This window comes from Lachnospira rogosae (ex Hitch et al. 2025) (assembly GCF_040096455.1).
GTDB classification, from domain to species: Bacteria; Bacillota; Clostridia; order Lachnospirales; family Lachnospiraceae; genus Lachnospira; species Lachnospira rogosae.
On record NZ_JBBMER010000010.1, the window covers coordinates 1 to 57671 of the forward strand.

The 57671-nt window shown below is 36.8% G+C and carries 47 protein-coding genes and 5 tRNA genes; 42 read left to right on the forward strand and 10 right to left on the reverse strand.

Annotated elements, in window-relative coordinates; genetic code table 11:
• Nucleotides 1–3 precede the first annotated feature (3 nt).
• The 12 genes from WMO14_RS11695 to rsmI all read left to right on the forward strand — a co-directional run bounded on the left by WMO14_RS11695 (nt 4) and on the right by rsmI (nt 6983).
• Nucleotides 4–76: transfer RNA gene (locus tag WMO14_RS11695), tRNA-Val, on the forward strand.
• Nucleotides 77–83: 7 nt separating this feature from the next.
• Nucleotides 84–155: transfer RNA gene (locus WMO14_RS11700), tRNA-Thr, on the forward strand.
• A gap of 60 nt (nt 156–215) precedes the next feature.
• Nucleotides 216–297, forward strand: a tRNA-Tyr gene (locus WMO14_RS11705).
• 47 nt (nt 298–344) lie between these two features.
• Nucleotides 345–418 (forward strand) — tRNA-Met (locus WMO14_RS11710).
• 4 nt (nt 419–422) lie between these two features.
• Nucleotides 423–495: transfer RNA gene (locus WMO14_RS11715), tRNA-Phe, on the forward strand.
• A 94-nt stretch (nt 496–589) separates the two neighbouring features.
• Complete coding sequence (locus WMO14_RS11720) at nt 590–2194, forward strand: aminotransferase class I/II-fold pyridoxal phosphate-dependent enzyme (protein WP_349153877.1); 1605 nt, start codon at nt 590–592, stop codon at nt 2192–2194.
• Entirely contained in the window at nt 2182–2778 is a 597-nt protein-coding gene (locus WMO14_RS11725) for a nucleoside/nucleotide kinase family protein (protein WP_055176729.1), read from the forward strand. The genes WMO14_RS11720 and WMO14_RS11725 overlap by 13 nt, the downstream gene beginning before the upstream one ends.
• Before the next feature lie 88 nt (nt 2779–2866).
• A complete protein-coding gene (locus WMO14_RS11730) occupies nt 2867–3307 on the forward strand; it encodes a YaaR family protein (RefSeq protein ID WP_022501530.1) in 441 nt (146 codons plus the stop codon).
• Nucleotides 3308–3321: 14 nt separating this feature from the next.
• The gene (locus WMO14_RS11735; protein WP_055176733.1) at nt 3322–4317 is read left to right on the forward strand and encodes a DNA polymerase III subunit; all 996 of its coding nucleotides are present in this window, start codon (nt 3322–3324) and stop codon (nt 4315–4317) included.
• A 65-nt stretch (nt 4318–4382) separates the two neighbouring features.
• On the forward strand, nt 4383–5294 hold the full coding sequence (locus tag WMO14_RS11740) for a PSP1 domain-containing protein (protein WP_055176736.1): 912 nt from the start codon (nt 4383–4385) through the stop codon (nt 5292–5294).
• Nucleotides 5284–6036 carry a tRNA1(Val) (adenine(37)-N6)-methyltransferase gene (locus tag WMO14_RS11745; RefSeq protein WP_242854161.1) on the forward strand — a complete coding sequence of 251 codons (753 nt, stop codon included), beginning with the start codon at nt 5284–5286 and terminating at the stop codon, nt 6034–6036. Before WMO14_RS11740 ends, WMO14_RS11745 begins: the two co-directional genes overlap by 11 nt.
• A gap of 23 nt (nt 6037–6059) precedes the next feature.
• A complete protein-coding gene (gene rsmI, locus WMO14_RS11750; protein ID WP_022501526.1) occupies nt 6060–6983 on the forward strand; it encodes a 16S rRNA (cytidine(1402)-2'-O)-methyltransferase in 924 nt (307 codons plus the stop codon).
• Between the two features lie 173 nt (nt 6984–7156).
• Here rsmI and WMO14_RS11755 read toward each other — a convergent pair whose 3' ends face one another.
• Nucleotides 7157–7792 (reverse strand): TetR/AcrR family transcriptional regulator, encoded by a 636-nt coding sequence (locus WMO14_RS11755; RefSeq protein WP_349153878.1) that lies wholly within the window; start codon nt 7790–7792, stop codon nt 7157–7159.
• A gap of 299 nt (nt 7793–8091) precedes the next feature.
• Between WMO14_RS11755 and WMO14_RS11760 the strand changes: the two genes are divergently transcribed.
• Both WMO14_RS11760 and WMO14_RS11765 read left to right on the forward strand, forming a co-directional pair.
• A complete protein-coding gene (locus tag WMO14_RS11760) occupies nt 8092–10179 on the forward strand; it encodes an efflux RND transporter permease subunit (RefSeq protein ID WP_055176741.1) in 2088 nt (695 codons plus the stop codon).
• Nucleotides 10180–10266: 87 nt separating this feature from the next.
• Nucleotides 10267–12633 carry a hypothetical protein gene (locus tag WMO14_RS11765; RefSeq protein WP_349153879.1) on the forward strand — a complete coding sequence of 789 codons (2367 nt, stop codon included), beginning with the start codon at nt 10267–10269 and terminating at the stop codon, nt 12631–12633.
• Between the two features lie 188 nt (nt 12634–12821).
• Here WMO14_RS11765 and WMO14_RS11770 read toward each other — a convergent pair whose 3' ends face one another.
• A complete protein-coding gene (locus WMO14_RS11770) occupies nt 12822–13259 on the reverse strand; it encodes a MarR family winged helix-turn-helix transcriptional regulator (RefSeq protein ID WP_349153880.1) in 438 nt (145 codons plus the stop codon).
• 240 nt (nt 13260–13499) lie between these two features.
• On the opposite strand from WMO14_RS11770, the gene WMO14_RS11775 reads away from it, so the two are divergent.
• On the forward strand, nt 13500–14516 hold the full coding sequence (locus WMO14_RS11775) for a sugar kinase (protein ID WP_242854162.1): 1017 nt from the start codon (nt 13500–13502) through the stop codon (nt 14514–14516).
• A 122-nt stretch (nt 14517–14638) separates the two neighbouring features.
• Entirely contained in the window at nt 14639–16102 is a 1464-nt protein-coding gene (locus WMO14_RS11780; protein ID WP_082421648.1) for a uracil-xanthine permease family protein, read from the forward strand.
• 10 nt (nt 16103–16112) lie between these two features.
• On the opposite strand, the gene WMO14_RS11785 is transcribed toward WMO14_RS11780, so the two are convergent.
• The 4 genes from WMO14_RS11785 to WMO14_RS11800 form a co-directional block, all read right to left on the reverse strand.
• Nucleotides 16113–17342: an NTP transferase domain-containing protein gene (locus WMO14_RS11785; RefSeq protein WP_349153881.1), complete on the reverse strand. Its 1230-nt coding sequence runs from the start codon at nt 17340–17342 to the stop codon at nt 16113–16115.
• Between the two features lie 92 nt (nt 17343–17434).
• A complete protein-coding gene (locus WMO14_RS11790; RefSeq protein WP_082421649.1) occupies nt 17435–18235 on the reverse strand; it encodes an ATP-binding cassette domain-containing protein in 801 nt (266 codons plus the stop codon).
• Nucleotides 18232–19233, reverse strand: coding sequence for a FecCD family ABC transporter permease (locus tag WMO14_RS11795; protein ID WP_090140934.1), 1002 nt, complete (start codon nt 19231–19233; stop codon nt 18232–18234). Before WMO14_RS11795 ends, WMO14_RS11790 begins: the two co-directional genes overlap by 4 nt.
• 9 nt (nt 19234–19242) lie before the next feature.
• Entirely contained in the window at nt 19243–20310 is a 1068-nt protein-coding gene (locus tag WMO14_RS11800; RefSeq protein WP_090140936.1) for an ABC transporter substrate-binding protein, read from the reverse strand.
• Between the two features lie 441 nt (nt 20311–20751).
• Here WMO14_RS11800 and WMO14_RS11805 point away from each other — a divergent pair, with 441 nt between their 5' ends.
• The 24 genes from WMO14_RS11805 to WMO14_RS11920 all read left to right on the forward strand — a co-directional run bounded on the left by WMO14_RS11805 (nt 20752) and on the right by WMO14_RS11920 (nt 51321).
• Nucleotides 20752–21543, forward strand: a complete 792-nt coding sequence (locus WMO14_RS11805) for an FAD binding domain-containing protein (protein ID WP_349153882.1) — start codon at nt 20752–20754, stop codon at nt 21541–21543.
• A gap of 104 nt (nt 21544–21647) precedes the next feature.
• Nucleotides 21648–22151, forward strand: coding sequence for a (2Fe-2S)-binding protein (locus WMO14_RS11810; RefSeq protein ID WP_055306929.1), 504 nt, complete (start codon nt 21648–21650; stop codon nt 22149–22151).
• Nucleotides 22151–24445 (forward strand): xanthine dehydrogenase family protein molybdopterin-binding subunit, encoded by a 2295-nt coding sequence (locus tag WMO14_RS11815; protein WP_349153883.1) that lies wholly within the window; start codon nt 22151–22153, stop codon nt 24443–24445. The genes WMO14_RS11810 and WMO14_RS11815 overlap by 1 nt, the downstream gene beginning before the upstream one ends.
• A 117-nt stretch (nt 24446–24562) precedes the next feature.
• Complete coding sequence (locus WMO14_RS11820) at nt 24563–24745, forward strand: hypothetical protein (protein ID WP_349153884.1); 183 nt, start codon at nt 24563–24565, stop codon at nt 24743–24745.
• Nucleotides 24746–24818: 73 nt separating this feature from the next.
• Nucleotides 24819–26150: an ATP-binding protein gene (locus WMO14_RS11825; protein WP_055306926.1), complete on the forward strand. Its 1332-nt coding sequence runs from the start codon at nt 24819–24821 to the stop codon at nt 26148–26150.
• Between the two features lie 38 nt (nt 26151–26188).
• Nucleotides 26189–26953 (forward strand): response regulator transcription factor, encoded by a 765-nt coding sequence (locus WMO14_RS11830; protein WP_349153885.1) that lies wholly within the window; start codon nt 26189–26191, stop codon nt 26951–26953.
• Between the two features lie 84 nt (nt 26954–27037).
• On the forward strand, nt 27038–27955 hold the full coding sequence (locus tag WMO14_RS11835) for an ABC transporter ATP-binding protein (protein ID WP_349153886.1): 918 nt from the start codon (nt 27038–27040) through the stop codon (nt 27953–27955).
• Nucleotide 27956: 1 nt separating this feature from the next.
• Nucleotides 27957–28886, forward strand: a complete 930-nt coding sequence (locus WMO14_RS11840; RefSeq protein WP_349153906.1) for a DUF2705 family protein — start codon at nt 27957–27959, stop codon at nt 28884–28886.
• A 3-nt stretch (nt 28887–28889) separates the two neighbouring features.
• The gene (locus WMO14_RS11845; protein WP_090140940.1) at nt 28890–29789 is read left to right on the forward strand and encodes a sensor histidine kinase; all 900 of its coding nucleotides are present in this window, start codon (nt 28890–28892) and stop codon (nt 29787–29789) included.
• A gap of 253 nt (nt 29790–30042) precedes the next feature.
• Complete coding sequence (locus tag WMO14_RS11850) at nt 30043–31398, forward strand: sensor domain-containing diguanylate cyclase (protein WP_349153887.1); 1356 nt, start codon at nt 30043–30045, stop codon at nt 31396–31398.
• Nucleotides 31399–31871: 473 nt separating this feature from the next.
• Nucleotides 31872–35090: an isoleucine--tRNA ligase gene (ileS, locus tag WMO14_RS11855; protein WP_349153888.1), complete on the forward strand. Its 3219-nt coding sequence runs from the start codon at nt 31872–31874 to the stop codon at nt 35088–35090.
• 176 nt (nt 35091–35266) lie between these two features.
• Nucleotides 35267–35620: a BlaI/MecI/CopY family transcriptional regulator gene (locus tag WMO14_RS11860; RefSeq protein ID WP_022501265.1), complete on the forward strand. Its 354-nt coding sequence runs from the start codon at nt 35267–35269 to the stop codon at nt 35618–35620.
• A 72-nt stretch (nt 35621–35692) separates the two neighbouring features.
• Nucleotides 35693–36844: a M56 family metallopeptidase gene (locus WMO14_RS11865; RefSeq protein ID WP_349153889.1), complete on the forward strand. Its 1152-nt coding sequence runs from the start codon at nt 35693–35695 to the stop codon at nt 36842–36844.
• Nucleotides 36845–36872: 28 nt separating this feature from the next.
• Complete coding sequence (locus WMO14_RS11870) at nt 36873–37337, forward strand: hypothetical protein (RefSeq protein WP_055176797.1); 465 nt, start codon at nt 36873–36875, stop codon at nt 37335–37337.
• Between the two features lie 256 nt (nt 37338–37593).
• The gene (locus WMO14_RS11875) at nt 37594–38037 is read left to right on the forward strand and encodes a hypothetical protein (protein WP_055176799.1); all 444 of its coding nucleotides are present in this window, start codon (nt 37594–37596) and stop codon (nt 38035–38037) included.
• 42 nt (nt 38038–38079) lie between these two features.
• The gene (locus WMO14_RS11880) at nt 38080–39456 is read left to right on the forward strand and encodes a hypothetical protein (RefSeq protein ID WP_349153890.1); all 1377 of its coding nucleotides are present in this window, start codon (nt 38080–38082) and stop codon (nt 39454–39456) included.
• Nucleotides 39457–39478: 22 nt separating this feature from the next.
• Nucleotides 39479–41662 carry a hypothetical protein gene (locus tag WMO14_RS11885; protein WP_055176805.1) on the forward strand — a complete coding sequence of 728 codons (2184 nt, stop codon included), beginning with the start codon at nt 39479–39481 and terminating at the stop codon, nt 41660–41662.
• A gap of 74 nt (nt 41663–41736) precedes the next feature.
• Entirely contained in the window at nt 41737–42669 is a 933-nt protein-coding gene (locus WMO14_RS11890; RefSeq protein ID WP_090140954.1) for an ATP-binding cassette domain-containing protein, read from the forward strand.
• Between the two features lie 240 nt (nt 42670–42909).
• The gene (locus WMO14_RS11895) at nt 42910–44283 is read left to right on the forward strand and encodes a hypothetical protein (protein WP_349153891.1); all 1374 of its coding nucleotides are present in this window, start codon (nt 42910–42912) and stop codon (nt 44281–44283) included.
• Between the two features lie 273 nt (nt 44284–44556).
• On the forward strand, nt 44557–45273 hold the full coding sequence (locus WMO14_RS11900; RefSeq protein WP_349153892.1) for a LytR/AlgR family response regulator transcription factor: 717 nt from the start codon (nt 44557–44559) through the stop codon (nt 45271–45273).
• Between the two features lie 58 nt (nt 45274–45331).
• On the forward strand, nt 45332–46636 hold the full coding sequence (locus WMO14_RS11905) for a sensor histidine kinase (RefSeq protein WP_116444237.1): 1305 nt from the start codon (nt 45332–45334) through the stop codon (nt 46634–46636).
• A gap of 233 nt (nt 46637–46869) precedes the next feature.
• On the forward strand, nt 46870–49344 hold the full coding sequence (locus tag WMO14_RS11910) for a glycogen/starch/alpha-glucan phosphorylase (RefSeq protein ID WP_022501257.1): 2475 nt from the start codon (nt 46870–46872) through the stop codon (nt 49342–49344).
• 76 nt (nt 49345–49420) lie between these two features.
• On the forward strand, nt 49421–50395 hold the full coding sequence (locus WMO14_RS11915) for a SpoIID/LytB domain-containing protein (protein WP_022501256.1): 975 nt from the start codon (nt 49421–49423) through the stop codon (nt 50393–50395).
• A 107-nt stretch (nt 50396–50502) separates the two neighbouring features.
• Nucleotides 50503–51321 (forward strand): M23 family metallopeptidase, encoded by an 819-nt coding sequence (locus tag WMO14_RS11920; protein ID WP_055306918.1) that lies wholly within the window; start codon nt 50503–50505, stop codon nt 51319–51321.
• A 223-nt stretch (nt 51322–51544) separates the two neighbouring features.
• Here WMO14_RS11920 and murG read toward each other — a convergent pair whose 3' ends face one another.
• From murG to WMO14_RS11935, 3 genes are all read right to left on the reverse strand, one after another.
• Nucleotides 51545–52609 (reverse strand): undecaprenyldiphospho-muramoylpentapeptide beta-N-acetylglucosaminyltransferase, encoded by a 1065-nt coding sequence (gene murG, locus WMO14_RS11925; RefSeq protein WP_022501254.1) that lies wholly within the window; start codon nt 52607–52609, stop codon nt 51545–51547.
• A 108-nt stretch (nt 52610–52717) separates the two neighbouring features.
• Complete coding sequence (locus tag WMO14_RS11930) at nt 52718–53521, reverse strand: radical SAM protein (RefSeq protein WP_318255912.1); 804 nt, start codon at nt 53519–53521, stop codon at nt 52718–52720.
• Between the two features lie 3 nt (nt 53522–53524).
• Nucleotides 53525–53770: a TIGR03905 family TSCPD domain-containing protein gene (locus WMO14_RS11935; protein WP_349153893.1), complete on the reverse strand. Its 246-nt coding sequence runs from the start codon at nt 53768–53770 to the stop codon at nt 53525–53527.
• Nucleotides 53771–54450: 680 nt separating this feature from the next.
• Between WMO14_RS11935 and WMO14_RS11940 the strand changes: the two genes are divergently transcribed.
• Together WMO14_RS11940 and WMO14_RS11945 are read left to right on the forward strand one after the other, a co-directional pair.
• A complete protein-coding gene (locus tag WMO14_RS11940; protein ID WP_055176817.1) occupies nt 54451–55143 on the forward strand; it encodes a 5'-methylthioadenosine/adenosylhomocysteine nucleosidase in 693 nt (230 codons plus the stop codon).
• A gap of 470 nt (nt 55144–55613) precedes the next feature.
• Nucleotides 55614–55739: a hypothetical protein gene (locus WMO14_RS11945; protein WP_278320150.1), complete on the forward strand. Its 126-nt coding sequence runs from the start codon at nt 55614–55616 to the stop codon at nt 55737–55739.
• 307 nt (nt 55740–56046) lie between these two features.
• Here the strand turns inward: WMO14_RS11945 and WMO14_RS11950 are convergent, their stop codons facing one another.
• Entirely contained in the window at nt 56047–57627 is a 1581-nt protein-coding gene (locus tag WMO14_RS11950) for a glucose-6-phosphate isomerase (RefSeq protein WP_349153894.1), read from the reverse strand.
• Between the last annotated feature and the right edge of the window lie 44 nt (nt 57628–57671).

A 57671-nucleotide genomic window follows, 5' to 3' on the forward strand; every position in this document is an offset into this window, starting at 1 on the left:
TATGGGATCTTAGCTCAGCTGGGAGAGCATCTGCCTTACAAGCAGAGGGTCACAGGTTCGAGCCCTGTAGGTCCCATTTATATGCCGACATGGCTCAATGGCAGAGCAGCTGATTTGTAATCAGCAGGTTGTTGGTTCGACTCCGACTGTCGGCTTTTTATTAACAATAATATCTTGGTTGGAAGGCTAGGGTTATTGTTAATTTAATTTTATATGGGTGGATTCCCGAGTGGCCAAAGGGGACAGACTGTAAATCTGCTGGCACTGCCTTCGAAGGTTCGAATCCTTCTCCGCCCATTTGATGAATAATCTTCATCATATATGAATACAATAGTTATAGATGACGCGGGGTAGAGCAGCTCGGAAGCTCGTCGGGCTCATAACCCGAAGGTCACAGGTTCAAATCCTGTCCCCGCTACTTTGCCTAGATAGCTCAGTCGGTAGAGCAGAGGACTGAAAATCCTCGTGTCACTGGTTCGATTCCGGTTCTAGGCACTTATTTATACCATAGGTATTACGTTATGTAGTATCTATGGTTTTTTTGTATCCCAATAATAAATAACAGTAAATAAAAGATGAGAGTGTAACAATGAATTGGAATGGAGATAAGAGTATAAAGATGAATTTAGATAAAACGGGAAAATCGGATAAAACAGGAACTACAAATAAGGATATTAAATATGATGATATATTGTCTAAGTTAGATAAATATAAAGATGAAAATATAGTACCTATGCATATGCCGGGGGCTAAGAGAAATAAAGAATTAATTGAGTTATATATGGGTGATATGGGAAATCCATATGAGAAAGATATAACGGAGATTAATGGTTTTGATAATATGCACAATGCCGAAACTATTATTAAAGATGCGTTTGATGAGGCGGCGGAGCTTTATGGAGCTGATGAGAGCTGGTATCTGGTAAATGGAAGCACTGCAGGTAATATGTCGGCAATATGCGGAGTTACCCATAAAAATGATGTTGTTATAATGGCAAGAAACTGTCATATATCAGTTTATAATGCAGTTATCCTCAATGAACTGAATCCTGTGTATATTTATCCAGAATATGATGAGGAATATGGGTATTATAAGGGGATAACATTAAAAGAAATTAAGGACATTGTGGATAAATACAGCTCAGACCATGACAGAAATGATATTAAAGCCGTGATACTTACATCACCAACTTATGAGGGAAATGTATCTGATATTAAATCAATAGCAGAGTATCTTCATCAATATAATATTCCATTGATTGTTGATGAGGCTCATGGTGCACATTTTAATTTCTCGGAAAGCTTTCCACAGTCAGCAGTTAAGTGTGGAGCTGATATAGTAATTAACAGTGTGCATAAGACACTTCCATCGCTTACACAGACTGCACTTATTCATATTAATTATGGAATAGTTGATGTAGAACGTATAAGAAGGTATTGGAACATATACCAGTCGACAAGTCCATCGTATATATTAATGTCTTCCATAGCAAGAAGCTTAAGCATTGTTAAGAATGACGGTGATAAATTATTTGCTGAATATGTTGATAAGCTCACTATTTTAAGAAATGGATTGTCAGAATTAAAGCATATCAGGTTAATAAAGACGGATGACATATCAAAGCTTGTATTAGGATATAAAGATGCAAAATGGTTATATGACACTCTATTTTATAAATATAAAATCCAGCTTGAAATGTCATCTATAAAATATGTAATAGCGATGACATCAATATTTGACTCGCAGGAGTATTATGATAGATTTCTTGCGGCATTAAAAGAGATAGACGAAGAATTAGATAATAGAGTTCTTGCGGCATTAAAAGAGATAGACGAAGAAATAGATGAGAGTAGGAGTAAATATAATAATAGAAGTAAAGATGAGATTTTAATTAATGATGAGGATAATAGTAATAAGATAAATGTTGCTGATTTCAGGGATGAGCAGGCTTTGACAATTGCACAAGCATTTAACAGGCGTGATTTATCAGGTTGTGATGAAATTCAGATGAATAATGAGAAGATATATGGTAAGATAAGTGGAGAGTCAGTGTATGTATATCCACCGGGAATACCGATATTATGTCCGGGAGAGGTTATTACACGAAAGATTATTGCAATACTTCAGGCGGCTGGTGAGGCAGGTCTGGAGGTTGTAGGTGTAAAAGAAGGAGCTTTGTTATGCCTGAGATAGCATTTTTAATGGGAAAAAGTTCAAGTGGTAAAGATAATATATTTAAGGCTTTAGTTGGTGATAAGGAGCTAAATCTTAAGACTGTTATTATGTATACAACAAGACCTATGAGAGCTGGAGAAAAAGAAGGTGTAGAGTATTATTATGTAGATAATGAGAAGGCATTGGAGCTTGAAGCGGCGGATAAAGTAATAGAGATGCGGATATATAACACAGTGTATGGAGAGTGGAAGTATTTTACAGTTGATGATGGGCAGATCAGGCTTGGAAGCGGTGACAAGTACATTGTTATAGGTACTATTGAGGCTTACAATAAATTTTGTGCATACTTTGGAAAAGATGCAATATTACCGATATATATAGAAGTCGATGATGGAATAAGGCTTATGAGAGCTATCAACAGGGAACAGAAGCAGGAAGTACCACAGTATGAGGAAATGTGCAGGCGTTTTCTTGCAGACAGTAAAGATTTCTCGGAGGAAAAGATTAAGGAAGCCGGAATTAATCAGAGATTTAGCAACGATGGAACAATAGAGGATTGTATAAGGGACATCAAAGAGGCAATTAAACAGCAGCTTTTATAAATGCAGTAAGAGTGAGTTGGCTTGAATTGTATTAATGATATTTATATGATACAATTACATGATGGTGGACACGAAAGAGAGTAAAGTTATGGATATAAAGATTAATGATATACAGACATCATCTTCAGTTCAGCAGGTGAAGAATACAGAGAGTACGGACAGTAGTTTTAAGTTTACTCTTATTAGTAATATAGAAGAAAAGGATCTTCAGGAAAAGCTTGGCAGTATGATGGAACAGATTACTGAGCAGGGTGAGAAGATTGCAAAGCATATGGATATTAAGGATATGCGAAAGTACAGGGAGCTTGTTAAGGGGTTTCTTAATGAGGTTGTTAACCGTTCCCATAAGTTCTCAAGAGAGAACTTTCTTGATAGACGAGGCAGACACAGAGTATATGGTATTGTTAAACTTGTGGATAAGAATCTTGATGAGCTGGCAGGAGAACTTGTTAAAGAAGAGAAAAATCATCTTGAGATTGTAGGAAGAATTGATGATATCAGGGGTTTATTGCTTGATATATCAGCATAAGATTGGAGTATATAATGAGCACATTTTCAGATATTTATGGATACGATACAATTAAAGAGCATTTACAGAACGCAATTAAATTAGATAAGGTATCACACGCTTACATTATCAATGGAGGGCTTGGTGCTGGAAAGAAGATGATTGCCAAGATATTTGCAAAAGCATTACAGTGTGAGGCAGAAGGCGATAATAAGCCTTGTAATAAATGTCATTCCTGTATACAGACAGAGTCAGGCAATCAGCCTGATATAATATGGGTACGACACGAGAAGCCTGCAAGTATAGGTGTAGATGATGTAAGAGATCAGATAATATCAGATATGCTTATTAAACCATACTCAAGCCGTTATAAGATATACATTATAGATGAGGCTGAGAAGCTTACAGTGCAGGCACAGAATGCACTTCTTAAGACTATAGAAGAGCCACCAGCGTATGGTATTGTTATATTTCTTACGACTAACGCAGACATTTTCTTACAGACTATTATATCAAGATGTGTGCTTCTTGATTTAAAGCCATTAAAGGAAAGCGTAGTTATGGATTATCTTAAGGATAACTATGACGTGTCAGAATATGAACGTAAGTTTGCGGCTGATTTTGCACAGGGTAAGATTGGACGTGCTAAGACTATTATAGAAAGTACGGAATTCGCACATTTAAAGAATGATGTTATGCACGTTATCAAGAATGTGAAGGATATGACGGCGGCAGACATAATGGCAGTTGTTAAAGATGTGACTAATTACAAGCTTACAATAGACGATTATCTTGATCTTATGGCTATGTGGTTCAGGGACGTGCTTATGTTTAAGAGTACTAATGATACGAATTATCTAATATTTAGTGATGAGATTTCGCTTATCAAATCGCAGGCTGAGGTTATGTCATACGAAGGAATTCAGGATATACTTAATTCTATAGATAAAGTAAAGGTAAGACTTAAGGCCAATGTTAATTTTGACTTATGCATAGAACTTCTTATTATGGCTATGAAAGAGGATATGTAGGCAGTTAGTGAATAATTGGCTGATGTTAGGAATTAATATTTGGCAGGATTGGAGATTAAAAATAGATGACTAAAGTTGTTGGTGTTAGATTCAGGCAGGTGGGCAAAATATATTTCTTTGCACCGGGACAGTATAATGTTGAGGTTGGTCAGCACGTTATTGTTGAAACAGCAAGAGGAATTGAGTATGGCCACGTTGTTCTTGGTGAAAGAGAGGTTGAGGATTCAGCAGTTGTACAGCCGCTTAAGGCTATTATCAGAATATCGACACCTGATGATGATGAAAGGGAAGCTAAGAACAGGGAAAAGGAAAAAGAAGCGTATAAGATATGTCTTGAGAAGATTAAGAAGCATAATCTTGAAATGAAGCTTATAAAGGTTGAGTATACATTTGACAATAATAAAGTATTGTTCTACTTTACAGCGGATGGAAGAATTGATTTCAGAGAGCTTGTAAAGGATCTGGCAGCAGTATTTAAGACAAGAATTGAACTTCGTCAGATTGGTGTAAGAGATGAAACTAAGATATTAGGCGGAATTGGTTCTTGTGGAAGACCATTGTGCTGTGCAACATATATGCCAGAGTTCATACCAGTGTCAATTAAGATGGCAAAGGAACAGAATTTATCGCTTAATCCATCAAAGATATCGGGTGTGTGTGGAAGACTTATGTGCTGTCTTAAGAATGAGCAGGAAACTTACGAGGAGCTTAACAGCAACCTTCCTAATGTGGGAGATTATGTTACTACACCTGAGAAGTTAAAGGGTGAGGTATCAAGCGTTAATGTGTTAAGACAGCTTGTTAAGGTAATTGTCACACTTGATGGAGATGAGAAAGAGATAAGAGAGTATCCTGTTGCTGAGCTTAGATTTAAGCCTAAGAGAAGAAACGACAGAATGAATATAGATGATAAAGAGTTAAAAGAACTCGAAGAGCTTGAGAAAAAGGAAGGAAAAGCCCATATTAATGATGACTGATGCTAAGATTAATGCAGGTATTAATGCCAATGAGAGAATTGATGACTTATGCAGGGATAATCTCAGACTAATCCAGAATACAGATGTGTTCTGTTTTGGAATGGATGCTGTGTTGTTGTCTACATTTGCGAAGGCCGGAAAGAACCAGAAGGTGCTTGATATGGGTACTGGAAATGGTGTAATACCAATTCTTATGCAGGCGAAAAATCCAGGCAGTATGTATACAGGCTTGGAAATTCAGGATATCAGTTATGACCTTGCTGTCAGAAATGTTGAACTTAATAGTCTGTCAGACAAGGTTAATATTGTAAAAGGTGATATTAAAGAAGCTTCACATATTTTAGGTGGGGCTTCTTTTAATGTGGTTACAAGCAATCCACCATATATGAATGAAAATCACGGAATTGTTAATCCTGAGAGTGCCAAGGCAATCGCAAGACACGAGCTTCTATGCAGTCTTGAGGACGTTGTAAGGGAAGCTTCAAAGTGCCTTAAGGTTAAGGGACATATGTATATGGTTCACAGACCATCAAGACTTGTAGATATATTTACTTCTATGAAGAATAACCACCTTGAGCCAAAGCGTATAAGGCTTGTGTATCCGCATATAGATAAGCCAGCTAATATGGTACTTATAGAGGCGGTAAAGGGCGGACGTTCACAGCTTATAGTGGAAGAACCACTTATTGTATACAATAGCGATGGAAGTTACACGGAAGAACTTTTAAAAATGTACAATTAGTATGAATTTAAGAGAGGAGCAGTATGGAAGATAATATTACAGATATTGATTATGATAGTGTGCAGGCACTTGAAGAATTTAATGGCTCTCATAATAATAGCGGAGTTGGGCAGTTATATTTGTGTGCAACTCCGATTGGTAATCTTGAGGATATTACGTTCAGGGTGTTAAGGATATTAAAGGAAGTTGATATTATTGCGGCGGAGGATACGAGAAACAGCATAAAGCTGCTTAATCATTTTGAGATTAATACGCCGATGACAAGCTATCATGAATATAACAAGTATGATAAGGCAAAGGTGCTTGTTGAGAAGATGCTTAAAGGAATGTCAGTCGCTGTAATAACTGATGCTGGAACACCTGGAATATCTGACCCGGGAGAGGAGCTTGTAAGGCAGGCACTTGCATCAGGAATTAAGGTATCATCAGTTCCTGGTGCGGCAGCGTGTATAACGGCACTTACAATGTCGGGACAGGCAACAAGACGTTTTGCATTTGAAGCATTTCTTCCGGCGGACAAGAATGAGCGTAAAGACATATTAAAAGAGCTTGAAGATGAAACAAGAACAATGATTATATACGAAGCTCCACACAGGCTTTTAAAGACACTTAAAGAGCTTTCTGAGGTGTTAGGAGGAAGCAGGGCAGTTACTATATGCAAGGAACTTACCAAACGCTATGAGAATAGTATGGTTACAACGCTTGCAGAGGCGTGCAGTTATTATGAGAATAACCAGCCAAGGGGCGAGTATGTTCTTGTAATTGCTGGAAAAGACAGAAATGAGCTTAAAGAGGAAGCACAGGCACAGTGGCTTACTATGTCTGAGCAGGAACACGTTGATATGTATATAGCACAGGGACTTGATAAAAAAGAGGCTATGAAGGCAGCAGCCAGGGACAGGGGCGTATCTAAGAGGGATATATATAATAAGCTTCTGGGAAATTAGTTCTTAAAAGAAAAAATGTTACACAAATGTTAAAAACTTATATAAAAGAGTGATTAAAAGAGAGTCTTAGCTAAAATAAATTTAAGAGTAAATTTTAAAATTATAGGTGGAGTGGTACAAATCCCCTTCTTTGTCAGATAATATTTCTGGTAAGGAAGGGGATTTCTTATCTTCTAATCTTCTATTGTATGTTCATTGATAATTGCCTTAATGGCCTTATAAAGGTAAGGCTTGAGCCTGTCAATATCAGCTGGTTCTTTGTAAAGGATTGAGCTGTAGCATGTTGAGCTTATAAGCTCGACAATCATAAACAGCATAATCTCGGGCTCGTTGAGGTTAAGACCAGAGTCTTCAAGCATTTCATAGTAGATATCTTTAAAATTAATGTCGTCATCAGCGACATTGGTTGTAAGAGCCTCTTTAAATATTCCCCATGACAGGTTCTTTGATATAAATGTAAGAAGTGTCTGGTTGGTGTTAAGCACATTAATTATGTGGTCAGCAATAAATATAATCTCCTCGGTAAATGTAATTGTAAACGAATGGTCATTAATCTGCTGTTCTTTTATATGAAGTTCTAATGCATTCACTGCATTTTTAAAGAGCTTGCTTGCCTCGTGAGAAACGAGCTTATTTCTTATATCATATTTATCTTTGAAATACAGATAAAAAGTGCCCTTGGCAATTCCAGCTTTCTGTGAAATCTCGGCAATTGATGTCTTGGAAACACCCTGCGTTGTAAAGAGCTTAAAAGCTGTATCTAAGAGGGAAGTCCTTTTCTGTTGTTTGTTGTTCTCAAGTTTTCCCATAAAATCTCCAATCTAATGCAGGCATAATATTAGTTGTTCTGTCAATTAATATTCTACCATGTTGAAAATAAAAAATCTATAAAAAAATGACTTTTAGTCATTTTGAGTATTGACTATCGGTCATTTTGTGCTAGAATAACACTTGCAAAGAAAATGACCAAAAGTCATATTTGAGAGATCACGGTCATATGTATTGAATTGATAATAAATGTAATTAATTAAGAGAGTTATTAATTATTGAGAGGTTATCAGTCCAATCAAAGTAAAATTACGTCGCAGACGTAGAAATGAGGCGAGTTATGGAAAAGTTTGGAAAAGTAATTGTTAAACTCAGAATTCCAATTCTTATTCTGAGTTTCCTGCTTCTTATTCCATCTGCAATCGGATACTTTAATACAAGAGTTAATTACGATATTCTGTATTATCTTCCGAATGAGATAGAGACTATGCAGGGTCAGGACATTCTTATGGATGACTTCAATAAGGGTGCATACGCGATGGTCGTTGTCCAGAATATGGATACGAAGTCTACTGACAGACTTATTAAGAAGGTAGAGAATGTAGACCACGTTGCACAGGTTATTTCTTACACAGGAATAGTTGGTGAAGATGTTCCATCTGAGATTGTTCCATCAAAATTCAGAAAGTATTTCGAGAATGACAGCACAGATACAACTTTATTTGCAATATTCTTCGATAATACAACTTCAAGTGATGATACTATGAATGCTATCATACAGATAAGAGAGCAGACAGAGGGTCAGGCCTTTATAAGTGGTATGTCAGCAGTAGTTACGGATACTAAGAATCTTTCGGAGAAAGAGACACCACTTTATGTACTTATAGCAGTAGTTCTTGTATGTATCGTGCTTGCTATATTTATGGATTCATTTCTTGTACCAGTATTCTTTATGATAAGTATAGGAATGGCAATTGTATACAACCTGGGTTCTAACATTTTATTAGGTGAGGTTTCATATATAACTAAAGCTCTTGCGGCTGTACTTCAGTTAGGTGTTACACTGGATTATTCAATCTTCTTATGGCACAGCTACAAGGAAATGAAGGAAATATATCCGGATGACCACAAGGAAGCGATGGCAGTTGCCATTAGTAATACACTTACATCCGTAGTTGGTTCTTCTATAACAACAGTTGCAGGTTTCATTGCACTTTGCTTTATGAGCTTCACACTTGGTCTTGACCTTGGTATCGTTATGGCAAAGGGTGTTGTATTCGGTGTTATCGGTTGTGTAACAATCCTTCCATCATTGATACTTACATTTGACAGGGCATTAGAGAAGACAATGCATCGTGAGATTATGCCAAACTTCGATAAGCTTGCTACATTTATAGTAAACCACTCATGGATATTTGTAATTGTCTTTGTTGTATTATTAGGACCTGCTATATATGGACAGAATCATACATCAGTATATTATGATTTGTCTGATACACTTCCAGATGACCTTGCCTGCTCACAGGCTAATAAGAAGCTGGAAGAAAACTTTGATATGAATTCAATCTATATGATACTTGCTGACTCTAGTATGTCTACAGATACAGCTAACGAAATGCTTGATAAGTTAGGTGATGTAGACGGTGTACAGTTCGCACTCGGACTTGACACAGCACTTAAGTCTGGTATTCCACAGGAATTCTTACCGGCTAAGACAGTATCAGAGCTTAAGGGTGAAGATTATCAGATAATGATGATTGCTACAGATTACAAAATAGCATCAGATGAAATTAACAATCAGATTAGTAAGGTGAATGATATTGTAAAGTCTTACGATTCTAAGGCAATGGTAGTTGGTGAAGCTCCTTGTACCAAGGATCTTATCACTATAACAGATAAGGACTTTAAGACAGTCAGTGCGGTATCGATAGTAGCTATATTTGTTATTATCCTGTTCGTACTTAAATCAATATCGCTTCCAATTATACTTGTTTCAGCAATCGAATTTGCTATATTTGTTAATATGGGTATTCCATATTTTACGCATACACAGATACCATTTATTGCATCAGTAGTTATCGGTACTATCCAGCTTGGTGCAACAGTCGATTATGCTATTCTTATGACAACAAGATATAAGAAGGAAAGAAGCCAGGGATACGCTAAGAAGGAAGCAATTCAGATAGCTCTTTCAACATCAATACCATCAATTATTGTTAGTGCACTTGGTTTCTTTGCCGCAACATTTGGTGTTGGATGTATAGCTTCAGTTGATATGATTGGTTCGCTTTGTACACTTATGGCACGTGGTGCAATTATAAGTATGTTCGTAGTTATCTTCATACTTCCATCATTGTTTGTATTATGTGATAAGCTCATTATCAATACAAGTATAGGATTTAAGCCTAAGAAGAATCAGGATATGTAATCAGAAAGATGTATGAACGGGTCAAAGGTGTATATGCCGTAACAGATATAAGAATATATCAGGAAGTAAGAAAATGGAGGAATAGTTATGGTTAAGAAGACTTTATTTAAATATAGTTCAGTATTATTAAGTGTTGTTCTTATTGCTTCAACACTTACAGGCTGTGGCACTAGCACAGCATATAATCAGACAGGCAGTGAGGTTGCAATAAGCAGTGAGGCTGCTTCTAATACAGAGAATATTATAACAAATGCTATTAAGAACGAGCTTTCAATATCAAATACAAGTACATTAAAGACAAATACAAGAGACGAGATGGTATATGTATTTGATAAGGCAGACGGAACTCAGGATCACGTTCTTGTAACAGAAAAGGTTACTGATTCTAAGGGCGAAACAACAACTAACCAGAGCACATCTGATAAGACTGCTCCTGTTTCAATAAAGGTTACTTACAAGTTAAATGGTGTTGAAACTAAGCCAGAAGATATGATTGGCAAGAGTGGTAAGGTTACTATCAGATATGACTATACTAACAATGAGAAGAAGAATATAACAGTTAATGGAAAGTCACAGACAGCTTATGTTCCATTTACTATGATTACAGGAACACTTCTTCCAACAGATAAGTTCAGTAATGTAGAAGTTACTAACGGCAAGGTAAGCAAGGTTGGCGATAATATCATTGCACTTGGTATGGCTATGCCAGGCTTAAAGGATACTTTAAACCTTAAGTTTGATGGTGAAAGCCTTGATATGGATATTCCAGAATACTTTGAAATATCAGCAGATGTAGAGGATTTCGAGCTTGATATGTCTATGTCAGTTGCTACAACAAGCACACTTAATGATATAGATACAGATGATTTCTCACTTGCTAAGCTTGAAGATAAGATGAATGAGCTTCAGTCAGCAGCTGACCAGCTTACAGATGGAACAGTTACTCTCCAGAATGGTACACAGACACTTTCTGACAGTATTCCAGCACTTACAGATGGCGTGAACCAGTTAAATGATGGTGCAAGCCAGCTTAAAGATGGTATCTATGCTTATACAGATGGTGCTACAGCTCTGGCAGCAGGTGCAGGACAGCTTAAGGATGGTATCAGTGCATACACAGCAGGAGCTAACCAGCTTGGTGCAGGTGCAGGACAGTTACAGTCAGGTTTAAAGACTTATACTGATGGTGTAGGAGCACTTAATGCAGGTTCAGGCACATTACAGAGTGGTCTTTCAACATATACAGGCGGTGTTGCCAGTGCGGCAGCAGGTGCAGTTTCATTACAGACAGGTTTAAAGGCTTATACAGATGGTGTTGCTAGTGCAGAGGCAGGAGCTTCACAATTAAATGAAGGAATAAAGAGCATTAAGACAGCACTTATTGGAAATGTTGTTAAGGAACTTGCAGCTAATTCAACAGCTTATAAGATGAATTCTGTAGCAGACTCAACAGGAAAGACTGTTATGGAGCAGGCAGCTGATTTACAGAAATTAGGAACAGCATTAGGCCTTAGTGATGTAACTATAGCAACAGACCTTAGTAATCTGGGCAAGAAGAGCAGTAGTGAGGCAGCAACAGATATATCGACTTATTTTGTAAAGTATCTTACAGCTTATACAACTAATATAATAACAGAGACATATACAGAAGCTGTGACAAGCGGTAAGCCATATACTCCACAGGTATCACAGGCTGGTTCAAAGGATTATGTATATGCTAACCAGTTAGGACTTCTTATTAAGGCTGCTGGTAATATAGGTGCTTCAAGTGCATTAGATGCAGTTGTTAGCAATCTTAGCAATAATGAAACTATTAATGCAGCATTAAAGCAGCTTACAGATGGAAGCCAGTCATTAACAGACGGACTTGGTGAACTTGTTAAGAATAACGATACACTTAACGCAGGTGCATCACAGCTTAATGCAGGACTTGCACAGCTTAGTGGTAACAATGATACACTTAATGGTGGTATAGCACAGATAAGTGCAGGACTTGCACAGCTTAGCGATAACAATGATACACTTAATGGTGGTATAGCACAGATAAGCGCAGGACTTGCACAGCTTAACGACAATAATGATACACTTAACGGTGGTATTGAACAGATTGCAGGCGGTTTCAGCACACTTAATTCTAACAACGAAGCTTTAAGAAGTGGTTCTACACAGCTTGCTGATGGAACATCAACACTTAAGTCATCTTCTGTAACTTTAGCAGATGGTGTAACACAGCTTAATGATGGTGCTATAACACTTAAAGATGGTATGGCAGAATTCAATGAGACAGGTATTAAAGCTATTACAAGTCTTGTTGGTGATGATGCTGATACAGCAGTAGATACAATCAAGGAAGTAATCAGGCTTGGTCAGAATTACAACACATTCCTTGGTAAATCAGATGGTAAGGACAATTCAGTAACATTTATATATAAGACAGCTGAATTAACTAAATAAGCTTACTTTTCCAAAACTCTCATATATAAATTATGCCGGCCAGGTCGGCGGAAAGATTAATAATCTTTCAAAAAATCCCCACAGAAGTTCATATCTGTGGGGATTTTACTATGCAGTCAGTGTGTTATAGGTTACGCTGTTAGACAGCATAGCTATATGTTAATATAATTACATAGACATTATAAATGCTATGATATGCTTTTAAAATAATCTTCAAGCCTTGTAAATGTCTTAATAAGTACAGCTGCTTCATCTTCGCTTAAATCGTCAGTAATATGTTTAATCATATCCTGATGAAATTTCATATGGTGAGTGTATGCCGCATTACCCTTTGGTGTGAGGGAAGCATATACGACACGGCGGTCTTCTTCACTTCTTGTCCTTATTACATATCCCTTTTTAACAAGTCCGTTAATGCCGACTGTAAGAGTTCCCATAGTCACGCCTAAGGCCTTGGATATTGTTCCCATAGTGCGTGGCTCTTTAATTCCGATAGCTTCAATTATGTGCATATCAGTAACTGTGATGTCAGAAAATTCATCTGTAATTAAAGCCTTTTCTTCAATGTTCATTATATCATTGAATAAAGTTACTAAAATAGAGTTCAATGATTCGTAAATGTCCATAGGTATTACTTTCCTCGCTTCAAAATATTTTTAATTATACAATGAAATGGTGTGTTAATGCAACAAAATACTGCGGTATTTATGAGTTAATGCGTTAAATACAATTTGCAATTTTATAGGATAAGTAGTATCATTAAATGGAGTATTATTTTGACAATATAGAGCAATAAAAGTACAGATTATTGCCATAAAATATTACTTAATATCAGGTTTAAAGTTTAATGATAGATGGAGGCACGTATGAAGTTCATAGCAATTGGCGAATTGATGTTAAGATTGTCACCACCTAACTATGAGAAGATAGTTACAACCCACAATTTCATAGTTAACTATGGTGGAGCAGAAGCCAACGTAGCAGTTTCACTCGCTAACCTTGGTGTAGATTCAACATTTTTTACAGTATTACCTAACACAGACCTTGGTAAGTCTTGTATCAACTACCTTAAGGCTAATGATGTACACACTAAGCACATTATCAAGTCTGACGGAAGAATGGGACTTTATTACCTTGAAGAAGGTGTTTCAGTAAGACCTTCACAGGTAATATATGATAGAGGAAGCTCAGCATTTGCTGAATATGATTATAAGGATGTAGATTTTGAGAACATCTTAAAGGATTATGACTGGTTACATTTAAGTGGCATCACACCAGCTCTTTCATATAACTGCCGTCGTCTTATAGATAAGGCTATCAAGGCAGCTAAGAAGCTTGGACTTACGGTAAGCTTTGATCCTAATTTCAGAAGTACATTATGGTCTTTTGAAACAGCAAGGGATGTACTCAGCAGATATCTTCCATATGTAGATGTACTTATAGGTATTGAGCCTATCCATGTATACAATGCAGATGGTACAGATGTTAAGGACGGCCTTACTATGGATCCATCATTTGAGGATATGGACAGAGTATTCAAGGCTATTGATGAGCAGTACCATATGAAAGCAATTGCAAGAACAGTACGTTATGTTCATTCAGGAAGTAATAACTCTCTTAAGGCTTTCTACTATGCTGACGGAAAGACTTACGAAAGCAAGACACTCAATTTTGAGATTGTTGACCGTGTTGGTGGTGGAGATGCATTCTCTTCTGGTCTTATCTATGCTCTTATGCAGAATGACTGGAAGCACGAAGATATCGTCAATTTCGCAGTAGCTTCTTCAGTAATGAAGCACGCTATCCGCGGCGATACTAACATCACAAGCGTTGACCAGATTAAGCGACTTATGAATAATGCTTCATTTGATGTGCAGAGATAATAAGCGTAGGTCATACAGAAGGAAGGTCTAAGGAAAATCAGTACTTGAATAATGATTTTCCCTAGACCTTCTTCATATGAGATTAATAACAGATAGATTATGGTTAATATACCGGAGGATATATGAAAAAAATAAAAGAACTTATGCCGGAGGCATATGATTTTAATGGAAAGCTTTCATTAAAACAGGCGATACCACTTGGACTTCAGCACGTTATGGCGATGTTTGTAGGAAATCTTACACCGTTGCTTATTATTACAGGAGCCTGTGGTATTGGAGCAGGAAGTGAGTATGCATCTATTCAGGTTGCACTTTTACAGAATGCTATGATTATAGCTGGTATTGTAACACTTATACAGTTGTTTTCAATTGGACCTGTTGGAGGCAAGGTGCCTATTATTATGGGTACAAGCTCTGGATTTATCGGAGTATTCAGCAGTATAACAAAGGTTATGGGAGGCGGAGTATTAGCCTATGGTGCAATTATGGGAGCATCCATTATAGGTGGTCTTTTTGAAACTGTGCTTGGTGCATTTATTAAGCCTTTAAGAAGATTTTTCCCATCAGTTGTAACAGGAACTGTTGTGCTTTCTATTGGACTGTCACTTATTTCTGTTGGTATCAATTCATTCGGTGGTGGAAACGGGGCTAAAGACTTTGGCTCATTAGAGAATCTGTTTCTGGCGTTTGTTGTGCTTATTGTTATATTATTCGTTAAGCACTGGACAAAGGGATATCTTAGTTCATCATCTATACTGATTGGAATTATAGTTGGTTATATTGTAGCAGCTATTATGGGCTGTGTGCTTCCACATACAGCAGTTAATGCTGAGGGAGTTGAATATACTAAGTCATGGGTACTTAACTGGAATAAGGTTGCAGAAGCTAAGTGGATTGCGATTCCTAAGTTCATGCCAGTTAAGCCAGTGTTTGACTTAAGAGCAATACTTCCTGTGCTTGTTATGTTTGTTGTAACAGCAGTAGAAACTGTTGGAGATATATCAGGTGTTATGGTCGGTGGAGTAGGAAGAGAAGCGACAGATAAAGAACTTTCAGGCGGAGTTATGTGTGATGGTTTAGGTTCATCGCTTGCAGCACTTTTCGGTGTGCTTCCTAATACATCATTCAGCCAGAATGTTGGCCTTGTTGCAATGACTAAGGTTGTTAACAGAATTGCACTTGCATCTGGTGCTGTATTCCTTATATTATGTGGTCTTATTCCTAAGCTTGGAGCATTAATATCAATCATGCCACAGTCAGTACTTGGTGGTGCGGCAGTTATGATGTTCTCATCAATTATTGTAAGTGGTATCCAGCTTATCACTAAGGAGCCGCTTGATGCAAGAAGGCTTTCTATTGTATCGGTTGCACTTGGTGTAGGCTATGGTATGGGTGTAAGCCCTGCAATCCTTGCACATACACCACAGGCAGTACAGCTTATGTTTGGTGAGTCTGGTATTGTTCCAGCAGCATTTGTAGCAATATTACTTAACATAATTCTTCCTAAGGATAAAGCTGAGGAAACGGTTAAAGAAGTTGTTTCAGAAGAAGCAGCAACAATAAAGGAAAAGGCTGTAACTAAATAAGGTACAGCAATTAGCGAAGATACCGGGAAAGACGAATAAGGTCATCAGGAGTATCAATATCATATAATTCATATTCATCCTGTGCAGGAACTAAAACAACCTGTGCAGGATGTTTTTTTGCAATAAAGCCGCCACCCTTGCCCTGTGGAAGATTCATCAGTTCATCATAATATCTGGCTGGGAATATTACAGGAGAACCAGGAGTTCCATTAAAAGCAAGACGGCATATCTTACTATTATTATTGAAATAATTATTATTGGCATTGCTGGATTTATCTGTGCTGTTACAAGCAAAATAACTGCTGTTGTAGTAAATAAATAAAAGGCACAGCAGCTGAAGGCTTGTCTTAGTGATAAGCGGCTGGTCTGATGGAAGAAATAATATCCCTTGGGTGCAGCAGCTTTTGTGTCTGTTAGTTTCCTTTAGAATACGTGAAACACCAAGACGTACCATATCATTTCTGTAAGGCATACTGTGTTTTATGCAATGTATATGTTCCTGTTCACATATCTGTACAAGCTCATCATGCCGGGTTACAGCAAGAGTTTCATAAAAGTCTGCGAAACGACTTATATTTATTGTATTTTCAAAGAGAGTGTTGTTGTTGAAGGAGGCTAAAAGCTTATTTGTACCGAATCTTTTTGACATACCGGATGCCATAATAATGCACGAAATAGAGCTGAAGGTATTATCAATATCGATTAAAAGTACATCAGATCTGCTTTTAATACTGTCAAGAAATTCCGTGGATTGTTTTCTGATGACAGATAATACGCGTGAGTTATCAAGAAGACTTTTAATGCTCTCCTGAAAAGGTATACAGGAGCTTTCCAGATAACCAAGCTCGTCAATAACAAATACACTATCAGCAGAGGTCATAAGATGCTTCTTAATGGCAGGGCAGGCGCAGTTAATAAAGCCATCCTCTACGGAGGTCATGTTGTTGCCTTTTTTAGGGGAAACAGGAGTGAGTGTGCGTGGTCTGCCAATCACATATTCTTTTCCATCATCTATAAGATTGGATTTAATAACAACTTCTGGTGTGTCTGTTCTGCGGCTTATCAGATAATTGAAATTGAAAAAATCAGACATATCCATAGTTTCTTCAAGCTGGTTTAAAATGTTGTTTAACAGATATGATTTGCCACTTCCCCGGTCTCCCGTAATAAAAAGATGTTTTTTATCTGACATCTTAAAAAATGTAATTACAGCCAAAGCATCTAAATAACAATTATCCATAGAATAAATAAGTCACCTCGTTTCACTAAATGATTTTATAACGTATGTGTGTCTGGTGAGAATAGACATTTATACGCAGTATAGGTATAGGTCTATAATGCCACAACTACGCGGTGGGTTTTATGGTTAATGTCAGTACATTCAATGACATTAATATTATCATATATAAGAGACATCTTTTCATTAATAATATCAAGAGAGTCTGTATGTGTATTAATGGTGCTAAGGATTGTCCCAGACTTCATAAGAAGTATATTATCGCAGTATTCTAAAGCAAGCTCAGGGCTGTGAATACACATTAGGGCGCATCTGCCATCGGATACAATACTTCTTATGTGCTGCATAAGAAGATGACGGTTAGAAAAATCAAGTGCACTATCCGGTTCATCGAGAAGAAGCAGTGGGGAAGCCTCTATTATGGTGCGTGCCAGAATACATAACTGCTTCTGCCCTTCGCTTAAAGCTAAGAAGTCTGATTCGTATAAACCCTTAAGTCCAACCATATCAATAGCTTTATCCACACGCCTGAGCATATCTGTGGTGTAGCCTCCAAGTATGTGCATATGAGGATTGAAGCCAAGCAGACATACATCCCTGACGGTCATGCTTATAGTAAGATTGTTTCTTTGGGGAATGTAGCTTATGAGCTGTGCCTTTTTTTTAACAGAGAGGTTTTCAAGTAAGTGTTCATTAAGCTGACATTTTCCGTTGTGTTTTATAAGTCCCATGATGGCCTTAATAAGAGAGGTTTTACCACAGCCGTTATTGCCAATAACAGCATTAAGCTGTCCAGGCATAAGGTCAAAGCTTACGTTATCAACCGCACAGGTGCTGCCGTAATATACTGATATTCCGTCTGCGGAAAATGTATTATTGAATAAATCGGACATCATAACGCCTCCTTTTTATTAGCTCTGATAAGCAGAATGATAAGCAGTGGAGCACCAAGAAGTGAGGTAAATATACTGACTGGCAGCTCTGATGGGGATACACTTCTTGCCAGTATATCAGCAAGTGTCAGTAAAATAGCTCCTGTGAAGCCACTTGTTATGTATGTAAATATGTCATTACGCTTTGTAAGAAGTCTGGCAATATGAGGTGCGATAAGTCCGATAAAGCTTATAAGCCCCGTAACACATATTATTGATGATACTACTAATGTAGCAAGCATTAATATGATAAAACGCAGACTTGTTACATGTACACCTAGTGATACAGCTTCCTCTTCACTTGTAGAGAGAATGAGAATCTGTCTGTATAACAAAGCCATTATAATAAAGCCGGTAAGTGTCGTGAGAAATGGAATAGCAAGGCTGTCTCTTGAAATACCATTAAGGCTTCCCATAATCCAGTATTCGATTGAAGCAAGTTGTTTTTCAGGATCTGCAGCAAGCTTTAGAAACATAAGTATAGTCTGTGCCACAGAATGAATAGCTATACCGGCAAGCACGATAGTATAACTGTTTCTGCCAGGGACAAGATAAGCCGTAAGCAGAGTTATTATGAGTGCTGTAACAGCTCCGATAAAAGCAGATATGGAGATGACTGGAACAGAAGCAGAAACTGCGACTATTGCAAGAGCAGCACCGGCACTTGCACCGGAGGAAACGCCAACGATATCGGGAGATGCCAGAGGGTTTTTAAATATAAGCTGATATATATAACCTGATATTGAAAGCCCAAAACCACCTATAACACCCATAAGGGCGCGGGGAAGCCTGAGCCTTTTAAAGACCATAATAGACATAGTATCACCAGACAGTAAGCTCTTTAATGTGAGTGGATACTGTCCGGTAATGACAGACCATACAAGTACTACTATAAGAAGCAGTACCTGTATGACTGATAAAAGTATAATTTTGTTCCGGTAATTAGAAGTATTTTTGAACATAAATCATCCTTATTTAGCAGGTGTGAATCCATAAAAGCTTTCATAGAATTTAGTTACACATTCTTCATAGAAATCCTTAGTAACCTTTTCTGGATGAAGAACAGAGGCAATATATATGCTTCCTAAGAAGCTTGCTGGTACAGGTGAATCCCAGGCTTCTATATCACCAGGAAGCTTTACAACCTTTTTATTCTTAACAGCATTGCAGTTTGCAAGATTAGCATCATTTAAAACGTCATCTATTGAGTAGGTTGCATCAGCAGCTATTATAATATAATCAGGGTTCCAGGCAAGAAGCTGTTCATATGAAACATTTGCCCAGTAAGTATCTGTGAGCTCAGAGGCTGCATTCTTTCCGCCTGCATTGGTAAGTAATGTGTTCTGATACATCTTGCTTCCTGCTGTTGAAAGAACAGAGCTGTTACCTGCAAGATATACTAAAGGAGTGTTCTCACCTGCAAGCTTAGCTTTATTATCAGCTAAAAATGTATCGATAGAATTGTTAAGTGCATCAGAGCGTCCGATTGTGTTAGTTATTTTACCAACAAGTGTTATACATTCCTTAAGGAGCGTTGCATCCTCAGGATTAACAACAACAGCCTTGATACCAAGACCTTCAAGTGTATCTGCAGCTTTTTTTAACTTCATAGGAAGGAATACAACATCAGGTGCTGCTGCAACACAGGCTTCTGTGTTGAATTCCTTAGCTGTTCCCATATTAGGGAGACTTACGATGGATGGAGCTGCAAGCTTATAGATGTTTCGTGTATTAGCCTTAGCTTCGATTCCCACAAGCTTATCCTTTAATCCAAGTGCAAGGAGAAGACTTGTAGAGATATAGTAAGATGAAGCAATCTTTTCAGGTGCTTTTTCAAAAGTTACTGTTCGTCCTGCCTGGTCGGTAACAGTAAGAGGGTAGCTTGTGCTTACCTCGTTGAATTGTGACATGACATCAAAGGCTGATGTTGAAGCAGCCTGTGTAGTACTGTCGTTTGCAGCAGAACTGCCACATGCTACAGTTGATATAAGCATGAGCACTGCAAGGACTAAAGCAGTTAATCTTTTAAAATTCTTCATATTTATCCTCATTTCTACTTTATTTTTACACATTTTTTATGTTGGCCAGAATATATCTGACAGCAACAGTTAAAAGAAGTGCGCGAATGAATTTTATCAGATTGACAAGGCTTTTACAAGTCAGTATAGTTATATTATGATGATACCAGGGGCAAAAGGTCTAAACCCACATGAGCTTGCTCATAGGTGGGTGAAAGACTTTGGGACCCGCCCCGATATGAGCATAAAAGTGGGATGGTAATCCCACGATATGCGAATATTGGGGAGAATTGTGGGAGTGCGTAGCACGGAACAATTCGTAGGTATCAAAGTCGGGGGCTTTTGACCCCGACATCATTATGATGTAATTAAGAAGCGGTCAGAAAAGAGGTTAAATGTTGTTTGAGCTGCACAGCAGGACTTTTATTTCTGGCATAAGTATGATCAAAATGAGGAGTTTTTATGCTTAATATACAGAATTATAAGAAAGTAGAAAGTATTGAAGAGGCCTACGAGCTTAACCAGAAGAAGGCTAACAGAATTGTCGGCGGCATGATGTGGATGCGTATGGGTGATAACAGAATCAATACCGCGATTGACATGTCAGGACTGGGACTTGATAAGATTGAAGAGGCAGATGAAGAATTTAAGATTGGATGCATGACATCACTAAGACAGTTGGAAAACCATAAGGGGTTTAATGAGTATACGAATGGCTGCGCTAAGGAAGCACTAAGGCATATTGTTGGCGTGCAGTTTAGAAATCTTGCAACAGTTGGTGGAAGCATATATGGAAGATATGGATTTTCTGATGTTCTTACATTATTAATTGGACTTGATTCATACGTTGAATTATATAAGGGTGGAATAGTTTCCCTAAAGGAGTATGCGGCAAAAAGCTATGACAGGGATATTATTGTAAGCATTATAGTTAAGAAAAAGCCAGTCAAGATGTTTTATGAGGCAGTAAGAATAACAGAAACAGACCTTCCGGTTCTTACCTGTGCTGGCGTGGGCTTTAGCGGTTCGGGTGAATATAATATATGCATAGGTGCAAGACCGGGAAGAGCTGTTGTTGTAGAAGATAAGGAAGGTATTCTTAAGGGCGTAGTAAATGATGAGACTATAGAGAGCTTCGCCAGATATGTAAGGGAAAATGTTTCTACAGAGAGTAATATGCGTGGAAGTGCTGAATACAGAAGCCATCTGGCACAAGAGCTTACCAAGAGAGCATTAAGGGCTGTAAATTATTAATAATTAGTTATTGATTATTAATAGCTGATGTATTATTTATATATAAATGTTAATATATAGATTTGTTTATATATCGATTTATTAGTGTATGGATTGGAGAATATATGTTAGTAGATATTAAGTTAAATGGAAAGTCGGTCAAAGCAGATGTGGCCTGCGATATGACTCTTTATGATTTCGTGAGGGAGCATGGCTGTTATAGTGTAAAATGTGGCTGTGAGACTTCTAACTGCGGACTGTGTACGGTATTTCTTAACGATAAACCAGTGCTTTCATGTTCGGTTCTTGCTGTAAGAGCAGATAAATGCAGCGTTACAACGCTTGAAGGTTTACAGGAGGAGGCCGCAGAATTCGTTACATTTATAGCTGACCAGGGGGCAGAGCAGTGTGGCTTCTGTAATCCGGGCTTTGTTATGAATGCTATTGCACTCTTTAGGGAGAATCCTTATCCTGATGAAGATGAGATAAAGGAGTTTCTTTCAGGAAATCTGTGCAGATGTTCAGGGTATGAAGGCCAGTTAAGAGGAATTCTGGATTACCTCAGGGTAAAAAAGGCTAAGGAAGCCAGTGTGGAAAATAAAGAAAATATAGCAGAGGAGGTGAAGTAATGAAGTCGGTTAATAAAGCGGTAAGAAAAAAGGATGCAATGGAGCTGCTTCTTGGAAAGCCAGTATATACAGATGATATTGCACCAAAGGATTGTCTTGTTGTAAAGCTTCTGCGTTCACCATATGCCAACGCATATGTTAAGAGCATTAATACAGATATTGCAATGAAGGTACCCGGAATAGAGGCAATATATACATATAAGGATGTTGACCAGAATATGAAGCGTTTTACCTGTGCCGGTCAGACGTATCCTGAGCCAAGTCCTTATGACAGGCTTATTCTTGATAAACATGTAAGATTCATAGGTGATCCGGTTGCGATTGTTGCGGGAGTGGATGAGCGCTGTGTTGATAAGGCAATGAAGCTTATTAAGGCAGAGTATGAGGTACTTGAGCCAGTGCTTGACTTTACAAAGGCAAAGGATAATGAGATACTTGTTCATCCGGAGGATAACTGGGAAGCAATGTGTCCTGTCGGAGCTGATAATAAAAGAAATCTATGTGCACATGATGAGTGCAGTAATGGTGATATAGATAGGGTGCTTGAGAGCTGTGATATTGTAATTGACAGGACATATCATACAAAGGCATGCCAGCAGAGTATGATGGAGACCTTCAGGACATTCTGTACAATCGATACTTATGGAAGACTTCATGTTGTAAGCTCTACACAGATAGTATTTCATTGCAGAAGAATCATATCACACGCACTTGGAATATCTCCATCAAAGATACGTGTTACAAAGCCTAGAATAGGTGGTGGTTTTGGCGCAAAGCAGACCTCAGTTTCAGAAATATATCCGGCATTTGTTACATGGAAGACTAAGAAGCCAGCTATGATTATATTCTCAAGGGAAGAATCATTGTCAGCTTCATCTCCAAGACACGAGATGCAGATGCATGTAAGGCTTGGTGCAACTAAGGATGGTATCGTAAAAGGAATAGATTTATATACTCTGTCTAACACAGGAGCTTATGGGGAGCATGGACCAACGACAGTAGGTCTTTCAGGACACAAGTCAATACCGTTATATGGAAAGGCAGAGGCATTCCGTTTTGTAAGTGATGTTGTATACACGAATGTTATGTCAGCAGGAGCGTACAGAGGTTATGGTGCCACACAGGGGCTTTTTGCCGTTGAATCTGCTGTAAATGAGCTTGCTGATAAGCTGCATATGGATCCTTTTGAAATAAGATTTAAAAACATAGTTAAGGAGGGCGATGTAATGCCTGCTTACTATGGTCAGGTAAATACAAGCTGTGCGCTTGACAGATGCTTAGCAAAGGTTAAAGAGATGATTAAATGGGATGAGAAGTATCCTATGAGAAAGATATCTGATACGAAGGCACGTTTTGTCGGAATGGGTATGGCTATGCAGGGCTCTGGTATATCAGGTGTGGATGTGGGAAGTGCCACACTTAAGCTTAATGATGAGGGTGTGTATACAATGAATATCGGTGCTGCTGATATGGGAACAGGCTGTGATACAATACTTGCACAGATTGCTGCGGAGGTGCTTGAGTGCAGTACTGATGACATAAGTGTATTCGGTGCTGATACTGATATATCACCTTATGATTCAGGATCATATGCATCAAGTACAACATATGTTACCGGAAAGGCTGTTGAGAACTGTGCCTTAGAGCTAAGAAACAGAATCGAAAGTCTTGGAGCAAAGCTTATAGGCTGTGATAAGAGTGAGGTTACATTTGACGGAAGCTGTGTAAGCTGTGAGGCTGGAGAGCACAAGGGTGCATCAGTAAGTCTTTGTGATATAGCAACAGCTTCTATGTGTGGCAATGATATGGCACTTTCTGTTACTAATACACATACATCACCTATTTCACCACCACCATTTATGGTAGGTGCAGCTGAGGTTGAAGTTGACCTTGTTACAGGCGAAAGCAGGGTTGTAGAATATGATGCATGCGTTGACTGTGGAACACCGGTTAATCCTAATCTTGCAAGAGTACAGGCAGAAGGCGGAATCCTTCAGGGAATTGGTATGGCAATGTCTGAAAATATCACATATTCTGATAAGGGAAAGCTTTATGAGAACTCATTCCTGCAATATAAGATACCATCAAGGATGGATATTGGACATATTAATGTTGAGTTTGAAAGCAGCTTTGAGAATGCTGGGCCATTTGGTGCTAAGTCAATAGGAGAGGTTGTAATAAATACACCACTTCCGGCTGTGACAGATGCACTAAGCCACGCAGCAGGAAAGAGGTTCTATGAGCTGCCTATAACACCGGAGCAGATTGCGATGGCGAGGGCAGAGAATAATTAGGATTATAACAAAGATAAGATAAAAGATAAGATGGCACGATTTATTTCTGGATAAAGGGAATGGTCGTGCTGTTTTTTATGTTTATAAATAAAGTAAAAGCTTGAAGAAATGGACAAAATGAGTGAAAATAGTTTTGAAGAAACAGTCATAATGAGCAAAAATAATCTTGAAGAAACGGACAAAATACGCCAAAACAACTTTGAAGAAATGGGCAAAATGAGTGAAAATAATCTTGAAGAAACGGTCAAAATAAGAGATAATAATATTGAAGAAAGTTATATTATAATATGTATTATATAAAGAAATCAGGGGTGCTTTTAGCACGGTAAAGAATAATGACAATGATATAGTATAGTTCTGAAAGGGGAAGACTATGAATTTTAAAAGAAAAGTATATAGTAGATTGTTAGAATGGAAGGAAAAGTATTCGGATAAATATGCGGTGTTGTTAGAGGGGGCGAGACGAGTTGGTAAGTCTACAATCGCCCAAAGCTTTGGAGAAAATGAATATGACTCGTGTATTCTTATTGATTTTTCAAAAGCAACAGCTAATATATTGGAGTGTTTTGATGATATAGCAAATCTAAATATATTTTTTTTAAGATTGCAGGCGGAAACAGGTATAACATTATATGAGCATAAATCGCTGATTATATTTGATGAAGTCCAGCTATTCCCGAAAGCAAGACAGGCAATAAAACATCTTGTTGCAGATGGAAGATACAGTTATCTGGAAACTGGTTCACTAATATCCATAAAGAAAAATGTAAAGGATATTTTAATTCCATCGGAGGAAATGAAAATACAGGTGTATCCAATGGATTATCAGGAGTTCTGTGATGCAACGGGGGGAAACTATGAACTTCTTTGTCAGATATACAATACAGGTAAGGCTATTGGACAGCCAACTAATCGTAAACTGATGAGAGATTTAAGAATATATATGGCAGTAGGTGGTATGCCTCAGGCAGTTGAAGCTTATATAGAGGGTAAGAATTTCTCGGAAATTGATATGGTCAAAAGACAGATTATATCATTGTATGAAGAAGATTTTAAAAAGATTGATGGTTCTGGAAGAATCTCTGCGTTATATCACTCAATTCCGGCACAACTTGCAAAGGATTCAAAAAAATACAGGATTACTGCGGCAATAGGAAAGAAGAATAATTCAAAAACAGAAGAATTATTGTATGAGCTGATTGATTCAAAGACTGTCTTACCTTGTTATAATTCAACTGATCCAAGGGTAAGCCTGACAGATACAAAGGACTTTGACAGTTATAAATTGTATCTGTCGGATACTGGATTATTTATTACATTAATGTTTATAGACCGTCCAGTCACAGAAAATAATGTATATGCGAAGCTGCTTTCTGATAAGCTGCCAGCTAATCTTGGCTATTTATATGAGAATCTTATTGCACAGATGATTACAGCAGCGGGAAGGGAACTTTATTATCACACTTGGGAAAAAGACAAAAGCACACATTATTATGAGGTTGACTTTCTGATTTCTGAGGGAAGTAAAGTAAATGCCTTTGAAATTAAGTCATCAGGGGCAGGAAAGCACGAATCTATAAAACAGTTTTATAAAAAATTTTCAAAGAATGTAAGTAAGATATATTTAATATCACAAAAAGATGTTGGAAAAGAAGAAAATTTAATGCTGAAACCATTTTATTTAATGCCATTTCTCATAAAGTAGATGACTATTTTACATTATAAAATACAGGAGTAAAAATTATGCCTAATATATTAATTGTAGAAGATGATATAAATATTAATAACCTTCTTTGTGAGGTGCTTATGAAGGCTGGTTATACGTGTGAACAGGCATTTTCAGGAACAGAAGCAAAGCTGCTTCTTAATATAAAAGAAAAGGCTTATACGCTTGTACTGCTTGACTTAATGCTGCCTGGTGCAAGTGGTGAAGAGGTTTTAAAAGAAATAAGAAAACATGGAAGGCTTCCGGTGATTGTGCTGACTGCAAAGGATAGTATAGATGATAAAATCGGAGTGCTGACGGACGGAGCAGATGATTATATAACAAAGCCCTTTGAGATTAGAGAGGTACTGGCACGTATTCAGGTGCAGCTTCGTCATATAGAGGTGGAAACAAAAGGTGCAGCAGAGGTGGAAACGAAGGTAGAAGCAGAGGCAGAAACAGAAGTAAAAACAAAGGCTGGTATACAAAAAGGACAAGGCAGCGGAAGGCTTGAGTTCAGGGATATGGTGCTTACACGCTCTACCTTTGAGGTAAGTATCGGTGGCAGGGTGCTTCCTAAGATTACAAAACAGGAATTCGCAATACTGGAATTACTGCTTAAAAACCCGAAGCAGGTGTTTAGCAAGGAGGATATATTCGAATATGCGTGGGATGAGCCATATATGGGTGAAACAAAGACTCTTGATGTGCATATAAGCAATATCAGGAAGAAAATAAAGACCGTTACATCTGATGAATATATAGAAACAATCTGGGGGATTGGATATCGCCTGCATGAATAATTTACTCTTTTTTTACTATTTATTTGCGATTGATTAGGATTTATTTTTTATGATAAGAGCAGTTAAGAAAAGGAGGAAAAAGCTTTGAGTGAATTATTATTGCAGACAAGGAATCTGACTAAGCAGTATGGCAGACACAGGGCGGTTGATGATGTAAATATGCACATTAAAAAGGGTGCGATATATGGCTTTATTGGAAGAAATGGAGCCGGTAAAACGACCTGTCTTAAGATGATTAGCGGATTGTCAACACCGTCTTATGGCGAAATAGAAATGTTTGGGTATAAGGGAAAGGACTTACAAAAGGTACGTTCAAGAGTAGGGTGTCTTATAGAAGCTCCCGGACTTTATGGCAATATGTCGGCATATGACAATCTGAACATTAAATGTAAGCTTACAGGGATTAAGAAAAAAGGATATATAGATGAGCTGTTAAAAACAGTGGGCCTTGATACTGTTGGAGAAAAGAAAACAAAGCATTATTCGCTTGGAATGAAGCAGCGCTTAGGAATTGCTCTTGCACTTGTAGGCGAGCCTGACCTGCTTATTCTTGATGAGCCGATTAATGGACTTGATCCGCAGGGAATAGTGGAGGTGCGTGAAACCATCCAGAAGCTTGCTAAGGAGCGAGGTATGACAATATGTATTTCAAGTCATATTCTGGAGGAATTATCAAAGATTGCTACAGATTATGGCATTATTCATAATGGATGCCTTGTGCAGGAGCTTACAAGAGAAGAGCTTATGAAAAAATGCAGTGAGCGTATAGAGCTTACACTTGATAATCCTAAGCAGGCTATTCCTGTGCTTGATGATATGGGCTTTAGCAGCTATCAGGTTATAGATAAAGAACATATTCATATATTTGAAAGACTGGGAGAAAGTGCCAGGCTGAATATGGAGCTTGCAAAGGCGGGAATTCCAGTTAAGGGAATATCTATTACAAGTGAAGAACTTGAGAATTATTTCTTAAGGCTTACAGGGGGTGACAATCGTGCTTAATATGATAAAGATGGATGTATACAGAATGTTTCGTACAAAGAGTATGTATGTAATATGGATTATATTGCTGGCATCAGCACTGCTTACCTCATTTCTTTCAAAAATAGATTATGATGCAGTTAATAAAGAGTGGGAGAGGCAGCAGGCAGTAGAAAGTCAGACAGATATAGATGGTCAGACAGTTGATGTGGTAAATGCACAAGACATAGAGGAACAACAGGCAGATAACAGCAACAAGGAACAGCTTTCGCAGCAGAATACAGATAATGTCAATATTGGTATGAGTGTGGAATTACCTACGGAGCCAGGGAAGAAGGTTACGGTAATGGATGTTTTCTTTTCTAATGCACAGGGAAAGTTTTATGCACTTTTTCTTGTAATATTTGCGGTTATGTTTGCAACAGCAGATATTAAGAGCGGTTATATTAAGAATATTGGTGGACAGGTGTCACAAAGGGGGATGCTTATTGTTTCAAGGGCAGTTGCGCTTGCCTTATTTACAGCAATTACCTTTGCAGGGATATTTGTATTCCAGGCAGCAGCGAATATGCTTGCGTTTAAATGTGTGGTGTGGGGTAACTGGAAAGAGATTATACCTTATTTCTTAACAGAACTTATGCTTCATTATGCGTTTGTGTTAATATGTATGGCGATAGCAGTTATAATTAAGAATAATGTTATAAGCATGACATTATCGGTATGTCTTACCATGAATATAATGAGCATTGTGTATGCCCTTATAGATTATGTGGGCAATAGAGTGGGACTTCATAACTTCAATATATATAAGTATACAGTAACTGGAAGGATGGCAATGCTTCCTATGAATGCAGGCAGGGACGATGTTATTAGTTCAATGTGTGTGGCAGCCACATTTATTGTTATAATGCTGTCATTAAGCAGTTATATTTTTCAGAAAAGGGATATTTAGAGAATGAGGATTATTATTGGAATATTAGCAGTAATAATTATTATACAGGCATTTATTATGTGGAAATACCAGCGGCAGATTAAGGACATCTGCCGCCAGTTGTCGTTTCTTATGGAACATGATAGTAACAAGCTGATTCAACGTGAAATAGATATGGGAGGAATAGGTGAGCTTTCAGATAAATTGAATGAACTACTTGACCTGCGTAAAAAAGAAAGAAACGAGTACAGAAAAAAAGAAGAGCTGATAGCAGACACATATACTAATCTTTCACACGATATAAGGACACCGCTTACATCGCTGGATGGGTATTTCCAGCTTATAGAGGAATGTGACAATATAGATGACCAGAGGAGATATCTTGATATAATCAGAGAAAGGCTTAACAGCCTCAATGAAATGCTGGAGGAACTTTTTACATTCACTAAGCTGAAAAATGATTCGTATAAGCTGGAGCTTACGGATTGTTGTATGAACAGAATATTAAAAGAAACTGTCTTTTCTTATTATGATGAATGGAAGAAGCAGGGCATCTGCCCGGATATTAGTATTACTGAGGAAATGCTGTATATATCAGGTAATAAGCAGGGCTTAAGGAGAGTTATACAGAATGTCATAAAAAATGGTCTTGATCATGGGGAAAAGAATATAAGTATCAAGCTTACCCGTGAGGATAATCACGCCTTGCTTAAAATCAGCAATTATACAGAACATCCTGAAAATATTGACTTAAGCCATGTGTTTGAGCGTTTTTATAAAGCGGATGTTGCAAGAGGCAGAGCCTCAACCGGACTGGGTTTATCTATTGCAAAAGAGCTTGTGGAGCGTATGAATGGAGATATAAGTGCAAGAATACAGGGAAATGATTTTATTATTGAGATAAAAGTTCCGCTTGTGGTATAACGAACACAATAGTGCTCATCTTAAAAGTTCCTTACGGAACTTTGTATGTGCGCTGAAAAGCTGTGCAAATATTGTGGTATAATATGTATGAAAAAATAATAAAAATATTATACTACGCATTGATAAAAAAATAACAAAGTGATATAAATGTAAAAGAAACAGGGGCTGTTACGGAGAAATTATATATAGAATATGCTGATTCGTTTAATGAATGGGGAATACTACAAGTTCAATAATAAAGGGAGACATGCGCATGAAAAATATAAAAGAAATAGGGGATTTTTTTATAAATCTGAATGAATATGTATATGCAACAGATATAGAAACCAATGAGATTGTATATATGAATCATAAAGCATTGGAAGCGTATGGCTTGGAATCAATAGAGGATATAAAAGGCCTGAAGTGCTATGAGGTATTACAAAAAGCTTCTGTTAAATGTGGAATGTGCAACAACAGCAGGCTTCTGCCTGGAGCCTTTGATGAATGGCGTTATTATAATCCTGTATTAGATAAGTATATGATAATAAAGGATACACTGATAGAGGGCGAAGGGAACAGAAAGTACAGGCTGGAAATAGGCATAGATATAAGTGAGGAGCTTGCACAGGATAAGCTTATCCAGAAGTATAGAGAAACTGAGGCTCTTGTCAATGAGGGCTTAAGAGTGGCACTTGCAGCAGATACACCTGATGAAACGATAAGCACACTTCTTGGGTATATAGGTAAAGCACTTAGTGGAGAAAGAACCTATATATTTGAAAAGAATATATATGGAAGAGATGATAATACATATGAGTGGACGGCAGAGGGAATAAGTCCGAAGAAGGATAATCTTCAGAATCTGCCGCCAGAGGTATGTGCTAACTGGTATAAGTGTTTTGAAAAAGGCGGAAACATCGTAATTCAGGATATTGAAGAAATAAAGGATAGTGATCCCCTGCAATATGATAATTTAAAAAGACAAGGTGTTCATTCAATAATTGCAATTCCTATATATAACGAAGGAAATGTTGTTGCATTTATGGGAATAGGCAATCCGCCACTGCTTACACTTAAATATGCCTTAAGTATACTTGAGATTATGGGAGCTTTTATTATATCGTGTATAAAGCGCAGGAATACGATAAGAAAGCTTGAGAATATGAGCTATAAGGATGCCCTGACTAATATAGGAAACCGCTTTGCAATGAGTGCATGTGTAGATAATATAGATAAAAAACAAAGTATAGGCGTTGTATATTGTGATGTTACAGGACTTAAGTATGTGAATGATACGATGGGACACGAGGCTGGTGACAGACTTATTCTAAATGCATGTGCATGTCTTACGGATGTGTTTGGAGAAGATAGGGTGTTCCGTATAGGTGGTGATGAATTCCTTGTAATCTGTACACAGATAGACGAGAATACATTAATAAAGCATATAACAGAGTTAAAAGAACTAATGAAAGAGCGTTCTGTGAATATGGCAGCCGGTGTTATCTGGAGGGAGAACGTAATAACAGGCTTTGATGAAATGCTGCGTGAATCTGAGGAACGGATGTATGCTGATAAAGCACAATATTATAAAGAAAAAGGTGTTGAACGCAGAAAAGGACGGGCATAGCAGGACTAAAGCAATACATGTAACACAATAACAGGAAATTTTGTGATAAATTATAATAAATAATACAGCTTAATTATTGACATTTTAAGATCAATTATATACAATCACATTATCTGCGATGACGAAGACAGTAGATTATGAAAGAAAGCAATAGCGAGCCGGGAGGGTGGAAGCCGGTGTGAGTAGAGCATAGTTGAATATCACTTCCAAGCATCCTTGCAGAACTTTGTAGTATGATATTATTGGTAAAATTATGGATGGTATTATATTACGAAAAGTAAGTAAGGACGGTAATCCTACCGTTACAAGGGACGCATATGATGGTATGTCGTAATTGATATAGGTTAAGTTGATTCAGCCCCTGTCGTATTACGGCAGGGGCTTTTTTGCATATGTAACGACATTTGTTACAGCACCAATAAAGCAAGCTGATATCGTTACGATTAAGTAAATGATTTGAAAGGAGTAACACAATGGTATACGAGAAAGTTTCATCAGATATGAATTTCGTAGACAGAGAAAAACAGGTCGAAAAGTTCTGGAAGGATAATGATATATTCCAGAAGAGTATTGATAACCGCAAGAAGGGGGAGACATATACATTTTATGATGGACCTCCTACAGCTAATGGTAAGCCACATATCGGACATGTTCTTACAAGAGTTATAAAGGATATGATTCCAAGATATAGAACAATGAAGGGTTATATGGTTCCACGTAAGGCCGGCTGGGATACACACGGACTTCCAGTTGAGCTTGAGCTTGAGAAGGAATTAGGTCTTGACGGCAAGGAACAGATTGAAGAGTATGGTCTTGAGCCATTCATCAAGAAATGTAAGGAAAGCGTATGGAAATACAAGGGTATGTGGGAAGATTTCTCATCTACAGTTGGTTTCTGGGCTGATATGGATAATCCATACATCACATATGATGATAACTTCATCGAGTCTGAATGGTGGGCTTTAAAGCAGATATGGGATAAGGGTCTTTTATACAAGGGCTTTAAGATTGTTCCTTACTGCCCACGTTGTGGAACACCACTTTCATCACACGAAGTAGCACAGGGTTATAAGGCTGTTAAGGAGCGTTCGGCAGTAGTACGTTTCAAGTGTGTAGGTGAAGATGCATATTTCCTTGCATGGACAACAACACCTTGGACACTTCCATCTAACGTGGCACTCTGCGTTAACCCAGAAGAAACATACGTTAAAGTTAAGGCAGCAGATGGCTATACTTACTATATGGCAGAAGCACTTCTTGATAAGGTACTTGGTGGACTTGCAGTTAAGGCAGGTCAGACAGTTAATGGTACAGCAGTAGAAGAAGGCACAGAAGTAGGTAGCGGTGCAGGCGTTGATTACGAAGTATTAGAAACTTACAAGGGTAAAGACCTTGAATATAAAGAATATGAGCCATTATATCAGTGTGCGGCAGATGTTGCAGCTAAGCAGCACAAGAAGGGACATTTTGTTACATGTGATGACTATGTAACTATGTCAGATGGTACTGGTATCGTTCATATTGCACCAGCATTTGGTGAAGATGATGCCAAGGTTGGACGTAAGTATGACCTTCCATTCGTACAGTTCGTTGACGGAAAGGGTGAACTTACAAAGGAAACACCATATGCAGGACTTTTCGTTAAGAAGGCAGACCCAGAAGTACTTAAAGACCTTGATAAAGAGGGCAAGTTATTCGATGCTCCTAAGTTTGAGCATGATTATCCATTCTGCTGGAGATGTGATACACCACTTATCTACTATGCAAGAGAATCATGGTTTATTAAGATGAGTGACCCAGAAGTTAAGGCTAACTTAATAGCTAATAATAAGACAATCAACTGGATACCAGAAACTATCGGAACTGGACGTTTTGGAGCATGGCTTGAAAATGTTCAGGACTGGGGAATTTCACGTAACAGATACTGGGGTACTCCTCTTAATATCTGGGTATGTGATGATTGTGGAGAAATGTTATCTATCGGAAGCAAGGCAGAATTAAAGGAACATTCTGATAACTGTCCAGATGATATCGAGCTTCACAGACCATATATTGATGCTGTTACTTGTACTTGTCCTAAATGTAAGGGCAAGATGAAGAGAGTTCCAGAAGTTATCGACTGCTGGTTCGACTCAGGTTCAATGCCATTTGCACAGCACCACTATCCATTTGAGAATAAGGAAGTGTTTGAACAGCAGTTCCCTGCTAAGTTCATTTCAGAAGCCGTTGACCAGACAAGAGGCTGGTTCTACTCACTTCTTGCTATATCAACACTTCTTTTCAATAAAGCACCTTATGAAAATGTTATCGTACTTGGTCACGTTCAGGATGCAGATGGACAGAAGATGAGTAAGTCAAAGGGAAATGCTGTTGATCCATTTGATGCATTAAAGAAGCACGGTGCAGATGCCATCCGCTGGTATTTCTACGAGAATTCAGCACCATGGCTTCCTAACAGATTCCATGACAAGGCTGTTACAGAAGGTCAGAGAAAGTTTATGGGAACTATCTGGAACACATATGCGTTCTTTGTACTTTATGCTAACATTGATGACTTCGATGCTACTAAGTATACACTTGAGTATGATAAGCTTCCAGTTATGGATAAATGGATTCTTTCAAAGCTTAATACTCTTGTTAAGACTGTTGATAACAATCTCGCTAACTACAAGATTACAGAGACAGCAAGAGCACTTGAGGAATTTGTAGATGAGCTTTCTAACTGGTATGTAAGAAGATGCCGTGAAAGATTCTGGGCAAAGGGTATGGAGCAGGATAAGATTAATGCTTATATGACTCTTTACACAACACTTGTAACACTTTGCAAGACAGCAGCACCTATGATTCCTTTTATGACAGAAAGCATTTACAGAAACCTTGTATGCAGTATAGATAAGACAGCTCCTATCAGTATCCACCTCTGCGACTTCCCAGAAGTTAAGGAAGAATGGATTGACAAGGAACTTGAAGATAACATGGAAGATGTATTAAATGCTGTTGTTATCGGAAGAGCATGCCGTAACTCAACTAATATCAAGAACAGACAGCCAATCGGCAAGCTGTACATCAAGGCTGACTGGAAGTTAAACGAATACTTTACAGCTATCATAGCAGATGAGCTTAATGTTAAGGAAGTTGAGTATACAGATGATGTAAGAGCATTTACTTCGTACTCATTCAAGCCACAGTTAAAGACACTTGGACCAAAGTATGGCAAGCATCTTAATGCTATAAGAACTGCGCTTTCAACACTTGATGGCAATGCAACTATGGATGAGCTTAATACTAAGGGTTCATTTACAATCAATGCTGATGGTGAAGATATCGTTCTTGAGAAGGATGATGTTCTTATAGAGATGACTCAGAAGGAAGGTTTTGTAGCAAGTTCTGACAAGGGTATTACAGTTGTTATGGATACTAACCTTACACCAGAGCTTATCGAGGAAGGCTTCGTAAGAGAAATCGTAAGCAAGATTCAGACTATGCGTAAGGATGCTGGATTTGAGGTTATGGACAAGATTACTGTATATGTAGATGGTAATGACAAGTTAGCAGACCTTATGAAGAAGAATGAAGAACAGATCAAGAGCGTTGTTCTTGCAAATACTATAGAAACAGGTAAGACAGCAGGCTTCACTAAGGATTGGGATATCAATGGTGAGAAGGTTGTACTTGCAGTTGAGAAGAACTAATATAGAACTTTAATATATCAGGAGAAAATTACAGTTGTGCGAATTTTCTCCTGATTTTTTAATATTTACAGTTTTTGGGTTGACGTATAAATATTTGTGAAAATATATATTGACAAATAAGGTTTAGTGACTTAGACTAAGGCTATAAATATCAGATAAGAGAGGTGCAGATTAATATGCAGCCAGTAATATATGAAAGTGAGTATAACTTCTGTAAGATATTGTGGGAGAATGAACCGGTTAAGAGCACAGAGCTGGTGAGATTATGCAGGGAAAAGCTTGACTGGAAGAAGTCAACCACATATACAGTTATAAAAAGACTGAGTGACCGCGGAATAATAAAGTCCGAGAATGCAATAGTCACATCTATAATTAAGAAAGAAGATGCACAGTCAATAGAGAGCGTGAATACCATAGATTCAAGATTTGACGGTTCGCTGCCGGAATTTGTGGCGGCTTTTGTTCGTGCAAGGGGGATAACGGACGAGGAAAGACAGGAGATAGTAAGGCAATTTGGGTTAGATAAATAACACAATGGGGATTGTGTAAAGTGGAAGGCTTAGGGCAATCCGTATACATCAGTGAGTGGGGGTATACATATGATGGGGTTAAAGTTATATACAGACATTTTGGAGAATAATATCAGAGTAATGGCAGCTATATTAATATGCCTGCTGATATGCGGATTAATGCGTATAAAGTCAGCGAAGCTTAAGCTGCTGTTAATGTCTTTAGTGTGGGTCAGAATTCTGATACCACTGTCAATCAGGTTCAATATAAAAAGAGTATCAACAGACATATTGTCAGAAGTGAGTTACACAGACAGTGTGACGGGAATAACAATAAATATGTATGAAATATTAGCGGTCATATGGCTGCTTGGAATTGTTGTGATATTTCTACATAATATGTTAGCTGATATGAAATTCAGGAACGGATTATCTACAAGTATTCCACAGGAGATACTAGCTGGCGGTAAAAGAGTGAAAGTATACAGAAGTGATTATATATCTTCTGGATTGGTATATGGTGTTGTCAGACCTAAGGTTTATATATCATATGCAGTCAATGATGAAGACGTACCATATCTTTATGAGCACGAGTATACGCACATACGCCACAGACATCATATTATCAAGATAATAACAGGCATAGCAGCGGTTATATATTGGTACAATCCGCTGGTATGGATGTTTTATAAGTATTATGCAGAATATATAGAGTTAAGCTGTGATTATGACTGCTGTAACAGACATAGGGACGATGAGGACTGGAGTAAGAAATATGCCAATATATTGTTAAATAGTGCTTATAAAGGCAATGTGACAAAAGTAAGGGTGCTGGGATTTAATAATGATTACAGAATTACGATTAATAGAATAGGTAATATAATGAAGCCTCAAAGTGCCAGTACCAGCAAGGTGGCAGTATCATTACTGATATTGACGGTTGTTATGGCTGCATTATTCATAAAGCCTACGGTGCAGTATGTAGAAGCCGGTGGTAGTGAAGTTAATAGAAGTACAGATGTCATTGAAAAGATAGAGCAGACAGATAAGAGCGTACAGATAGAAGATGAAGAACAGGCAGAAGATGAGGTAATTAAGACAGAGCAGAAGGAAGTTGATGGGAAAGTATTAGGAACGGGTGGACAATATGTCCAGTCATATCAGGAGGTCATTGATGATGACGGCAATTTAGTTAAAGTTGTTGTAAAATATCCGGATGGCAGTTCTGATAGTATAAATGAATAAATTAGTTAGGAAAGGGATAGAGGTTATTATGAAAAGATTAGAAAAAATATTTATTACGAATATATTATTAGCAATATTAATATGCACAATGCCAATTAATGAAGCTAAGGCTGATGATGTTTTATATGTAAGTTCATATTCAGAAGATGATATGCAAATGATGAGGGAATATTCTGCTAAGTCAGTAATGTATTTAACGCTTACAGATATAGATACTAATGAATTAACTGCAGATGTAATAGTTAGTATTTTATACGATTATGCTGATGGATATTGGGTTGAAATGAATAATGTATATTTAAGTATAGAGTGTTATGAGGGCTATTTAGTTTTTGTTGATGAGAACCAAGAAATATATCAAGATTACGGAGTAAGATATTGCACGATAAGCAACTCTGACGGTTTAAATATAAAATATAAGATAAAAGCATACGCAGATTGTTATGGTGAAACAAGTGTAGATTATGAAATAATAGATAGATATTATGATTAATAACATAATGGGAATGAACATTGTGGTAGCTAATATGTAATAAATAAAAGTAAAATTAATTGACAGGATAGGTCTAATGAGTTAGACTGATGGTATAAATACTTTGTGCATTAATTATAAAGAACCAAGAGCTCAGTTCTTAATATTTAGTATTAGTGCAACAAAGAGTTAAATTTAATTAAGAAGGGAGGAGGTATAGATAATATTTAGTTAGTAACCGAGTAACTAAAGATATTTACCGAAAGGAGAAAATATTATGAATATTATGAGAATAAAGAGAATAGGTAAAATGGCAACAGCGGCTATTATAGCATTCATTGCTGTTGTAGTATTTATTAATCCACAGAAGGCATCCGCATCACAGGGTGGTGCAGTAACGGTAACAGCTACTTCCAATTATGTACTTGACGATTCGCATAATGTGGATATTTCTATAACAGCTTATGTTGAATATGCATATGATGAAGGCGCTTATGGTTGGGTTATAAATATCATTCCACAAAGCTGGAGCAAGACAAGTGATAATGTAACAATAGATAATATGGATTATGAAGATGACTATGGATATCAGACATCAACAGCTACATATGTATTCCATTATACAGCTCACGCAGCATTTGGTGAGGGTAATTATGATGGATATGCCACATTTAAATTTTACGTTGATGAATGGGGAGATTTTGATTACTGGTTAGAGTAATTAAATAGTTAAGAGTGGATTATGGAAAGGGGCGTATCGGCTATGAAAAAGATATTATTAATTATGATGACAGTTACAACAGCATTAGTTATGACAGCGTGTTCTGGAAAGACGAACAGGCAGACATCATCTGAGGATTATAAGTATTCCTCATATGTATATGATGACAATGCACCACAGTATTATATGTCGGATAATGCGGCGGCATCAGAGACCGGATATTATTATATAGCCGGTGCGCCTGTTAATAATAATAGGAATTCGTATATATATTATTATGATATGGTGAAAGATATGACCATACCATTATGTTCAAAGATGGACTGTGACCATAGGACAGAAGAGTGTGAGGCATATATGTCTAAGGATGCCTGTCTGGGAAATAAGATATGGTATCATAACCAAAGATTATATATGATTGAGAGGACTACAGAAAAAGATATACTTGTTTCCTATGATAAGACAATGAGAGATAAGAAAGAAGAGAAGACGCTATCAATAAATGGGCTGTCAGTTAATAAAAATGATAACAGTGCCTGTTTAACTAATGGTAAATTATATTATGAAATATCCGGAGATAATCAGATATATCTGTGTGCAGTGCCTATAGATACAGATGGGCAGGCTTATATTGTAAAACAGTATGCGAGTGGGTATTATTATCACGAAGTGATTTCATTATATCCAATAGAAGATAAGCTATATGTTAACTGGCTGAGTGGAATATCAGCTGATGAGTATAGATATTATACAGAGCAGATTGATGTGTCAACAGATAAAGTTGTTATTCAGTGTAATATGAATGAGAAGTATCCAGAAATAGCATCGACCATAATATATACAGAATGGTGTAGACAGTCGCGTTTTGATAGTGATGGAAATATATATTTTGCATGCGTAGGTGATAATAAATATATAGTAAGAAAGCTTAATATAAGTACAGGGGATATCAAAGATATATATTCGCAGGAAATGCAGCACGAAAAAGATTACAGGTATGTGAGTTTGAAAAATTATGATGGTAAGTATTTATATATTTATAAAAATGTCAATGGAGAAGCACTTGCTGAAAAGAGCATTGAAGAAAAATTAAAAAAATACGACAATAATATATACATATTAGATACTGATGGTAATGTAAAAGATACTGTAACATTGAATGGAACAGATGATACAGCCGGTGGAAATATTCCAGGTGAATTTTATGGAGGAGATGACAGATGTCTGCTTATTGTATTCAGCAAGTATGATATAAAAGGTCTGGAGTTATCTGAAGAAAAAACGGCTCTTAGGGCAGAACTTATAGAAGAGGCTAGAAAAAATAAAAAGGGAAGTCCAGTTGTCAGTATTTCAGCCATTTTGGATAAATCTCAGATTGGCAGCGGTGCTATAACTTTGGAGCAGATTACACCTGAATAAGTTATGGGTGAGGTGAAGGCGTATGGAACTTGTAAGAATTGTAAGAAAAAGTTTGCTTTGCATAGTGTGTCTGTTTATAGCAATGATATGTATAAGCCTTTATCAGATTAATTATAATCAGGATAGTAAAGTGTATAAGTATTACAAGGAGATTATCGCAGATTATAATAATATTAAAAATGATAACGTAGCATTTACAGCAGAAAAACTTACTAAAACGTATGAACAATATAAGGAAGAAGACAGCGAATATATAGAGGAAGCTGCTGGACTGATTAAGGAAAAAGAAAAATATATCGAAAGCTATAATGCAGATAACCAGTCAAAGAATTATAACAGAATATTGCAGAGTACACTTTTTGGTAATGACAATAGTTTTTATATACTTAATGCGAATAAACAGATTAAGGATAAGGAAAATCGTCCATCTGTTGATGTAGAAATGGTTAATACAACGGCTGTTGAAAAGCTGGTAACCAACAGAACGATGCCTCTTTTGTATATAATTATATTCACAGTTATTATTATCTATTTTACAGAAGAAACAGATAATGGTGTATTAGTACTTGTAAGAACAAGCAGGCGTGGGCGCGTATTACTTCCGATAGTAAGATGTGGAATTATAATTATATATAATATTGTACTTTCATTTCTGTACAACGGAATATTGTATGCTATATATGCTCGTGTATATGGAATTTCTGGCGGTGCATATATACAGAATTCCAAGTTGTTTAATATGTTTCCATATGCTATAAGCATTAACCAGTTCTTTGTTCTATATTGTCTGGTATATGCACTGGCAATGTTTACTATAGGGTTATTCATATATTTTGTAATTAATCTTATAAGTAATTATAAAGTTGCTGTTACATTGGTTATAGTAATATTTTTGTGTGAATATCTGCTATATAATAAAATTCAGTATAATAGCCAGTTTAATGCTTTGAAGTACATAAACATAATAAATATATTGTTTTCTGGAACATCTTATCTTGTGTATGAGAACTGGGGAACCAATGGTTTTATAGCAGATATAAGTACTACTACATTTGTTATGACTGCGGTTATATTCCTTATAAGTCTTGTTGGAAATATAGTTGTGTATTCATCAAAGCATACTATCAGAAAGAAGAATATTATTGATATTATGCTTGATAAAATACATATATTGATACAGAAACTGATGTATAAAATGTCGCTTCTTTTAATGGAAATATATAAGACGCTTGTAATACAGAAGGGAATTCTATTTATAATTGTATTGGTGTATGTGCTTATGACATTTAAAATTCAACGAGGAGTGGATTACACTAATACCAATTATATGGTTAATAAATTCTATAAGGAATTTGATGGACGTGCGCCGGATGAAGATGTGGAAGCCTATATAACAGATTTAAGAGATGAGTTAGAAGAAGCAAAGCAGGATGAAGCTGCAATGTTATATAAAAAGGAGGAGTTGTTAAAAGAGCAGCGTAACATAGATGTAATGCAGACGGCAGTTGATTATGTTAATGAAATTAATGATAACAGGTCAGCATCAGCAGTTATAGTTAATCCAGCCAATTATAATGATATACTTGGAGAAAGAATGTATTCTAGCAATGAGAGCGTGAATTTTATAAGTATTATTATAGTTATATTATTATTTGCAGGGGACTATGCTTTTGAAAGGCAGAATAAAATGACAGCCCATATACGTTCATCTAAAGGAAGAGTAAGGTTATGGAATAATAAAATGTTAAAGGTCTTCATAATAACCACATTATTGTGGCTGATATCAACTATAATTAATGTACATAATATATCTGACCGTTATGTATATAACCAGCTTACACAAAGTATATGGTGTTTACAGATGTTTAAGGATTTTCCAGTTAATATAAGTATTCTGGCATATATTATCTGGTGTAGTGTATACAGGCTTATATGGATGCTTGTTGTTGCATTTACAGCTTATATTATATCTTATAGATTTAGCTATAAAGTATCGTTAATGGTTTCATTTGTTATGTTAATACCACACGTTATATATATATTAGGTGTAAACTGGGCGCAAAAGTTATCAATAGTTGTTGGTATGGATATTAACAGACTGTTTAATACATATGGCTATAATGTAAAAAGCATAATTCTGCTTATTGTAGTATTTGTAATAATGCTTGTGATAGCCTGTGCAACATACCGTAAAAATATAAAATAATATTTTTAAATATTATATAGACAGAATATCCATTAAATAAAAGCTATTTGGTATGAGAAGTATGGAGGGTTATTATGGAACTTAAGATTACAGATTTAAAGAAAACATATGGAAATGTCAAAGCTTTGAAAGGGATAAATTATACATTTACGCCGGGAGTATATGGAATACTTGGTGCTAACGGTGCAGGCAAAAGTACGATGATTAATCTGATAACAGATAATGTCAGCCGTGATAAGAATGGCGGAAGCATAATGTATAGTGATGGTGAAGATAATACAGTATCTAAGGAGCTTGTTGATATATTAAAGCTTGGGGCAAAGTTTCGTGGGGTTGTAGGATATATGCCACAGCAACAGGGCTTTTATGAGGAGTTTTCGCCTAAGGCATTTCTTAAGTATATGGCAGAGATAAAAGGTGTTAAGAGTGTAAAGTCTGTTGATGAAGCTGGAAATGTGACCATTAAAAAAGTTAATCAGCAGATAGATGAATTGCTTGAAGTGGTCAATCTTACATCAGTTGCGTATAAGAAGATAGGTGGTTTCTCTGGTGGTATGAAACAGCGTGTACTTCTTGCACAGGCATTGCTGGGTGACCCAAAGATACTTATACTTGATGAACCGACAGCAGGTCTTGACCCTAAGGAAAGAATAGGTATCCGTAATTATATTGCTGAATTATCCAGAGATAAGATTATATTATTCGCAACTCACGTTGTAAGTGATATTGAGTGTATAGCGGATAAAGTGCTTTTGTTAAAGGATGGTGAGATAATTGCAACAGGAACACCTTCACAGCTTATAGAGAATATGCAGGGCAAGGTTGGTGAAGTTGTCTGCACTCTTTCAGATGTAGCTGATTTGCAGGGAAAGTACCATATAGGAAATATCAGGCAGAGAAAGAACGGTATGGTATTAAGGCTTGTCGGAGATGAGCTTCCAGAGGAGGCTGTAAGGGTGGACAATGATATAGATTTAGAGGATGTATATCTTTATTATTTTGAATGATAAATAGAAAATATAATCAATAGTAATAAGCGTGGAAGAAGGTTGTATGATTACAATTTTTTTCCACGTTTTTATATAAATAGGTGAGATGAGGTACAATTCACGCCAAAAAATGACAGTTCACGCCAATGGTATTGAAATGTTCGCTTGGATAGATATACTGAAATTAGTAAGAACAGTATAAACATAATGTGACAGGTATTATATTGATTTAGCATATTAGAAAGAGGTGTATCGGCTATGAAAAAAATAATATTAATAATAATCACGGTAGTGACAATGCTGGGAATATCTGCCTGTGGTGATAAGCAATCTAATCAATCAACTGTAACTGATGATTACAGGTATTCTTCATATACTTATGACGATAATGCACCGCAGTATTATATGGCGGGTTCCGCAGCTGCATCGGAGACAGGATATTATTACATAGACGGTGCACCAGTTATTAATAATAGTAATATGTATATATATTATTATGATATGATTAAAGATATGACGATACCATTATGTTCTAAGGTTGATTGCGACCATAGAACAGATGAATGTGAGGCATATATATCACAGAATATCTGTGTAGGAAGCAAGATATGGTATCATAATCAAAGATTATATATGATTGAGAAAACTGAGGAAAAAGATATACTTGTTTCTTATGATAAGACGATGAGAGATAAGAAGGAAGAGAAGACTTTATCAATAAATGGATTGTCAGTTAATAAAAATAGTAAGAACGCCTGTATAACTAATGGTAAGCTGTATTATGAATTATCAGGAGATAATTCACTGTTTATATGTGCGGTTTCCTTGAATTCAGATGAACAGGCATATGTTGTTAAAGAGTATGTGAGTGAATATAATTATTATGAAAGAGTATCGTTATATCCAATAGAGGATAAGATATATGTGAATTGGTTAAGTGGAGTATCTGCCGATAAAAGCTTATATTATATAGAACAGATAGATATCTCTACAGACAATGTGAGTAGACTGTGTGATATGAATGAAAAGTACCCTGAAATATCATCAACGATTATAAATTGGAATAGTGAAACGTATTTTGATAAGGATGGCAACTTATATTTTACTTGTGTTGATAAAGATAATTATATGGTTAAAAAGCTTAATGTAAGTACAGGAGATATCAAAGATTTATATGTACAGGAATTACAGCACGAAAAAGACTATGGTTATGTACATTTAAAGAATTATGATGGAAACTATATCTATATATATAAGGGTGTTAATCTGATGGCTTTGAGTGGAAAGCCTCTTGATGAGCAATTTAAAAAATATGATAATTATATTTATATATTAGATACTGATGGTAATATAAAGGATACAGTAATATTAAATAATACGGATGAAAAGGTATCAGGAAATATTAGTGCTGAATTTTATGGAGGAGACGAGCGGTGTCTGCTGATAGGATTTTCCAAACACGATATAAAAGGCTTGGAATTATCAGAAGAAGAACAAAATCTTAGAATAAAATTAGAAGACGAAGTATTTAAAAATAAAAAAGGTTTCGTGGATGTTAATGTTTCAGCGATTTTGGATAAATCGCAGATTGGTAGTGGAAATATAACGCTGGAACCAGTTACACCAGAATAAGTTATATAAAAGGGGAATATAGTATTATATTGAATAATAGCAAAGAAATATAGTCAAAGGTAATCAACAAGTGCGGATGAAAGAATTTCTATGGAAGATTTTATGAATATAATGTGTAGATAATAGATAGAATAGGTAAATAACGATATAGATTTGGAATACGCATATCTTTATTATCTTGAATAATAATGATAAAATATTACTGTTTGAAGCAATTCATATTGAGGGGTGATTGTTTTAAACAGTAATATTTTTATATGGAGAGATAAGCATATGATAAGATTAGCAATATGTGATGACGATAATGAAAATATGAGTTATATGAAAGAAAAAATAAATGAAGCATTTATTAAAAGTGGTTATAACGATGAGATAATATATAATCTTTTTAATACAGGAGAAGAACTTGTAAATGCTCATATTGCTAATAAATTAGATATAGTATTTATGGACATTGAACTTGAAAATAAAAGTATTGGGTTTGATGTAGCAAGGATATTGTGCAGACAAAATAAAAACATTGCAATTATATATATGTCCAATCACGACCATTATGTCACTAAGAGTTTTGTATGCAGACCTTTGGGGTTTATAAGAAAAAAATATGCCAGTGAAGACCTTAAAATGGTTATGGATGAGATTAAATTATATCTTGGTGAAGAGTACAGAACAATAACATTTAACAACAATACTAAGAGAGTGGAATTGAATGTTAATGATATATATTCGGTTGAGGTATTTAATCATCAGCTTCGTATTGTTCTTAAAAATAATAAGGATATTACAATTAGAGATCAGATGGTAAAGCATATAGAGGAACTTGAAGAGAATGGCTTTATTCAGGTGAGAAGGGGAATAGTAGTAAATTCAAGGTATATAAAAAACATAAAAGAAGCGAATTTGATTATGGACAATGGAGAAATGTATCCTATTGGGAGGGAAAATGTTACTAAGGTAAAACAACAATGGCTTAATAAAAGATTATTGTAAGGGATTATTACGATATTATGTAAAGTTATATGGAGCAAAGATATAGGAGTGAGAGAATATGTCTGGTTGGGGAGTATACGATGTAATTATAGAGATTATTTTAAATATATTTCAGGGATTTATGGTTACCTGGTATTTGCAAAAATGTCTTGGAACTGATAGAGAAAAAAAGGATGTATACATAACGGGAACAGTGTATACATTTTTATATCTTATGTTACAGGGATATTTTACAGATTTTGAAGGTGTCGGAATTTTAATATATCTGGGGTTATCATTGTTTTTTAGTTATATGATGCTTGGAGGTACTTTTATAAAGAAACTTGTATATAATATTATGCTTGTATTTGTTCTGGCTTTCTCATCAGTTATTGCGGGGAATATTGTGGGACTGGTTTTATCCAAGGATTTTATGGAGCTTATAAAGACTAGAAATATAGATTATTATATTGCGGCATTTGTCAATCAGATTGTATTAATGTCATTTTTATTGATTATAGTTAAAATGGAAGAAAGAACAAGAAGCTTTTTGAAAGACCGGTACATTATACTTACATTGTCTATACCTATTATTACTATTATGGTATGTGCGGGAGTTTTAAGCATTGATGCTGATAATGGTAATAATATTGTATATACATCGGTTGTTATAATAGGACTTGTGGCTATAAATATTATAACAATTATATTGTTAATGATGGAACAAAATATATGTCAGAAACAGGCGGAAAATGCTATTCAGATGGAGATGTTGGAGCATCAGAAGCAAAATGTTGATGAGATTAATAAAGTGTATCTTGAAACTAAAAAAGTGCGCCATGAAATTACAAAAGTTATAGATATGACACAATATCTTATAGAAAATGGGCAACAAGAGAGAGCGGTCAATTATCTGAGTGAATTTCAGAAAGAAGGAAAGCTGTATAGGCAGGATAATATATATTCAGAAAATGCAATTATCAATCATATTCTCAACAGAAAGATAGAGTATTGCAACAATAATGGATTATCAATAAAGTGTATGGTATGTGGAGAACTTAAAGGTGTATCCGACTATGATATACATATTATTCTGGAGAATTTGCTGGATAATGCAATAGAGGCAGCATTAAAAGCAGTCAATAAAAGAATAAGTGTGGACATATATTCAGATGAACAGGCTATGGTAATAAAAATAAGTAATACTACAGAAGAAAATGTGTTAAAAAACAATCCGGAAATGAACACAACCAAAAAAGATAACAGCTATCACGGATATGGTATTAAGAATGTAAGTGAGCTTGTTAAGAAGAATAACGGAACAATAGAATATATACAGTTGGGAGTTGATATAGTTCAGTGCAGGGTATTGCTTATGTTGTAATAAAGATGATTTTCGTGAAAAGTATGTTGTTTTTTTAACAATTTTATGTTGTATTTACACTAAAATAAGTTTATTAAATTGCAATAGGTGTGGTAATCGTGTATAATTTACTTATATAGTATTTCTGGCTGGAGATACAGTTGGAAAGCGGAGTTGATGATTAATTAACTCTTAATTTGGTAATAAAAGGTATACAGATTGGGTATATCTATATATAAGGAGGAGAATACAGTATGACAGACACAGCAGTATCTTTTAGCAAAGAAGAATTTAAGAAGAAGGTCGTAAGCAATTGTAAGTCTTTGTATAGAAAGAACATAGATGAAGCTGACAAACAGCAGGTGTTCCAATCAGTGGCATATGCAGTTAAAGATCTTATAATAGATAAGTGGATAGCAACTCATAAGACATATGATAAGGAAGATCCTAAGGTTGTATATTATATGTCAATGGAATTCCTTATGGGTCGTGCACTTGGCAATAATATGATTAATCTTACTAAGTACAATGAGATAAAAGAAGCTCTTGAAGAATTAGGTCTTGATATCAATGTTATCGAAGATCAGGAACCTGATGCGGCACTTGGTAATGGTGGTCTTGGAAGACTTGCAGCATGTTTTCTTGATTCTTTAGCTACACTTGAATATCCAGCATACGGCTGTGGTATAAGATATAAGTACGGAATGTTTAAGCAGGAGATTAAGGACGGATATCAGGTAGAAGTTCCAGATAACTGGTTAAAGGATGGCAATCCATTTGAGATTAAGCGTTCTGAATACAAGTATGAAGTAAAGTTTGGTGGATATGTACGTTCTTACAGAGATGAAGCATCAGGACGTGATATATTCGTTCAGGAAGATTACCGTTCGGTTATAGCTGTTCCATACGACCTTCCTGTTATTGGATATGGCAATAACACAGTTAATTCACTTAGAATATGGGATGCAGAGCCAGTTAATACATTTAATTTAAGCTCATTTGATAAAGGTGATTACCAGAAGGCTATTGAGGAGGAGAACCTTGCTAAGAATATCGTAGAAGTTCTTTACCCTAATGATAACCACTATGCTGGTAAGGAATTAAGACTTAAGCAGCAGTATTTCTTCGTATCAGCATCAGTACAGAGAGCTGTTGACAGATATAAGAGTATGCACAACGGTGATGTAAGAAAGCTCTATGAGAAAGTTACATTCCAGCTTAATGATACACATCCAACAGTTGCAGTTGCAGAGCTTATGAGAATTCTTATGGATGAAAATGGTCTTGAATGGGATGAGGCATGGGATATCACAACTAAGACAGTTGCATATACTAACCATACTATTATGGCAGAAGCACTTGAAAAATGGCCTATCGAATTATTCTCAAGACTTCTTCCTAGAATTTATCAGATAGTAGAAGAGATTAATAGAAGATTTGTAGAAGAGATTAAAGCTAAATATCCTGGAGATCAGGAAAAGGTTAGAAAGATGGCTGTTATCTATGACGGGCAGGTTAAGATGGCACATCTTGCTATATGTGCAGGCTACTCAGTTAATGGTGTTGCAAAGCTTCACACAGAAATCTTAGAAAAGCAGGAGCTTAAGGACTTCTATGAGATGATGCCAGAGAAGTTCAACAACAAGACTAATGGTATTACACAGAGAAGATTCCTTCTTCACGCTAATCCACTTCTTGCAGACTGGATTACAGACAAGATTGGTGACGGCTGGATAACAGACCTTAAGCAGTTAGAGAAGCTTTTAGTATATGTTAATGATGAAAAAGCAAGACAGGAATTTATGCAGATTAAGCATAAGAATAAAGTAAGACTTGCTAAGTACATTAAGGAGCATAATGGAATAGATGTTAATCCGGATTCAATATTTGATGTTCAGGTAAAGAGACTTCACGAATATAAGAGACAGCTTCTTAATATTCTTCACATAATGTATCTTTACAATGAGATTAAGAAGAATCCAGATATGGATATTGTGCCAAGAACATTTATATTTGGTGCAAAGGCAGCAGCAGGTTACAAGATTGCGAAGCAGACAATCAAGCTTATCAATAATGTAGCAGAAGTAATCAATAATGATGAGTCTATCAATGGCAAGATTAAGGTTGTATTCATAGAGAACTACAGAGTATCTAATGCTGAGATTATATTTGCAGCAGCAGATGTATCAGAGCAGATTTCAACAGCTTCTAAGGAAGCTTCTGGTACAGGTAATATGAAGTTTATGCTTAACGGTGCTATGACACTTGGAACAATGGACGGTGCTAACGTAGAGATAGTACAGGAAGTTGGAGCAGACAATGCAGTTATATTCGGACTTAGCTCAGACGAAGTTATACGTTATGAGAATGAGGGCGGATATGACCCAATGGAAATCTTCAACAATGATCAGGATATAAGAGAAGTTCTTATGGAACTTATCAATGGTAAGTATTCTAAGGAAGACCCAGAGATGTTCAGAGATATTTACAATTCACTTCTTAATACACAGGAAGGCAGAAGGGCAGATACTTACTTTATCCTTAAAGATTTCTGTTCTTATGCAGATGCACAGAAGAAGATTGATGAAAGATATAGAGATGAGAAGAGCTGGGCTAAGACAGTTATGATTAATTCGTTCAAGGCTGGTAAGTTCTCATCGGACAGAACTATAGAAGAGTACGCTACAGAAATCTGGAAGCTTACTAAGACACCGGTTAAAGTACAGTAATAACAAGAATAAATTCTATCCATAATTCATACTCTTTAATATGCGCCATATAAGTGCAGACATAAAGGAGTACTGAATGTTGGATAGAATTTTTTTAAGCAATTCATATAGTTATAGAAAGAAAAAATGTGCGGCGGTAATTGTATTTATCGCCATATATCTGCTTATACCGACTATTGTTACACTGAATGTTACAGGAGTTGTGTACACGCCTGTGAATGAAGATTACAGCGATGGAAGAAAAGTGATTGTAAAATACAGAAATGCCACGCAGGAGGTAGGTGTTGACAGGTTTGTGGCGATGGTGCTTGCCAAAAGGCTTTATATGAGCAGTGAAGTAGAAGTTCTTAAAGCAGAAAGCATTATGATAAGGACAGATGTATACAGGCTTATGGGTGAGCAAATGATTATAGACAGCAGTGAGCTTGGAATGGAATATATGACGACACAGCAGATGAAAAGCAAATGGGGGAAGGATTACGAGGATAATTATAATCTTGTTAAGGACTGCACGGCTGCGACAAGTGGACTTGCAATCAGGTATAACGATAAGTATATTGAGGCAAGATATACATATATAACATCTGGAAGCACGCTTTCAGGGGCTTCAATACTAGGTGATGAGTATGCTTATCTTTCAGCAGTGGAGTGTAATAATGATAAAAATGCACAGGACTATCTTGTTGTTAAGACTATAAGCAATAAAGATTTTGTTAATTCATTTGAGAAAAAATACGACAGCATTAATCTTGATAAAAATAATCTGGCACAGCAAATTCAGATTGTATCCAAGAATGAAGCTGGTTATGTGTTAAAGCTTCAGATAGGGAATGTTGTTATGTCGGGAAGTGAATTTGCATATGTACTTGGTATTAATTCGCCCAATTTTAGTATTGAATATATGCAGACTGGCGTTAAGATAACGACAATCGGTGTTGGAGAAGGCTTTGGTGTCAGCGTATATACGGCAGATTGTATGGCAAAGGCTGGCTCATCTTATGAAGATATTATAGAAACATTTTATAATAAAATAAATATAATAAGTGAATAATACGCAGGATTATGGAAAGCATATTAACATAGAAAGGTTTTGATAACTGTAGGTTTTACCTACAGCACCGGACTTTATGCCCTTTATGGGCAGGAATGGAGGTTAATATGGATAAGAACACAGCCAGTAAGACAAAGATAGTTTCAATCGTTATATCATTAGGAATTATTGCAACACTTATTATAGGAGTAATTTCGGTGGTAAGAAGCGTTAATTCCAATAGAAATAATGAGAATAACATTGTTAATCTTAATGAAACTCAGGAAAATGTTGCAATAAAGACAGAAGATGTGACGGACGATGTGCTGGGGAATATCGATGATGAATTACAGGAAGCTAATGCTGGTGCAAGTATGGCGGTGGATACAGATAATATCAGTAATAAAGCAGATAATACTTATAACACACATAAAGCTGGCACTGACGATGCAGATAAGGAAACTGAGCCGACAGTTCCACCGACTTTATCATCAGAAGAAGTTATGGCTGAGGCAATGAAGAATTTTGCATTTGATGAGAGCAACAAGCTTGCGTGGCCAGTGCTTGGTCAGATTGTACTCGACTATAATATGGACGAGACCATTTTCTTTAAGAGTCTTGGAATGTACAAATGTAATCCAGCAATAATTATACAATCCGAGGTAGGAACTAATGTTGCAGCGGCGGCATCGGGAATTGTAACAGATGTGGCTAATCTTTCAGAAACAGGAACAACAGTTACAGTATCAATTGGAAATGGTTATGAAACAACAACTGGTCTTATAGAAAATGTTAATTTGAAAAAAGGGGATAAGGTTGTAGCCGGACAGCTGATTGGTACAGTGGCAAGCCCAAGTGCATACTATATAGAAGAGGGTCCTGGAGTGTATTTCAAACTTACACAATATGGAGAACCAATAAACCCAGACACATATTTTGTGGAATAGATAAAATAAGCACCCACTTAATTTCTTACAATAGTTTCAAATCATATATTATTTATATACGGCTTACAGTGGGTGCTTTATATATATTTTATGTAATAGGAAAATCCGATAGAATTCCCTGTTAGATAAAAAGCAATATGTGCCGGTAATGCACACCCGTGCGAAGATGTAGTTTGTCGCAAACAACCGCACCTGACACGAGAATGTATTTTGCATATTCTTTTTATCTGGCAGTAGAATTAATTAAGTTCATTATTATAGGAATAGCGTGGCTTTCCTTGCTTTCTGACATAGCGTTGATATATGTCTGTCTGTTAGTATAGAGTTCATTAACAGCTTTTAATAAGCTTTCTGGTGTAAGGTCTTCCTCAAATAATACACTTGAATAACCGTGCTCCTGAAATGATTTTGCATTAAGAATCTGGTCGCCACGGCTTGCGTTAGCTGAAAGTGGAATTAAGAGGTTAGGCTTTTTAAGGGCTAATAATTCACATATAGCGTTAGCACCAGCTCTTGATATTACGATATCGCTTATTGCAAATAAATCGCGCATTTCCTCACTTATATATTCAAATTGTACATAGCCTTCAATGTTGTTAAGTGAGTTATCAGTCTTGCCTTTTCCACAAAGGTGAACAACCTGATAATCTTTAAGAAGTTCAGGAAGAACTTTTCTTACCGCTTCATTAACGTGAACAGCACCAGTACTTCCGCCGACAACCATAATTATTGGTTTGCCACTTGTGAAATTGCAAAGCTTAAGTCCGGCAAGCTTATTACCCTGTAAAAGCTCCTGACGGATAGGAGAGCCTGTAAGAACAGCCTTGTCAGCAGGAAGGTACTTGATAGTTTCAGGAAAATTACAGCATACCTTTGTAGCCTTTTTAATAGCTATTCTGTTGGCAAGTCCTGGTGTCATATCTGATTCGTGTATGATAACAGGAATGTGCTTGTGTCCAGCTGCAAGTACAACTGGAACAGATACGAAGCCGCCCTTTGAGAATATGATATCAGGCTTAATTCTTCTCATAAGCCTGCGTGCCTGAAAATATCCCTTTATAACCCTGAATGGGTCAGTAAGATTTTTAAAGCTCTTATAACGTCTTAATTTACCTGAAGATATTCCATAGTAGGGAATATCCAGATTTTCTATTAATGTCTTTTCGATTCCAGTGTATGAACCAATATAGAATACTTCGTAGCCAGCTTCCTTAAGGCTGGGAAGTAATGCTATATTAGGTGTTACGTGGCCGGCTGTACCACCACCTGTTAATATAATCTTTTTCATAGCCAATCCTCATTTTCTTAATTATAATTATTGTTTATGGTAAATTTTAAAATTTTATAGCAGTAATTTACTGTTGCATTAGTGAGTGTCAGAATTCACGCGGTGTTATTATATTTTGTGTGAAAACCTTTCCTTGAAACTGCAATGCCTGCATAGCGGTTCAACTGCATATTTGTCATTGAATCCCTGAACAAATGCCTTGCTTTTATCGCTTTCAAGTATATCAGAAAGCGGAGTATCAAGTATATTGCCAAGAGCCATAACGCCGTTGCCGTCAAGACAGCAGGGTACAACTGTTCCATCACTTAATATGGCAATATGTGTGCGTATTCCCTGACAGAAGCCGCGTTCGTTATAATAACTTCCGTTAAGTTCAGGCCATTCAAATGGACTTTGCACATTGACATAAAGATGACGTTTGATAGTGCAGTTTCGCTCACCAAATAAAAATGGCTCATTTTTCGTGTTCCATAATCTTAACGAAATCTCTGTATCAGTCTTATCAAGAAGTGTCTCACAGGAATAGAACAAATCATTAATATAAGTATCCATATCTATGCAGTCGTTGTCATCGGCACTGTGCATAGATACATTAATCTGGTGTACTGGATATTTAATCAAAGTATCAAGTCTTTGTCTTATAAGCGTTCCATTGGTAGTGAGGTTGACCGTTATGCCACAATCCCTGCACAGGGAAAGTATGTCGGCAAGCTGTGGGTGAAGCAGTGGCTCACCCTTGACGTGAAGATATATATAATTCGTATACGGACGTATTTCATCAAGTATATGTCCGAAATCTTCAATCGGCATAAAATGTGCCGGGCGTTTGGTTTCCTGACAGAAAGAGCATTTCAGATTACAGGAACTTGTTATTTCTATATATATTCGTTTGAAGCGTTTAATATTTCCCATAAATTACTTATTGGCAATATATTGCTTGAGTGCAGTTGCAAGCTGGTCAGGACAGGATGTTGGCTTAAAGCCGCATTTAATTCCTTCCATACGTTTGATAGCTTCGTTAACGTCCATACCCTCAACGAGTGCGGCAACACCCTGAGTATTACCAGAACAGCCACCATCAAACTTAACGCCAGTAACCTTATTATCGACTACATCGAATTCAATAGAACGTGAACATACGCCTCTTGTAGTATATTTCATAATTATCCTCATTTCTACGCACAGTCAGTTAATACAAAAATATTATATAGACGGAAATGCATTGTGTGCGTTCAACGCATCCGAAGTTTCGAAGAAACATCTAAGTGACTACGAAGTAGTCATATTATATCATATGCCCTGCGTTGTTTTTCAACGCATCCGAAGTTTCGAAGAAACTTCTAAGTGACTACGAAGTAGTCATATTATATCATAGTTTTTGCGCAGTTTTTCAGCGCATCTGAAGTTTCGAAGAAACTTCTAAGTGACTACGAAGTAGTCATATTATATCATAGTTTTTGCGCAGTTTTTCAGCGCATCTGAAGTTTCGAAGAAACTTCTAAGTGACTACGAAGTAGTCATATTATATCATAGTTTTTAAAGAGTTGTATTATGTAAGATGTAATTAATTCAATATTCAGGTGAAAATCAGAGTAAATCAAATGATTTTCGTTTATGATGTTATAGTGATTAATATTTAAAAATAAAGCCTGACACAAACATTGTGATATTGCCAATTAATTGGTACAATAAGTAAAACGCATTTTAACTGTGAATAATTAACTAATAAAGTAATAACAGGAGATTAGTGTGGAAAACAGATTTTCACACAGTGGATTTGTGTCTGTGCGTACCATACACAAACCAGTATGCGAAAAATGTGCGCAGAAATGAGGATTATTATGATAGGTATTATTGGAGCTATGGACGAAGAAGTAGCTAAGATAGTTGAAGCTATGGAAATTGAAAGACAGGAAGATAAGGCTTGTATGTCATTTAAGGCTGGAAAGCTTAATGGCAAAGATGTTGTTGTTGTAAGAAGCGGTATCGGCAAGGTAAATGCGGCAGTATGTACACAGATACTTGTAGATGATTTCGGCGTTGATTATGTTATTAATACAGGAATTGCAGGTTCACTTAAGGCAGAGATTAATATTGCAGATATTGTTATATCAAGTGATGTATTACATCACGATATGGATGCTTCAGGATTTGGATATCCTTTAGGACAGATTCCAAGAATGGACGTATTGTCTTTTGAAGCAGACAAGCACCTTATAGATGTTGCCAAAGAGGCTTGTGCTAAGGTTCTTCCAGAGATAGGTACACATATTGGCAGGGTTGTAAGCGGTGACCAGTTCATATCAGACAAGGCTGTTAAAGAAAGAATATCAGCTAATTTTGATGGATACTGCACAGAGATGGAAGGTGCAGCAATTGCACAGGCAGCATATCTTAATAAAGTTCCATTTGTTATATTAAGAGCAATCTCAGATAAGGCTGATGACAGTGCAACTATGGATTACCCTACATTCGAGAAGCAGGCGATTGAGAATTCGGTTAAGCTGCTTAAGGAATTGGTGGGACAGATATAGATATAGACAGATATAATTTCTGCTGATTTATTATGTCGGACGCGGAGTGCGGTTGTGGCAAATGGTTGTGACAAACGGACGGGCTGTGGCTAGGGGCTGTGGTGGTGCGTGTGAGACTGCTATAAGATAATTGGATATTACTAAGTCATTCCCGGTGGAGTTATGGTGCCGGACGCACCGCTCCAAATTCGCCATCGTGGCTCAGTTGTCGCTTGCCCAGACCTCGTGTCTGGGCATTGCTGTATGGTGGAGGGAATGACTAAGAAATATCAGCAATTATCTTATAATGTCAGTCCTCACACGCACCACCACAGCCCCTACCCGCACCCCTGTCGGGTTGCGATGGCAGGGGCACACACTACCGGGGTTGCGGATAATAGGGCAGAAATATGGCTGGGAAGGGAGATAGGAGTGTGGCTGTCAAGATGTAGTGGTTGGAAAGCTGTACAAATCAGTGGGACCTGTAGTTCGTGAAGTTAGCTGTAGAGGTGTACTGTATATTCCTTCACAATGCAGGAATTAAGGCAGACGGCTGGACGGTTGTGTCAGCGTGGGCTGGCGGAGGCTTGTTACGCAAGTATTATAAGCACAATTGAGATACAACTTAGTCTTTCCCCTCACCAAACAGCAATGCCCAGACACGAGGTCTGGGCAAGCGACAACTGAGCCACGATGGCGAATTTGGAGCGGTGTGTCCGTTCTCTTTGCCTATCGGGAAAGGCTTAGTAGTATCCAATTGTCTTATAACTTAAGTAACGAGCCCCCAGCCAGTCCAGCCACACAACCCCCCAGCCGTCTGCCTTAATTCCGTCCGTTATAAGCCATAATTATATAATCATAAATCCAATATTACAGAAATTTATATCATATCATCTTTATAATGCCCTGATAGCGCGCAACCGCCTAAATCCCAAGCATCTGACTATAAACCTTCAATGCCCCATCAGTATCGTGTGCCAGCACTCTCTTAGCAAGCACCTTTCCAAGCTGTACGCCTTCCTGATCGAAGCTGTTGATATTCCATAAAAATCCCTGGAACATAACCTTATTCTCAAAATGAGAAAGTAAAGCACCTAAAGACTTAGGAGTAAGCTTATCTCCAGTTATAATGCTTGAAGGTCTTCCACCTTTGAAAGTCTTATTAGGGTTATTGTCATCTTTTCCACACGCAAATGCAACAATCTGAGCCGCTACATTAGCACATAACTTTTGCTGGCTTGTGCTGTCCTGAATAGTAACATCATTTTCAAGCTGGCTGTTCTTAAATCCAATGAACTGTAAAGGAACGATATTAGTTCCCTGATGAAGGAGCTGATAGAAAGAATGTTGTCCGTTAGTTCCTGGTTCACCGAATATTACTGGACCTGTAGGGTAATTAACCGGTTCATTAAATCTGTTGACGGACTTACCATTAGACTCCATATCAAGCTGCTGTAAATGTGCGGGGAAACGGCTTAAGCCCTGTGAGTATGGAAGTACAGCAGTACATTCATATCCAAGTACATTACGTTCATATACGCCGATAAGTGCATCAAGCATTGCTGGGTTCTTAAGAACGTCTTTGTTTAATGCAAGCTTGTCTTCCGCAGAAGCACCTTCAAGGAAATCCGCGAATACATCAGGACCAAATGCCAATGATAATACAGCACCGCCTACAGATGATGTTGAAGAGAAACGTCCTCCGATGTAATCGTCCATATAAAATGCATCTAAATAATCATCACTTTTGGCAAGAGGTGAGGTCTCGCTTGTTACTGCAATCATATGCTTTGCAGGGTCAAGACCAGCTTCCTTAAGAGCATTTTTAACAAATGATTCATTAGTTAACGTCTCAAGAGTTGTTCCAGACTTAGATACAAGAATGAATAATGAGTGTGCAACATCAATAGAAGTAAGTACAGCAGATGCATCATCTGGATCTACATTACTTATAAAATGAGCTTCCATTTTAAATGAATTATTCTTTTTAGCCCAGTTCTCAAGAGCAATATACATAGCACGAGGACCTAAATCACTTCCACCGATACCAATCTGAACAACAGTTGTGAACTTCTCGCCAGCACCATTAGTAATAGCACCATTATGTACCTTGTCAGCAAATTCAGCGATACGCTTCTGTTGTGTTGTATAGAATGTACGCTTGTCTACGCCGTCAGCATTAACAGCTTCACCGAGCTGTCCGCGTGTCATATGGTGGAGTACAAGTCTGTTCTCGCCGGTATTAACAACTTCGCCATTGTAAAGAGCAGCAAATTTGTCTGAAAGTTCAGCTTCTGTAGCAAGCTTTTCAAGTGCCTTAAGAGTTGTATCATCTACTTTCTTAGCTGCGAAGTTGTAGTTAAGTCCCTCAGCCATAGGAATATTATATGTCTTAACACGTTCAGCACCAGCTTCGCCCGACATAACCTTATTAAGGTCAACAAGCGGAGTTTCCTTTAATTCCTTAAAAGCTTCAAGTGTGTCAAGATTGTTCCAATTAATCATAAAATATCTCCTCCTAGTATAATTGAGTTGTAGGTAATTGCGAA

Coding starts and splice junctions, on each gene's coding strand:
- WMO14_RS11720 (WP_349153877.1), top strand. CDS start 590: ATGAATTGGAATGGAGATAAGAGTATAAAGATGAATTTAGATAAAACG.
- WMO14_RS11725 (WP_055176729.1), top strand. CDS start 2,182: ATGCCTGAGATAGCATTTTTAATGGGAAAAAGTTCAAGTGGTAAAGAT.
- WMO14_RS11730 (WP_022501530.1), top strand. CDS start 2,867: ATGGATATAAAGATTAATGATATACAGACATCATCTTCAGTTCAGCAG.
- WMO14_RS11735 (WP_055176733.1), top strand. CDS start 3,322: ATGAGCACATTTTCAGATATTTATGGATACGATACAATTAAAGAGCAT.
- WMO14_RS11740 (WP_055176736.1), top strand. CDS start 4,383: ATGACTAAAGTTGTTGGTGTTAGATTCAGGCAGGTGGGCAAAATATAT.
- WMO14_RS11745 (WP_242854161.1), top strand. CDS start 5,284: ATGATGACTGATGCTAAGATTAATGCAGGTATTAATGCCAATGAGAGA.
- rsmI (WP_022501526.1), top strand. CDS start 6,060: ATGGAAGATAATATTACAGATATTGATTATGATAGTGTGCAGGCACTT.
- WMO14_RS11755 (WP_349153878.1), bottom strand. CDS start 7,792: ATGGGAAAACTTGAGAACAACAAACAACAGAAAAGGACTTCCCTCTTA.
- WMO14_RS11760 (WP_055176741.1), top strand. CDS start 8,092: ATGGAAAAGTTTGGAAAAGTAATTGTTAAACTCAGAATTCCAATTCTT.
- WMO14_RS11765 (WP_349153879.1), top strand. CDS start 10,267: ATGGTTAAGAAGACTTTATTTAAATATAGTTCAGTATTATTAAGTGTT.
- WMO14_RS11770 (WP_349153880.1), bottom strand. CDS start 13,259: ATGGACATTTACGAATCATTGAACTCTATTTTAGTAACTTTATTCAAT.
- WMO14_RS11775 (WP_242854162.1), top strand. CDS start 13,500: ATGAAGTTCATAGCAATTGGCGAATTGATGTTAAGATTGTCACCACCT.
- WMO14_RS11780 (WP_082421648.1), top strand. CDS start 14,639: ATGAAAAAAATAAAAGAACTTATGCCGGAGGCATATGATTTTAATGGA.
- WMO14_RS11785 (WP_349153881.1), bottom strand. CDS start 17,342: ATGGATAATTGTTATTTAGATGCTTTGGCTGTAATTACATTTTTTAAG.
- WMO14_RS11790 (WP_082421649.1), bottom strand. CDS start 18,235: ATGATGTCCGATTTATTCAATAATACATTTTCCGCAGACGGAATATCA.
- WMO14_RS11795 (WP_090140934.1), bottom strand. CDS start 19,233: ATGTTCAAAAATACTTCTAATTACCGGAACAAAATTATACTTTTATCA.
- WMO14_RS11800 (WP_090140936.1), bottom strand. CDS start 20,310: ATGAAGAATTTTAAAAGATTAACTGCTTTAGTCCTTGCAGTGCTCATG.
- WMO14_RS11805 (WP_349153882.1), top strand. CDS start 20,752: ATGCTTAATATACAGAATTATAAGAAAGTAGAAAGTATTGAAGAGGCC.
- WMO14_RS11810 (WP_055306929.1), top strand. CDS start 21,648: ATGTTAGTAGATATTAAGTTAAATGGAAAGTCGGTCAAAGCAGATGTG.
- WMO14_RS11815 (WP_349153883.1), top strand. CDS start 22,151: ATGAAGTCGGTTAATAAAGCGGTAAGAAAAAAGGATGCAATGGAGCTG.
- WMO14_RS11820 (WP_349153884.1), top strand. CDS start 24,563: ATGAGTGAAAATAGTTTTGAAGAAACAGTCATAATGAGCAAAAATAAT.
- WMO14_RS11825 (WP_055306926.1), top strand. CDS start 24,819: ATGAATTTTAAAAGAAAAGTATATAGTAGATTGTTAGAATGGAAGGAA.
- WMO14_RS11830 (WP_349153885.1), top strand. CDS start 26,189: ATGCCTAATATATTAATTGTAGAAGATGATATAAATATTAATAACCTT.
- WMO14_RS11840 (WP_349153906.1), top strand. CDS start 27,957: ATGATAAAGATGGATGTATACAGAATGTTTCGTACAAAGAGTATGTAT.
- WMO14_RS11845 (WP_090140940.1), top strand. CDS start 28,890: ATGAGGATTATTATTGGAATATTAGCAGTAATAATTATTATACAGGCA.
- WMO14_RS11850 (WP_349153887.1), top strand. CDS start 30,043: ATGAAAAATATAAAAGAAATAGGGGATTTTTTTATAAATCTGAATGAA.
- ileS (WP_349153888.1), top strand. CDS start 31,872: ATGGTATACGAGAAAGTTTCATCAGATATGAATTTCGTAGACAGAGAA.
- WMO14_RS11860 (WP_022501265.1), top strand. CDS start 35,267: ATGCAGCCAGTAATATATGAAAGTGAGTATAACTTCTGTAAGATATTG.
- WMO14_RS11865 (WP_349153889.1), top strand. CDS start 35,693: ATGGGGTTAAAGTTATATACAGACATTTTGGAGAATAATATCAGAGTA.
- WMO14_RS11870 (WP_055176797.1), top strand. CDS start 36,873: ATGAAAAGATTAGAAAAAATATTTATTACGAATATATTATTAGCAATA.
- WMO14_RS11875 (WP_055176799.1), top strand. CDS start 37,594: ATGAATATTATGAGAATAAAGAGAATAGGTAAAATGGCAACAGCGGCT.
- WMO14_RS11880 (WP_349153890.1), top strand. CDS start 38,080: ATGAAAAAGATATTATTAATTATGATGACAGTTACAACAGCATTAGTT.
- WMO14_RS11885 (WP_055176805.1), top strand. CDS start 39,479: ATGGAACTTGTAAGAATTGTAAGAAAAAGTTTGCTTTGCATAGTGTGT.
- WMO14_RS11890 (WP_090140954.1), top strand. CDS start 41,737: ATGGAACTTAAGATTACAGATTTAAAGAAAACATATGGAAATGTCAAA.
- WMO14_RS11895 (WP_349153891.1), top strand. CDS start 42,910: ATGAAAAAAATAATATTAATAATAATCACGGTAGTGACAATGCTGGGA.
- WMO14_RS11900 (WP_349153892.1), top strand. CDS start 44,557: ATGATAAGATTAGCAATATGTGATGACGATAATGAAAATATGAGTTAT.
- WMO14_RS11905 (WP_116444237.1), top strand. CDS start 45,332: ATGTCTGGTTGGGGAGTATACGATGTAATTATAGAGATTATTTTAAAT.
- WMO14_RS11910 (WP_022501257.1), top strand. CDS start 46,870: ATGACAGACACAGCAGTATCTTTTAGCAAAGAAGAATTTAAGAAGAAG.
- WMO14_RS11915 (WP_022501256.1), top strand. CDS start 49,421: ATGTTGGATAGAATTTTTTTAAGCAATTCATATAGTTATAGAAAGAAA.
- WMO14_RS11920 (WP_055306918.1), top strand. CDS start 50,503: ATGGATAAGAACACAGCCAGTAAGACAAAGATAGTTTCAATCGTTATA.
- murG (WP_022501254.1), bottom strand. CDS start 52,609: ATGAAAAAGATTATATTAACAGGTGGTGGTACAGCCGGCCACGTAACA.
- WMO14_RS11930 (WP_318255912.1), bottom strand. CDS start 53,521: ATGGGAAATATTAAACGCTTCAAACGAATATATATAGAAATAACAAGT.
- WMO14_RS11935 (WP_349153893.1), bottom strand. CDS start 53,770: ATGAAATATACTACAAGAGGCGTATGTTCACGTTCTATTGAATTCGAT.
- WMO14_RS11940 (WP_055176817.1), top strand. CDS start 54,451: ATGATAGGTATTATTGGAGCTATGGACGAAGAAGTAGCTAAGATAGTT.
- WMO14_RS11950 (WP_349153894.1), bottom strand. CDS start 57,627: ATGATTAATTGGAACAATCTTGACACACTTGAAGCTTTTAAGGAATTA.